This is a genomic window from Ureibacillus manganicus DSM 26584 (assembly GCF_000772945.1).
In the GTDB taxonomy this organism is placed as follows: Bacteria; Bacillota; Bacilli; order Bacillales_A; family Planococcaceae; genus Ureibacillus; species Ureibacillus manganicus.
On the sequence record NZ_JPVN01000001.1, the window covers coordinates 57,672 to 115,342 of the forward strand.

Consider the following 57,671-nt stretch of genomic DNA (forward strand, 5'->3'; position numbering starts at 1 on the left):
CGAATTGTAATGTACTTTGGTGTGTAGTTGTTTTCTACATCAATTCCTGTTGTACTTCGTGGTAAATCACGAACATGTCCAATAGACGCTTTCACTTTATATTTCTTTCCTAAATATCTTTCAATTGTTTTTGCTTTTGCTGGTGACTCAACAATCACTAAATAATCTGCCATTATTACATCCCCCTGTAGAGGTAAATTCTTTAAAAAATCTATTATAGTTAAATTTGTATGAAAATGAATACCTGTTGCAAAATGTATAACAGTTTGAAAGATAATGCAACTTTTTTTCAATATTTACCCAAAAACATTTTTCTTTCCTCAATAATTTGATAGCCATTCCAGATCGGTATAGCCCCTTCTTTTAACAGTAAGTTTGTCCCTTTTGAGAGTTCAGAATTGATGGGTCCTGGAACTACAAAAATATCTTTTCCATGATCGAGTGCATGGTCTGTTGTAATTAGTGTACCACTTGACAATGCAGCTTCTGTTACAACCACTGCTTCACTAATACCGCTAATAATACGATTTCTCATTGGAAATTGCCATTTTCGAGGCTCAACATAAGGTGGATATTCTGTAATTAATAAATGGCTTTTCTCCATTTCTAGGGCTAATGAACGATTTTCTTTAGGATATATGTGAAAAAAGCCACTCCCTAAAACACCAATTGTTTTTCCCCCATACCGAATCGCGGCCGAATGAGCAATACTATCAGCACCTTTAGCTAATCCACTTACAATGACATAGTCTTTCTCCACTAGTGGGGGGATGATAAAATCAAGTGCCATTGAAGAATAGTTGGTTGCATTTCTAGCTCCGATTACAGCAATCTTATTCGTTCTTGTTAAAAGTGATACGTCCCCTTTCGCATAAAAAACAGTCGGTGGATCTATTAATTCAAATAGTTCTTTAGGGTACCATTTATTTTTAAAGGAAATAGGAACGATACTTTGAGAGGAATATGCTTCTAGTAAATTTACTTGAAGCATTTTAACGTATTCTCGCAAAATATTCTCTGATTTATTCAAAGAAATTTGTAAAATGTTAGCTAATCTTGTCGGGGAAGTTGTCGATAGGTTCTCTAAGGAGTCTAAGGATTGTATGAGTCTTTTGTAAGCTTTTAACGTAAGAGGATAAACATAATGCAAGGCAAGTAATTGATGATTTCCTTGTTCAGTCAATTTACATATCACCTCTTATATTATATAGAAGAAACTCTTATAAAAAAGTTGACCGCATTTTTTAAATTGCTCATAACAAAAATGAAAAGGTGTAGCAAAGTCGCTACACCTCCATTTTAATGGGTCTTACATTGTTCGTATAGACCTTTTTCTTTTAATACTTTAATTAATGTTTCACCAATAACCGAAGGAGTTGGTGCTACTTCGATTCCTGCTTCATTCATTGCTTTAATTTTTTCTTTTGCAGTTCCTTTTCCACCTGAAATAATTGCTCCAGCATGGCCCATTCGTTTACCTGGAGGTGCAGTTTGTCCACCGATAAATCCTACAACAGGTTTTGTCATATTTGCTTTAATCCACTCAGCAGCTTCTTCTTCAGCAGTACCACCGATTTCTCCGATCATTACAACCGCATAAGTTTCAGGATCGTTATTAAACTCTGATAATACGTCGATAAAGTTCGTACCATTTACAGGGTCACCGCCAATCCCTACTGCTGTCGTTTGTCCAATTCCAGCTTGGGATAGTTGATGAACTGCTTCATAAGTAAGTGTTCCTGAACGTGATACAACACCAACATGTCCTTTTGTATGAATATACCCAGGCATAATTCCGATTTTACATTCGTCAGCAGTAATGACTCCTGGGCAGTTTGGTCCAACCAATCGTGTTTTCTTACCTTCCATATAACGCTTTACTTTTACCATATCAATTACTGGAATATGCTCAGTAATACAAATTGTTAAATCTAAACCAGCATCCACAGCCTCTACAATCGCATCTGCTGCAAATGGAGCAGGGACATAAATGACTGAAACATTTGCACCTGTTTCATTTACTGCATCTTGTACAGTATTAAAAACGGGAACACCCTCTACTGTTTGTCCACCTTTACCCGGTGTTACACCTGCAACAATTTTCGTACCATATTCTAGCATTTGCTTCGTATGGAATAGTGCTGTTTCTCCTGTAATACCTTGAACAATTACTTTTGTATCTGCATTAATATATACACCCATGATTTTCCCTACCCTCCATTAACCTACTAATTCGACAATTTTCTGAGCTCCATCTGCCATGGAATCCGCAGCAACTATATTTAATCCTGAAGCATTTAATAATTCTTTACCAATAGCTACATTTGTACCTTCTAATCTTACAACTAGTGGTACAGATAACCCTACTTGTTTTGCTGCAGTAATAACACCTTCAGCAATAATGTCACACTTCATAATACCGCCGAAAATATTTACAAAAATCCCTTTAACTTGTGGATCAGAAAGAATAATTTTGAATGCCTCTGTAACCTTTTCCGTTGTTGCACCGCCCCCAACGTCCAGGAAGTTAGCAGGACTTCCGCCATAGTAGCTAATTGTGTCCATCGTTGCCATAGCTAGTCCAGCACCGTTTACCATACACCCAATATTTCCATCTAGGGAGATATAGCTTAAATCGTATTTTGAAGCTTCGATTTCTTTTGGATCTTCTTCATCAAAGTCTCTTAGCTCAACAATATCTTTATGTCGATATAGCGCATTTGCGTCAAAATTAAATTTTGCATCCAATGCAACTACGTCATCATTACCTGTTACTACTAATGGGTTAATCTCAAGAATAGATGCGTCTTTTTCTTCAAAAGCTTTATATAATCCTAGCATTAACTTAGCTGCTTTATTTACTAATTTTGCTGGGATATTCATATTAAACGCCATGCGACGTGCTTGGAATGGTAATAACCCTGTAACTGGATCGATTACTTCTTTAAAGATTTTTTCTGGATTCGTTTCTGCGACTTCTTCAATATCCATACCGCCTTCTTCAGAGCCCATTAATACCACTCTAGAAGTAGCTCTATCTAATACAAAACTTAAGTAATATTCTTTTTTTATGTCTGATCCTTCTTCAATATACAGTCTTTTTACTTCTTTACCTTCAGGACCAGTTTGGTGAGTTACTAAAATTTTTCCAAGTAACTCTTTTGCATAAGTTCTAACTTCGTCCAAATTTTTTGCAATTTTTACTCCGCCAGCTTTACCCCTACCTCCAGCGTGAATTTGCGCTTTAACTACTGTTACGTTTGAACCTAGTTCTTTTGCTACTTTAACTGCTTCTTCCGGAGAAAAAGCTACACTCCCTTTAGGAACGGTAACTCCATACTTTCTAAGAATTTCCTTCCCTTGATACTCGTGGATATTCATCCTACATCCTCCAATCGGTCATCTGGAAATAAATTTATTACCATTATTATTTTATACAAACAAAATGGTTATGTCCATGTTTGTATTTTACGACAAATTAAATCTCGTTTCTACATTATTTTTCTACTTAACGTTTTAAATGGTAGAATAGATTTAATAGTCTTTTTTCAATTTTAACGTGCCATGTTGCTCATCCAATCTGTAAATAAAGGCAAAAACTTCCGCTACTGCTTGATACAAATCTTCTGGAATAGCCTCATTTAAATCTAGTTGTCCTAGTAATTCGACAAGGTTTGGATCCTCAAATACTGGAACATTATGAAGGTTTGCATTTTCTAATATATTTTCTGCAATTTTCCCCTTCCCTTTAGCAATCACTTTAGGGCTACTATTTTCATTCGGATCGTAAGATAATGCTATTGCTTCTTTTCGAGTAAACCTATTCTCACTCATATCCGAATATCAACTCCGTTATATTTAGATTCCCCTTCTATTTTTTCACTACTCCCTTTGACAGTAGATTCAGTGCTATTTTTCCCTAAAGTTTTAAAGAAAATTCCTGATAATATATACCCTTTTTCTGATAAGCGTTCCTTTAATATGTTCTGATAGGGTTCTGAAAGAGGTTGTAAGTGATTGTTTTCATTATAAAACGAGATAGTTACAATTCGGTTTTGTACTTGCATATCAATGACTGTTTCTTTTAATGATTGCATTTCTAGGTAGAAAACTACCCGTGCATAATTCGAATCAATTTTGCCATCTTCCTTCATTCTTCCATTCCACTGGAGTGTAGCATCCATAGATTTCCCAAAAAACTGTAGAGGAATTTGTATAATGATTTGCTGCTGATGACCATTTTCACCTGATAGTAATTGCATACCATTCATTCGAGCTAGTAATACTTCAGCAACCTCTTTTAAGGAAGAAGAAATAGTTCCATCATTGACTAACGATAATAATTGTGGCTTTAGTTGAGCTGCTAAATGCTCAATTTCTGGCGATTTCTGATTTAATGCTGCTTCATAGTTAATACCTAAACTATTTAGAACAGTTTTTATTGCTTGTTGAATCGTATTCCCATTAAAAGCTTCTTTCAGCTGAAGTTCTGCTTGCTGGTTTAGATTTTGTATTTGAGGTTGTGAAGATTCATTTACAACTCTTGCAATATTCGATAGAAATCCTGATTCTACTCTCATTTCATCTCTGCCTATAAGTGATAATAAATGGTCAATAGCACTTGCTCCATTTGAGTTTAGGTTAAACGGCTGATTATTAATATTTGATGAATATGCTTTTAGTAATATCTCGTTCATTTGTTTTGTAAATAGTGCAATGGTTTGTGAATTTTTAGGTAACAACTCAAATCGATCTGTTAGGGTCATCAATTCATTCTTCTGAAGTTGACTTAAATTAGGTTCATTTTGTGTCCATGTTTTAACCTGGTTTAAAACATTAGATACATTACCTTCATTCATATTTTTCATAGTTTGAATTACATTGTTTGCAAGTTGAAGTGATTGAGGCTTAGTTTCATGCCTAAACTGATCAGAAAGTAGCTGCGTCCAGTTTGATAGTGTTGCCTGCTTTGGTAAGATGGTTGATTCTTTCAATAAATTTAATGCATGCAGCTTATTTCCAATGGGTTCAGATTCGGTTACTAATAACTGAATTGCACGAGATATAATGACTGCACCTTTTACTTCATCAAGTGGCTTTGCTATTCTATTTAGTGTTTGTGTAATCTCTGTTTTTGTATTGTCTGAAATAGATTTATCCATCAATAACGATTGAGCAAATAAATTTAATGAATCAGTCATACCGCTTGTTTTTGAGCCATGTAATATGCCTAGAAACACTTCTTTGGTTAATGGCATTTTCAGTTCAATCATCTTTTGCAGAGCGAGAACTGCATCCTTTTTTGATAAATTGTCATTACCAGTTAACAAATTTTGAACTTGTAATAATTGTTCTTTTGAGATGGGTACTTGCTCTTTTAGAAAGTGAGATACTACTTGCTGCATATCTGCAGTTTTTGGGATTTTCAACGAATCTAATAGCTCATTAACCTGTTGTTTCATTGTACTAGAAGCGTCCATTGGCCCCGTAACGACTTTCAACTCCGCTTGTGGCGAAACACTTGTTACTTGAAGAAAATGCGAATCTCCAGCTTTTAAGGGGGTTTCTAGCTTCGCTAGTAGCCTATGCCCTCCAACTTGAACTTCTGCAATTTGATCTGGGTAAAGTTTTTTTATCGTACCATGGAGAACTTGCCCTTGTTTTAACGTTATAGGCTGAGTTTTTGAAATATTTGCTTGTTGTATTTGAATTGGATTAAATGAAGTGAAACTCATCATCTCACCCTTTACTTTAGTATCATAGATTTTATCGGCTCAAAGCTCTTGCGATGGTGAATAGTCGGTCCATATGTTGAAATCGCTTCTAAATGTAGTTTTGTCCCATACCCTGCATGTTGGTCAAAACCGTAGTGTGGAAACTCTTTATGTAATTGTTCCATATATTCATCACGTGCATACTTCGCCAGAATCGATGCTGATGCAATGGCTAAGCTCTTTGCATCCCCTTTTATAATTGAACTTTGAGGTGTGTCGATTTGAATTTCCATAGCATCTAAAATGACATAATGTGGTTTTATATGTAAATTTAATACACTTTGTTTCATTGACTGCTTCGTTGCTTCATAAATGTTTATTTCATCAATGGTCTCTACATCTTGAAAATGAATGGAGTAGGTTAATGCATGTTGTTTGATGGTTTCTGCAAAATTGGCTCTTTGCACTTTAGATAATTGTTTTGAATCATTAATTCCAATTAGTGCTTCACAGTCTTCTGGTAATATGACGGCTGCCGTTACTACCGGGCCAGCTAAAGGTCCACGTCCTGCTTCATCAACTCCTGCAATAAATGCTCCCTTAAATGGTTTGAAAGATGCGTCAAAATCAATTTTATTCTGATGTTCTTCTACTAGTTTTTGATGTTTTTCATATCGATTTTGCCAAGAGATCCATGCTTTTTGGACTCCAGCTCTTTCATCGTTTTGAATTTCTGACATCCATTCTTCAAATTCCCGCGCTTGTTGTAGCTCAATTGTTATTTCTTTTACTGTCTTCATGAATATGCACTTCCTTTACTTCTTACACTTTATATCGTCAACTTTAGATGAAAACTACATAAAAATTGATAGATTTCTTCATAATAGAATAATACTTGTGTCTAAGATGAAAAAACAGGCTGGGACATAAGTGAAAAGGTACAATCTCATTCAATGAACTGCCCTTTTTGATATAGCGACGTTCGTTTCCGATGCATGCTTCGCTTTCCGCAGGGAAGCCATGAGCCTCCGGGAGCTAAAGCTCTCCGGGGTCTCATGACTGCTTCTACGTCCTGCAGGAGTCTTCGCATGCCTCTCCAACGAACGACTTTCTAATATGGCGTTAGCAGATTTTTATTATACGTAATACTAACTTTGGTTGAAAGTTATCTTTTGTCCCAGCAAGTTAGTTTTTTATTTTAATAACTCGCTTAAAATGTTTTGGTACTCTGATTTTTTTAGTTCGTTTTTAACATTTAGTAATGAGGAGTCAATAGATAGGCCTTTTCCACTTCCATTAATGATCAAATATGGATCCCTGAATTCCGCATCTATCCCCATATTGCTTAAATCTTGTAAAATTTCATTTACTCTTTTCGGATGTAAATCTTCAATCAATGTCTTGTAATTTGTATAAACATTTTTGAACACTGTTTTAAAGCGATTATCTGACATGACATAGTTATATACATCAGGCTCATTTGTTTTAGCATACTTTAAATAGTTTAATATGAAATAAGTAAACTCGTAATATGCAGTTCCGTCAAGGGATGTATAGTAATCTAGCCAATTTGAGCGGTTGAATGGTAATGTTTTCAAATAATCATAGGACTGATAAGCAGCATGATCACCAATATAATAAGCCTCATATTCTACTAAGATTCCATATGCACCATTTTGTATCGAAGCCATATTACGGTTAGCTTCTGGAGAAATATAAGTTTCAAATCTAAATGTTTGTAAATTCTTCGGTATCGTTTTTCCCATGAGTGAAGATGGGTATATTCTTTCTTTTAGATGACTTAATGCGTATTTTTGATTGTTCACTCTATGATTAAAATTATAGTAATAGCTTCCGTCTTTATATGTAAATAAATCTTTTAATTGATAGGAATGTATTATTTCGTGAACGGCCATATTGATCGTTCCAAAAAGATTTTCCTCTTGTTCCCAAACGGCGATTAATTGTTCAACAGTTTTTCCCTCATTTTGTGAAACAGAATCTAATATTTCGTAAATTTGAGGGCTGTAATTTTGAATAACAAAATCCGCTTCACTAGGGATCGATGAAAAAGAGTCATCGATGTCAATGTATTGTTCACGAAAACGTTCATCTTCAGCTCTTGCTAACATTAATGCAAATTCAGATCTTGTAATATTTTTTAGTGGACCATATTGCGTACTAGAAATACCACTAGTTATTTTATTTGAAATGATTGTTTGAATGTAATCGTAACTCCAAGCATTTACAGATACATCTTTAAAAACTGGACCACCTAGATTTTCAAAATCATAAGCTTCTACTAAAATGACAGCCATTTCCTGTCGTGTTAGTTCACCATTTGGATTGAATTTACCTCCGGGATACCCATTTATATAACCAGCATTCACAGCTGCTATTACATAATTATAGTAATAACTATTAGGATTAATATCGCTAAAAGGGTTTTCACTACTAATATTCTTTGTGTCTAATCCCTTTGCTAGTGCGATCATGATTGCTGCATCTCTACGCTTAATCGAATCCTTGACACCAAAATCGCCATTTGGTAGACCTTTTACAATGTCATTTTCATATAAATAATCAATTGCATCTTCTGCCCAATGTCCCTTTGCATCAGGGAAAATTGATTGTGCACTTGTTTGTTCATATGTTAAAGGGAACGAAAATACGATTAATACAAAAAATATTACGATAAATTTTTTAAACAAAGGTACTCCTCCAAATCTAATTAACTCTACCTTTTATAATAACAATAATTTAATTTATATGTATGAATCTTTTATGTTTAAATTTGAAAAGTATTCTTTCAAAAATACAGTTAATGAAATAGATTACTATATTGTCATAAAAAAATAAAAACTAAAGGAGATCTATTCAGAAGTGAATAAAAATCCTTTAGTTTCAAATGAAATTCAATAACTGTTACTTTCCTTCTAGGCATTCATAAACTGCCATCATATCTTGTTTGTTCAATTCACGAATACGATTAAAAATTAGTATTCTAGAAACTTCTTCTGTTATTAGGCTTCCATCAACAATGTCACTCACCGTACCAGTAAGCCACGTTTTTACTTCGATTCCTTCAACAAGTTCGTTTTGACCTTCATCATTTATTCCCGTTTCATCACAACTAACACATGGATGGGTTAATTTATAGACACCATCATGGAGATTATCTTCTGAAATAACTTTCTTTCCTTTACAGAATGGACACGGATGGCTTTTTCTTATTTTATTGATTGTAGTCACTAACTTTTTATAACCAAAGGCTTCATACACATACGTTAGTTTTTTGTATTTACTATTTGTGAAGTATTTGTCAATGATCGTATCCCTTGTTTCATTAATGTTTGGGAAGTCAGAAATAGTCACTACATTGTTTTTACTAATGGATTCAATATTGTCCTTAATTTTATCCCAAAATGGATTTACGTTTTGTAAGACAATTTCATAGCCTTTAAAACTTGCTTGCTCTAATTCAAACATTTTAAGTGCAACTTGAGTGTCTCTAGGCAGTAAAGATACATCTTCCGTTAAGACCATATCACCCCCTACTACCGATTTCAGTTTTATTAGTGCAGGTACATCCCCTACGACTTTTAATACTTCGTCAATTGGCTTATTAATGACTTCACGAATATCGATTTCATTAAAGTAAAGTGGTTTACGGTGATTTAATACTGTACCTTTACAAATCGGACATTCGATCATCTCTTTAGAAGCTTTCATTTGCTCTTTAATTTCCGATTTTGAAATGACCATATACATCCCAAGAATCGTATTAAAACCTACCCAAGTTCTACGTGCTTTACTATTTTTGTCATAAAATGAATTTTCAAAATAGCCATACCAGAAGATATGTTTTTCTTCATCTGACATTTCGTTGTAGCTTTTCGTAAGGTCAAACCCGAGTTCATTTTTAATTTCTTCAAATATAAACTCTAATTTAGAGTACTGATAAAATTTTAATACTTCCATTACGTCTTGATAGAATAGTCCATCCCAAAATGGAACAGTTTTATCTTGAATGACTAGATTTTTATCAAACACTTCAACTTTAAGACGTCCCGAGCAAGATGGACAATGATTGTCCGAAGAAAAGAAATCAAAGCTTCTTGTATCCTTGTTCGTTGGATGTGCAGCAATTATATGATTAATGACCCCACCCATTTCATATAGAAAACTGAATTGACTATATAAATGCCTTTCTAGGTCAATCGCAATTACCGGCGCGATTTTGTTGGAATCATATTCGCCGTAAATCAAACGTGCCATGGATGATAGGCTTTTTAAAATTCCACCTTTGTATACTTGTTCAGCTTTTTTAAAGTAGTCAATTTGGTTTTCCTTTAAGAAGGAAACGCCATTTTGTAATTTCAACTTTGATGAAATCGTTGATGGTTGAATAATTTGTTCTTTATTTTTCATTTCAAAATATTGTCGATGACTAACTATTTCTAGATTTGTAACAGGCTCCTCTTGTCTTTTGCCAAAATCAACGATGTAATCCGAGCTTTCCATCATATAGTCGTTATGTTCAATCATGATGATAGATACGGATTCATCTTGAAGAATACCTCGAATACTATCAATAAATTGATTTAATATATTTTGCGATAACCCTTTTGATGGTTCGTCAAATATGAACAGTGTATGTGGATTTTTAGAATTCACAAACAGTTCTGATACTAAATGCACACATTGGAATTCACCAGTCGAAAGTGTTTGTGTTTTGCGATTTAATGTTAAATATCCTAGCCCCAGTTTAATTAATAAACTTAAACGTTTATGTGCGATATCTTCGTTTGGAAGTTCATCAATAATATCCTCAATAGAACGATCGAAAATATCTTCCACCGTTTCACTATATTTTGTCATTTTCTTTTTAATATCTAGAAACGTAGCGACAGTTGATCGACTTGTAATTGATTGATTTCTATCTTGTCCAACCATGACAAGCTTATCTTTTTTATATAGTTTCGGAAAATCTTTCGCAATACATTCGTTTACTAGTGTTGATTTACCACTACCAGACTCACCTGTAATCGTAACAAGTCGATTTTTTGGTAATTTTAACTCATCGATTTCAATATTACGGCTAGATAAATTAGTAAACTGATAGTAATCTTTTGGTTCTTGTTCGTTTATTTCTAAGTACACTGGTTTAGGACGTGGTGATTCATCTACGATTTCCCCACCATATTTACCACTACCTGGTCCAAAGAAAACCTTGAATTCTGTTGTATTAAGAACTGTGTCCGAATGGTCAATTAGCCAAACTTGGTTTTTAAATCCTAATAATCTAATCTGTTCTAAAATTTTTAGTAATGTAACTTTGTCAATCCCTACAGATATTTCATCAATAATAATGACTGTATTTTCACTTACAGACATGAATTCAGCCAAGTATAGTCTAGTTAATTCCCCACCAGACAATGTCCCCATAATTCGATCTAAAGATAAATAACCAATGTTCATATTGATAATATTTTGAAGAATATGTTGTTTTTGTTCGCTAATAGCTAATTGTTCAGATTGTGATAGTATTTTTTCAACACTTAAATTATTTATGTCAGCGATGTTATGCGGCTTATTAAATAATTCGATTGTGTATTGAAGTGTTTCATCATTATAACGTCTGCCACTACATTTCTGACATTCAATGTTATTATTTGTACCTCGTCCTTTACACTTAGGGCACCAGCCTAATTCATTGTTAAATGAAAATACTTCTGGAGAAAGGTTGTGTTTTTCTGCGATTTTTTGTCGGACTTCTGTTAATACGCCAGTATGCGTCCCGATTGTTGAACGGGGATTGGAAGATATAGAAGATTTTCCGAGGAAAAGAACTAAAGGCATATCTTCCATATGTATGGCACTGAAATTTGTTTCCATAATATTTGGAAATAAATATTGATATTCTGCTTTTGGCAATAAGGACACGAGTCGTTTTTTTGATTCTTCACCAATTGTTTGGCAAAAAGTTGTTTTTCCTGAACCAGATAAACCTGCAATTCCTAACGATCGATCAGTTGGAAGAACCGCATCTAATTTGTTAATATTGTTCGCTATTAATTGATTGATTTTCAATGTTATACTCTCCTTTCTATTTTTAGAATTCTCTGTGTACTAAAGTGAAAGAAGCTGTCTAGAAAGTAATACTTTCAATTACAGCTTCTTGTTTTATAGAAACGTTAGCTTATTGTGAAATAGCCCAACAAACTACTCGAATCGTTTGGATTTGTTTCTCTTAAATCATTTCTCTTGTATAGTTTCTTTCTCAAGTTGTTCATCCACTAAATCGAATGATAATTTTCCAAAGTGTTGGTCACGAACGTCACGAATAATTAATTCGGCCACTTTATCGTATTCAATTTCTCCACCTTGTCCAAAAACGCGTCGCAATTTCCCTATATGGTCGAATGTTTCTACTAAGTCTTCAGAAACACTTGTAATGCCGAAACGTTCTTCCAGTCGATTTGGATAATGGATGGATAAAAATTTTAATCCATATACAGCGATGTCCTCCATATTGGTTACAGCGTCTTTAATGGCACCTGTTATTGCTAATTTTAGTCCAACTTCTTGGTCCTCAAATTTTGGCCAAAGAATTCCCGGTGTATCTAATAGTTCAATTTCATTGCCTACTTTAATCCATTGTTGCGCTTTTGTTACTCCTGGCATATTCCCTGTTTTTGCAATATTTTTCTTCGCTAAACGATTGATTAATGTGGATTTACCTACGTTTGGTATCCCAACTATCATTGCTCGAATTGCTCTTGGTTTCATACCACGGGATTTCATCCGTTCCCATTTCTCAGCTAAAATTTCTTTTGCAGCCTTTGTTACACTTTGCAGTCCTTTACCTTCAAATGAATTAATGGCAACAGCAGTTTGTCCTTTGTCCGCAAAATATTGCACCCACTTGCGAGTTTCTGATTCGTCTGCCATATCTGCTTTATTTAAAATTAATAATCGTGGTTTTTGGTGGATTACTTCATCGATCATTGGGTTTCGTGATGATATTGGTAAACGGGCATCGATTAATTCAAATATAATATCAACTAGCTTTAAATTTTCTTGTACTTGTCTTCTGGCTTTTGCCATATGCCCTGGAAACCATTGAATTGTCATAGTTGTTACCTCCTAAGCTAAATCAAAAAAATAAAAGGAGATTGCCATGAACCTCCTTTAAAAGTGTTTTCAAGCTATTCTACAAATCGTATTTCATTGATCGGCCAAAAGATTAGATTTGTACTACCGATGATTTCGTCAATATTGACAAGCCCAATATGACGGCTATCTTTACTTCCTCTACGATTATCACCCATAACAAAAACATAACCTTCTGGAATGACTTCTACATTCGGGTCAACATTTGGAATATCCTGTAGTGTAAAATCTTGTGTTAAATCACCTTTTGGTAATTGAGACTTATATTCGTCTAAATAAGGTTCTTCAATAGGTTCGCCATTAATATATAGTTGGTCATTTCTATACTCAATATGCTCACCTGGTAAACCAATTACACGTTTTATATAATCTTTTCCCTCTGGTGCATGAAATACGACAATATCAAAACGATTTGGTTCTCCAATCATGTAACCAAATTTGTTTACAATCATTCGATCTCCATTTTCTAAGGTTGGCATCATAGAATCTCCATCTACTACTATTGGAGTAAATAAAAAATATCGTATGACTACAGCAATTAAAAATGCGATGATGAGCGCTTTTGTCCATTCCCAAAGTTCATTTTTCTTTTTTTCATTTTTCTCTGGTTGTTTTTCATATTGTTCTTCTTTTATATTTTCCACGGAGATGTCCCCCCATCTATCATCATTTTATTGCAATGTAGATATAAATTACAAGTGTTTGAAAGAAAAACATAACTCGACCGAAAAGTGTGGTCGAGCTAATCGTATTTTATGTAGTTTAGTTAGTTTAACGAACTTTATAATTGGTTAAAAAGAAAGGGGGCTTTTCTATTGAAAAACCCCCACTCTAAACAGTTATTATCGAATTTCTTTAATACGAGCTGCTTTACCACGTAGGTTACGTAGGTAGTAAAGTTTCGCACGACGTACTTTACCGCGGCGAATTACTTCTAATTTCTCGATTTTTGGAGTGTGTACAGGGAATGTACGTTCAACACCAACACCGTAAGAAATTTTGCGAACTGTAAATGTTTCGCTAATACCGCCACCACGACGTTTAATAACAACACCTTCGTATACTTGGATACGTTCACGAGTACCCTCGATGATTCTTACGTGAACTTTCACAGTATCTCCTGGGCGGAATGTAGGTAGATCAGAACGAAGTTGATCTTTTGTAATTTCTGCAATAATGTTTGACATAATTTTCTCTCCTCGTACAGATGCTCTTATAGTCTTTAGTTACTACAGCGGAACACCGTAATTACGTGCTTTCCATAGAAGCACAGAATGTATCATACCACAAAGTAAGGTGCTTTCGCAACAATTATTCCTATTCTTTTTCCTTTTTCAACGTCTCAAGAAAAGCCTTTTGTGAGGCTGAAAGTTCTAAATGGTCAAATAAATCCGGGCGTCTCTCAAAGGTGCGTCTTAAAGATTCTTCTTCACGCCATTTTTCGATTTTTCCATGATTTCCTGACACTAACACATCAGGAACTGTCATGCCTCTAAAATCAGCAGGACGTGTGTAATGTGGATGCTCTAATAACCCTGTAGAAAATGAATCATGAATATGAGAATCCTCTTGACCCAATACACCAGGTAGAAGTCTAACAACAGCATCGATTACAGTCATGGCAGGTAGTTCTCCACCTGTTAAAACGAAATCACCTATGGAGATTTCATCTGTAACGAGATATTCGCGAATACGCTCATCGTATCCCTCATAATGACCGCAAAGGAAAATTAGTTCTTCTTCCTTCGCTAATTCTTCTGCTTTCTTTTGAGTGAATCGATCCCCTTGAGGACACATCAAAATGATGCGTGGCTTTTTATTCATATGTTGTGTTAAGGTTTCAACCGCATGGAACATCGGTTCAGGCTTTAGTACCATCCCAGCTCCACCACCATATGGATAATCATCCACTTGCTTATGCTTATTATCGCTATAGTCACGAATATCAGATACAGCTAAAGTGACAGCACCTTTTTCTTGAGCTTTTTTAAGAATCGATGAACCAAATACTCCTGTAAACATATCTGGAAATAAACTGAGGACATGTATATTCATTATAAAAGTCCTTCCATGACATGAATGATGATTTTCTTTTCATCGATATCAATTTCTTTTACAACATCCTCAATATAAGGAATGTAATGTTTTTTGCCTTTAGGATCTTTTAATTCCCATACGTCATTTGCACCGGTTTCTAAAATGTCAGTAATGGTACCGAGTTTTTCCCCTTCATCAGAAAACACTTCACAACCGATAATTTCAAAGTAATAGTATTCATTTTCTTTTAGTTCATCTACTTCAAGTTGATCTTTTGTAACTTTTAATAACCCTTCTTTGAAATGTTCAACGAGGTTAATATTATGAAGCCCTTCAAAAGTAAGAAGGATAAAATTTTTATGACGGCGGGCACTTTCTATAGTTACCCAAGTTGGCTTTTTGTCATCTTTTTTGAAGATGGCTAATCGGTTACCCGGAGCAAAACGTACATCTTCAAAGTCTGTTGTGGAGATTACTCGTACTTCGCCTTTTATTCCATGTGTGTTGACAATTCGTCCAACATTAAACCATTCCATGTTATGCTCACCTCTTTTTAGTTTGGTCGCTTTGTGTCCAATTTAAATATAGTAAAAAGAAGGGAGACCATTATTTCGGCTCCCTTCTTTTATCTAGTTTCGCGTAAGCTTAACGAACACGCTTAACTTATTTTTAATCCAATATATCGACGTAAGTCTTTTTCTTTTGGTGGCCGCTAGCTACTGAGTAAACAATTGTACGAATCGCCTTTGCGACACGACCTTGTTTGCCTATGACTTTCCCTCTGTCATCTGGATGAACAAAAAGCTTATAAACAATTCGACTTGAATTTTCGTCCGTCTCAATACGAACTTCTTCTGGATAATCGACTAATGGTTTAACGATTGTTTCAATCAGTTGCTGCACAATGCCACCTCCGATTATTTACTGAATTTTAAGTTATGGAATTTTTCCATGATTCCTTGTTCTGAGAACAAGTTACGTACTGTATCAGATGGTTTTGCACCATTAGCTAACCATTGAAGAGCTTTCTCTTCATCGATGTTTAGAGTAGCTGGAGAAGTTAGTGGGTTGTAAGTACCAACTGTTTCGATTTGACGTCCGTCACGTGGTGAACGAGAGTCAGCTACTACGATACGATAGAAAGGAGATTTTTTAGCTCCCATACGTTTTAAACGAATTTTAACTGCCATTTTTATTGCACCTCCGAATAAGTTTCACACAAGATAGTATATTATCAATGTTTTTGGTATTTGTAAAGTATTTTTTCTTAACACTACTTTTTTTATTAAAAATAGTGAAAGTGTTCTATTTAAATAATGAATCTAAGCCAGGTAATTTCATCTTTTTCTTACCTTTACCTTTACCTTGAGTCATACCTGTCATTTGTTTCATCATTTTTTTCATTTCTTCAAATTGCTTTAGTAAACGATTCACATCTTGAATAGTTGTACCAGAGCCCTTAGCAATACGTTTTTTACGATTTCCGTTGATGATTTCAGGGTTTGTTTTTTCAGCTGGAGTCATTGAGTAAATTATAGCCTCTAAGCGACCCATTTGTTTTTCATCAACTTTTACATTGTCTAGGCCCTTCATTTTGTTGACACCAGGGATCATTTTTAAAATATCATCTAAAGGTCCCATTTTCTTTAAAGCCTGCAATTGTTCAACGAAATCGTCAAAAGTAAAGGTTTGCGTCATGAATTTTTGCTCTAGCTCTTTTGCTTTTTCCATATCAACATTTGCTTGGGCTTTTTCAATTAGCGATAAAACATCACCCATACCTAAAATACGCTGTGCCATACGTTCTGGATGGAATGTTTCAAGGGCATCCATTTTTTCACCCATACCAACAAATTTAATTGGTTTTTGAGTTACTGAACGAATAGATAACGCAGCACCACCACGAGTATCACCATCTAATTTAGTTAAAACAACCCCGGTAATTCCAACTGTTTCATTGAAGCTCTGAGCTACGTTAACAGCGTCTTGACCTGTCATCGCATCGACAACTAAAAAGACCTCGTCTGGCTCTTTTAAAGCTCGAATGTCTTTCAATTCCTGCATTAGTTCTTCATCGATATGTAATCGACCTGCAGTATCTATGATTACGACGTCATGATGTTCTTCTTTTGCATGTTCAATCGCTTTTCGAGCAATTTCAACAGGTGAAATGTCTGTTCCTAATGAGAATACAGGTAGGGAAAGCTGTTTACCTAATGTTTGTAATTGTTGTACAGCTGCAGGACGATAAATATCTGCTGCAACGAGTAAAGGTTTACGATTGTATTTTTTTCTTAAAACATTCGCTAACTTACCAGTCGTAGTTGTTTTCCCGGCACCTTGCAGACCGACCATCATAATGACAGTTGGTGACTTTGTGCTGAATTTGATTGGGCTTTGTTCTCCACCCATAAGATTTGTTAACTCATCTTGAACGATTTTAATAACTTGTTGGCCCGGAGTTAAACTTTTCATTACTTCCGATCCAATAGCGCGTTCACTTACGTTTTTAACGAATTCTTTTACAACTTTTAAGTTAACGTCCGCTTCAATTAGAGCAAAACGTACTTCGCGCATCATTTCTTTAACGTCTTGTTCAGAAACTTTCCCTTTGCCTTTCAGTTTTTGGATTGTCCCTTGGAGTCGTTCCGCTAATCCTTCAAATGCCATAAGGTCTCCTCCTAATCCGTTTCTTTCAATTCATTTAATAATGAAAGTTTTTCTTCTATTGTTTTATTTTCATCTTTGATTGCTTCTGTGAGCTTTTCTATAATTTGCTGACGGTGGCCAAATTTTTCAAAAAGCTTTAGTTTATCTTCATATTCTTCAAGCATTGCTTCTGTTCTACGAATATTATCATAAACCGCCTGTCTTGAAACTTTATAACTCTCTGCAATTTCTCCAAGAGAATGATCATCAAGATAGTAAAGTTCCATATAACTTCGTTGTTTATCCGTCAGTAATGCTTGATAAAAGTCGAAGAGAAAGTTCATGCGTGTCGTTTTTTCAAGTAGCATTCAATATCTCTCCAATCATAATTTGTCTATTGTATCATAACTTTTTTCCTAAGAGTCTGTCAAGGTAATTTCCTTGAACAATGGGCTGAAGAATCATGAATGGTGATCCAGGACTGTTTTTTTGGTTATTGTGATTTTGTTTCTTCGAGAATGGTGGTCGAGGACAACTTTTTCGCGTTTCGCACTTTTCTGTCCTCCAAGACGCCTGTACTAGTAACCACACCGTTTCAAATCCCCTCCTTTATCCACACCCAAAATGAAAACGAAATAACCTAAAAAAAACACTCGCTGCCTTTAATAAAGACAACGAGTGCTACTCTGATGATTTATTCTTCTATCTTCTCAAGTTCCTTATCCAGTCCATCTGCGAATAGACCATAGACATATCGTTCGGCATCGAATGGCTGTAAATCGTCCATTTTCTCACCTAGTCCGATGAATTTCACTGGAATATGAAGTTTGTTGCGGATTGCTAAAACGATACCACCTTTTGCAGTACCATCAAGCTTAGTTAAAACAATACCTGTTACATTTGTCGCTTCTTTAAACATTTGCGCTTGAACAAGGGCATTTTGGCCAGTTGTCGCATCTAATGCAAGTAACCCTTCATGTGGTGCATCTGGAATTTCACGTGAAATAACACGATGCACTTTCTCTAGTTCTTTCATTAAGTTTACTTTATTTTGAAGACGTCCTGCAGTATCACAAATTAACACATCTGCACCACGTTTTTTCGCAGCACCAATCGCATCGAAAATTACTGCTGCTGGGTCTGAACCTTCCGATTGTTTTACGACTTCACAACCAACACGGTCTCCCCAGACTTGTAACTGATCAATGGCACCAGCTCGGAATGTATCACCCGCTGCAAGCACAACCGTTTTTCCTTGTGATTTTAAACGATGTGCAAGCTTTCCAATTGTCGTTGTCTTCCCTACACCATTAACTCCGACAAATAAAATTACCGTTAAATCACCCTTAGGTTGAATATTTAAAGCTGTGATGTTATCTTCGCCATTTTCATAAATCTCAACTAATTTTTCTGAGATCACAGCTTGAATACCTTCAGTATTCTTGATGTTTTTACGTTGTACTTCAAAACGCAATTTGTCCATTAATTCCATTACTGTTTCAAAGCCAACATCGGCTTGTAGCAATACTTCTTCTAATTCTTCAAAGAAGTCCTCATCAACTTTTCGATATCTTGCAATAAGGTCATTTACTCTTGATGTAAATGTATCACGTGTTTTTGCTAAACCAGCCTTAAACTTTTGAGTAATCGACCATGCAGATGGTTTCTTTTCCTGTTGAGCTTCTTGTACTTCTTGTACTTCTTGTTCTTCTTGAACCGCTTGAATTTCTTGAGCTTCATGAACTTCTTGAACACCAAAAGTTTCTTCTACATCCGCAGAATCTACAGTTGTAAGTTCATTTTGCTGAATCGCTTCAAGTTCTTTATTTTCGCTCTTTTCTTCCTCAAGAACTTGTACATTCGAATCCTCATCACTTAGTTGACTCTCTTGTATTTCCTCTTGCGATTGTTCTTTTTGTACTTCTTCACTACCTAATAACTTTTCTTTTAATCGTTTAAAAAAACTCATTGTTATTCGCTCCTTTGCCCCACAAGTACGGCCTCTTTTTCGAGTTTTACAGATACAAGCTTAGAAACTCCTGATTCTTGCATAGTAATACCATATAAGACGTCAGCGCCTTCCATAGTACCTTTACGATGTGTAATGACAATAAATTGCGTTTCACTACTTAATTTCTTTAAATAACCGCTATAGCGATCTACATTCGCTTCATCTAATGCAGCTTCAACTTCGTCTAAAATTACAAACGGAACAGGTCTAGTATTAAGAATTGCAAATAGAAGTGCGATTGCTGTTAGCGCCCTTTCTCCACCAGAAAGTAAACTTAAACTTTGTAGTTTCTTACCAGGTGGCTGAGCTACAATTTCAATTCCTGTTTCCAGTATATTATCTGGTTCAAGTAAAACTAAGTCCGCTTGTCCACCACCAAATAATTCCCTAAAAACATATTGGAATTGAGTGCGTATCATTGTAAATGATTCACTAAATCTTGTAGACATTTCTTCGTCCATTTCTTTTATTGCTACGTGTAATGTATCTTGTGCTTCAAGTAAATCATTACGTTGCTCAGTCAGGAATGTATGTCTTTCTAAAACACGATCATATTCTTCAATTGCCGTTAGATTTACTGGTCCAAGTTCTTCTATGGATTGTTTTAATAATTTTACTTTACGACGCACTCCGTCTACATCTTCAATTGGTGAAGTAGTCTCTTTAGCAAATTCATAATCCAGTTCATATTGTTCGTCTAATTGTGTATGAATACGATTAATTTCGAACTCTACTTTACTTTTTCTTAAATCCATAGCACGTAACGATTCCATGTACCCTTTATGAATCCGTTGTAGCTCCTTTAACTGTTCTTCAAATTCAGTAAGTTGTAACTGATTTTGAGAACGTTGTTGACGATTATGCTGGATCATTTCAGTTAACTGGTCTTTTTTCAAGGTCCAATTACGTACCTGTTCATTTATTTCCTCACCAGTTGGCCCCTCGGAATCTCCCGTTTGTATCCAACTTATTTCTTGGGAAATAGATTCTATCTGTTGTCTAATTTTTGAACGCTTTAAAGCAATATCGGCCGTGGCTACTTGAACTTGTGTTAATTGCTCTTGTGCAACTGCTAAGTGAGAACGTTTTTCTGCTGATTGTTCGCGTAACTGATCTTTTTTGTTTTCACCATGAAGCTTCATTTCAGTTAATTGTTCAACTGTAGCATTTATTTGTTGTAGCTCGATTTGCAATTCTTCAAGTCGATTACTTGCATCTTCACGTTGTTTTAACAATGTTTGTTTTATTGTCGTTGCGGATGATTGCTCTGAAGTTGCTACTGAAACTGTAGTGTTTAAACTTTTTTCTTCTAGTTCTAATTCGTGTAATTTTGATCTATATTCAATCTCTGTCTTACGAATTTCATCGCCGTAATTTTTTCGTTCTTCTACTTTTTCACGAAGATTTGCAACGGATTCTTTTTCCTCAGAAACTGCTTTTTCAGCCTGTAAGATAGAACCTTCCATTTGAGCTAACTTACTTGTCAACGAGTCAAGCTCTGCTTTTCTAGAAAATAACGAAGTTTGTTGCTTTGCTGCTCCACCTGTTAATGAACCACCAGCATTTACAATGTCACCTTCTATTGTTACAACACGATATCTATAGCCACACAATCTAGCAATTTGACTTGCACCTTCGAGAGTTGTAGCAACTAAAACATTACCTAGTAAATTTTCTACAATTGTACGATTTGACTCATCAAATTTTACTAATTGATGCGCTAAGTTAATAAAAGCTGGGTGGTTTATAGCGGCTGAAATTTGCTCAGGAGATATGCGACGAGATTTCATAACCGTTTTAGGTAGAAATGTTGCTCTCCCTGCTCTTTTTAGCTTTAACCAACCAATTGCTTTTTGTGCATCTTGCTCATTTTTTGTAACGATGTGCTGAGATGCTCCACCTAATGCAGTTTCAATTGCTTTTGAGTATTCACTATCTACTTTAATAAGCTCAGCAACTGCACCTTCGATTCCTGTTAATTCACCACGGTCGCGAGCTAATAAAACATCTTTTACACCTTGGAAGAAACCAGAGAAATCTGATTCTAATTCCGCTAAAGTATCTTTACGAGCCTTTAACTGTTGTTGGTGCTGATAAGCTTGATAGAGCATTCTTTGTTTTTCTTCAAATGAGGCAGAAGATTTTTTTAATTGATTTTGTAGTAAATCAATTTCTTGTACGTTATCGTTAAGTTGTTTTTCAATAGCGTGATACTTTTGTAAAAGTTCTTGCTTTTGTTGTTGAACTGTTTGTAGTCTTTTCACCATTTCAACGGAAGCGTCAGACATACGTTCTGCTGTTGCTTCTTGTTGGGTTAATTGTTGCTCGATATGTTTCAGTTCATTTTTAATGGTTGCTTCTTCGTTTAATAAATCGATATATTTATCCTTCGATTTTTCAATTTGTTCCTCAATTTCAACGACAGAAGTATTTAGAGATTGCTCGATTTTTTTAATGTCAGATTTTAATTCCAATACGATTTTTTGTTTATGTTCAAATTGCAATTTATTATCTGACTCATTTTTTTCTAATTCTGTTTCTTCTTCAACTAATTGATTGAGAGTTAGTTGTAATTGTTGAAGTTGCTTTTGAGCATTCATATGTTTTTCTTGTAATAACGCTCTGCGACCGTCCCATCGTTCTACTTCCGTACTTGCTTCAACTAGCTGTTCTTGTGATAAATCTAAAGTTTGATCAATAGTTCTTAATTTTTCACGTATTTCATTTGTTGATAATTCGACTTCTTCAATTTGTTTTAAGTATTTTTGTTCTTCAACTTCCAAACCTTCGTAGTCAGCCTTAACCTTACCTAAATCTTGAAGGTAGTTTGTTAAGTCATGTACCATCAAGGCAATATCCGACTCTTTAAGTTCCTCTGTCATCTGAACATAATCTTTTGCAGCCGATGCCTGCATTTGCAAAGGTTCGAGTCGACTATCTAATTCATGTAGTATATCTAATACACGGTTTAAATTTTCATCTGTTTCTTCTAGCTTATTTTCTGCTTTTTTCTTACGAAGTTTGTATTTTAAAACGCCAGCAGCTTCTTCAAAGATTGTTCTTCGATCGTCTGGTTTAGAATTCAAAATTTCATCGACTCTACCTTGAGAAATTATAGAAAATGCTTCTTTTCCTAAACCAGAATCCATAAATAAATCAGTAATGTCTTTAAGACGACATTGCTGATTGTTTAATAGATAGTCACTATCACCTGATCGATAGACACGTCTTGTCACACTTATTTCTGTATAGTCACTCGCTACTTGTTCATCTTCATTGTTTAGTACTAAAGTTACCTCTGCAAAGTTTAATGGTTTTCTTGAAGCACTACCTGCAAAAATGACATCTTCCATTTTCGAACCACGTAGTGATTTTGCGGACTGTTCTCCTAAAACCCATCGAATTGCATCTGTAACATTACTTTTCCCACTACCATTCGGACCAACAACAGCTGTAACACCAGGGACAAAATCTATCCCAATACGATCTGCAAACGATTTAAAGCCAACCACTTCAAGTCGTTTAAGGTACATCTTAATCCTCCTTATGCAATGACTGATTTAACGCTACCATCGCATTTTGAGCAGCTTGTTGTTCAGCCTCTTTCTTCGATTTCCCACGGCCAATACCAAGCTCCTGATCGTTTAATAATACTCTTGAAACGAATATACGGTTATGCGCCGGACCCTTTTCATCAATAATTTCGTAATGTAGTATGCCATTATTGGATTGTTGCACTAATTCTTGTAACTGACTTTTAAAATCCATCACATGAGAAAAAGCACCGACTTCAACTTTTGGATAGACAACACGTTGCAAGAATGCTACAACAGCATCTAATCCTTGATCTAAATACATAGCACCAATAAACGATTCAAAACAGTCTGCAAGTAATGCTGGACGTTCTCTACCACCTGTTAATTCTTCTCCTTTACCAAGTAAAACAAATTTACCGAAGTTTAACTCATTGGCAAAGATGACTAGTGATGGTTCACATACAATTGAAGCTCGAAGTTTTGTAAGTTCGCCCTCACTCATATGTGGATAACGTTCAAATAAATACTTTGAAACGGATAATTCAAGTACTGCATCACCTAAAAATTCTAATCGTTCATTGTCTGTGTATAATTTTCGTCGATGCTCATTCACATAAGATGAATGGGTAAATGCTTGGTAAAGTAAGCTTTTGTTTGTAAAAGAAACATTTAGTTCTTGCTCCAATATTTCAAATTGAGCTTGTACTTTTTCAGGCAATACCCCAGTTCTTTGTTGTTGTCCTTTTTTCTTATTGTCATGAGCTCTTCTGCCTTCCTAACATAATTTCTTTATCAATTCATATTGGCGAATTTGTAGCCAGATTTTTTCGAGCGAGCTCGAGTTTAAAGTTAGTTTTAAAAATCTGTTACATCCGCAAAGTCTTTCCTTCATTCTACCACTAATAGAAAAAGATTATTAATATACCCTCCACAAATGTCAGTACAATAATAATTTGAATGAAGATTATTTACATTGTACCCTATGAACGGTCAAAGTAGTTGTGATAATTGTCTATCACAACTACTTTTTATACCATTATTTTGTTAACTTGAAAAGATTGAAAAGAGGCACGATTAATCACAATAGTGAATCGTGCCTCAGGTCCGTTAATTTACTTTACCTTCAATATATTTGATAGCATCGCCAACAGTTGCGATTTTTTCAGCATCTTCATCTGAAATTTCCATATCAAATTCATCTTCAAGTTCCATTACTAATTCAACAACATCAAGTGAATCAGCACCTAAATCTTCACGGAAAGAAGCTTCTAATTTCACTTCAGTTTCGTCAACGCCTAAACGGTCAACGACTACTTTAGTAACACGTTCTAATACTGTAGTCAAGTCAGTCACCTCCCCTCAAATAGTATACATGATGTTAAACTTCATTCAATAGATTTTTATGAAAATATTATAGAAATTCTCAAATATCTATCTAAAATACAAACATTTTCAATTACATGTACATTCCGCCATCAATATGCAATGTTTGTCCAGTCATATAGCTTGCATCGTCTGAAGCTAAGAATACAACCGCTTTTGCAATATCTTCAGGTTGCCCAAGTTTTGCTAGAGGAATTTGAGAAAGCATTGCATTTTTCATTTCCTCCGGTAAGGCATCTGTCATTTCAGTTGTTATAAAACCAGGCGCAATAGCATTCACTAAAATATTTCGTGAAGCTAGTTCGCGAGCTGTAGTTTTAGTTAACCCAATTACACCAGCTTTTGCTGCAACATAGTTTGCTTGCCCAGCATTCCCCATTACACCAACAATGGAGGAAATGTTAATAATGCGACCAGCACGTTGTTTCATCATTTGACGTGTAACTGCTTTTGTACAAAGGAAGACACCTTTTAAATTTGTATTAATCACGTCATCCCATTCGTCTTCTTTCATACGCATGATTAAATTATCTCTTGTAATTCCTGCGTTATTTACAAGAATATCAATCGAACCAAATTGTTTAATTGCTGAATCCATTAAATTTGTTACTGATTCTACTTCTGATATATTCGCTTGGATAGCAATCGCTTGTGTTCCCATGCTATTTATTTCATCAACTACTTGTTGTGCTTTTTGTTCACTCCCACTGTAGTTAACTACAACTTTCGCACCTTCTTTTGCTAGTGAAAGGGCAATTGCTCGTCCAATTCCGCGCGAAGCTCCTGTTACAACAGCAACCTTACCATCTAATTTTCCCATTTTATTCACCCCTTAAAGCTTGTATGACTTCAATGTAAGTAGCTTCGTCATAAACACAATAAGTGTTCACTGATTTGTCTACTTTTTTCACTAATCCTGAAAGTACTTTACCAGGTCCACATTCTATGAAAGTTGTAACACCTAACTCTAACAATTTACGAACATCTTGTTCCCATAAAACAGGGCTATAAACTTGTTCAATCATTTCTTTTTTAATATCAGCGACTTCATGTAAAGTTTCTGCGCCTACATTACTGATGATAGGTATTTGCGGCTCATTAATAGTAATCTTTTCAATTTCATTTTCTAATTGATCCGCTGCAGCTCTCATTAGTTCTGAGTGGAATGGTCCACTTACAACTAAAGGAATTGCTCGTTTTGCACCAGCTTCTTTTGCTAGTGCAGATGCTTTTTCAACACCTAATTTTGTACCTGAAATAACAATTTGGCCAGGACAGTTTATATTTGCAAGTTGAACTACTTCCCCCTCAGCCGAAACTTGGTCACAAACTTCTTTTAAAGGTTCCTCATCTAAACCTAAGATTGCAGCCATAGCTCCAAGGCCTGCTGGTACTGCTTCATTCATAAATAAACCTCGTTTATGAACGATTTGAACAGCTTCTTCAAAGGACAGTGCACCAGAAGTTACAAACGCGCTATATTCTCCTAATGAGTGACCAGCAGTATAATCCGGTTGAATTCCAGCTTCCATTAATTTTGCAGCAATCATAACACCTGTAGTAAGAAGTGCTGGTTGTGCGTTATATGTTAATGTTAATTCTTCTTGAGGGCCTTCAAGCATTAGCTTTGAAAGTTCAAAATCTAATGCACGATCTGCTTTTTCATAGAATTCTTTACTATCTGCATAGTTAGTAACAAACTCTAGGCCCATTCCAACTTTTTGAGAACCTTGACCTGGAAAGATAAATGCAATTTTAGACATATTAATTCTCCTCTTTCTTTTCCCCTTGTAAAGAATTACTTTCTGCTATAGTTGTTTTGATTACAGCTGTTACATTATGTTCAGCCATAATAGTCGCTTGGCGAATTGCACTATAAATTGCTCTAGCATTAGATGAACCGTGTGCTTTAATAACTGGTGCACCCAGCCCAAATAACGCCGCACCACCATGCTCAGAATAATCTAGTTTACCTTTTAATTTTTTCAGTTCACTTTTCATTAATAATGCACCGATTTTTGTTTTCCCAGAAGCCATAAATGCTTCTTTTAACATTGCCATCATTGCACTTGCTGTTCCTTCGATAGACTTAAGAACCATGTTGCCTGTAAATCCATCCGTTACAACTACATCAGCAACATTGTCTAGTAAATCACGTGCTTCAACGTTACCAACGAAATTAAGATCTGATTCTTGTAGTAAACTAAATACGCTTTTTGTTAGGTCATTTCCTTTTTTTTCTTCAGATCCAATATTTAATAAACCTATACGCGGTTTTTCAATACCTCGTACCTTTTTGGCGTATATATTGCCCATAAGTGCGTATTGCAGTAAATGTTCTGGTTTAGCGTCGGCATTAGCCCCTAAATCCAACATTAAAAAGCCTTGTCCATCAATTGTGGGTAATGTTGTTGCAAGAGCTGGACGAGCTACACCTTCAATTCTTCCTACTTTTAAAAGACCTCCAGCCATTAAAGCACCTGTATTACCTGCAGATAAACATGCATCCGCAGTGCCTTCTGAAACGGCTTCTAGCATTCTAGTCATGGAAGAATCCTTTTTGCGGCGAATACTGCGTGCAGGATCATCTTCACCTTCAATCACTTCTTCACAATGGACAACTTCTATACGATTATGTGAAGTTAGAAATTGAGCCAATTTATCTTTATGTCCATAAAGCTTTACTTCTAAATTAGGAAATTCCTCTAATGCAAGTAAAACGCCTTCAACGACCGAACGCGGTGCATGATCGCCGCCCATTCCATCAATAGCTAGTTTCATCGCTTTCACCTTTACCTTTCGTTCGATACATTTCGAATTCACCTTTAAATACAACACTATTATTTACAGTAGATGTTACTTCAATGTACGTCCGATTTTTTTCTATATTTTGTCCACTTACGGTCGCTTTTGTAATAACACGGTCACCAGCTTTAACAGGTTTTGCAAACAATACATTTGCTCTAACTGTTAACGCTAACTCATCATTAATAACAGCCACAGCTAACGAATTCGCCTGTGCAAACAAATGATGTCCGCGTGCTATGCCATTTCTCTGAAACACATGTTCTTCTCTTACATCAAAAATTGAAATAGCTCTAGTATCTAATTCAATATCAACGATTTCACCTATTACTTCGTCCAAAGGTAATGATTTTACTTCATTTTCTAGATTCTTGGCTGCTACATCTTTAATGCGTTCTCTTAATTCGGGTATGGATAATTCCATTCGATCTAAACGGATTGTTTGGACACTCACATTAAATTGCGTTGCCAGTTGTTCATCCGTAATAAATGGATTCTCTTCGATTGTTTGTAATAAGTGTTGCTGACGTTCTTTTTTTGTTCGACGTTTCAATTTTCGCCATCACCTTATTATATGTATTAGCACTTGGTACTAACACCAGTATACATTTCGAAAAATAAGAACGCAACAATATTTCACATATTGTTGCGTTCAAAAGTAAGTCGTATATATTGTCATAAAATTCAAAAGTATTAATCTATTCTTTCTCCGTTCAAAACTCCAGACTCCTCTAGCATTTCGCGTAAATGCTTATATTCATCATCTGTCCATAACGCATCATCATAGATAATTACCGCCGCATCTTGTCTAGCCACTTCTAATGTTCGATAATCATGAACTAAATCAGCCATTTTAAAATCCGGAAGCCCGCTTTGTTTTTTTCCAAAGAAGTCTCCAGGTCCTCTTAACTCGAGATCCTTTTCAGCTAGTTGGAAACCGTCATTAATTTCAGTCATTGACATCATTCGTTCGGTACCTTCGTCTGTTTTTGGATCTGCAAGTAATACACAGTAGGATTGGAATTGTCCACGACCCACTCGACCACGTAATTGATGAAGCTGAGCCAATCCAAAACGATCCGCATCATAAATGACCATAAACGATGCGTTTGGAACATTTACCCCAACCTCAACAACCGTTGTGGATACTAATACATCAATTTTGCCTTCTGTGAATTCTCTCATCACTCGGTCTTTTTCATCCGAATGAAGGCGACCATGCATTAGATCCACTTTAAATTTCCCTTTAAAAACAGTTGAAAGTTGAGCAAACACTTCTTCAGCGTTTTGAGCATCAATTTTTTCTGATTCTTCAATGAGAGGACAAATAACGTATGCTTGTCTTCCTTGACGAAGCTCTAATTCCATTTTAGAGATTGCGGAATGCATTTGCTCTTTTTTCAGCCAATGGGTTTCTATTTGTTTTCTACCTGCTGGTAATTCATCGATAATTGAAACATCCATTTCACCAAACGCTGTAATAGCAAGGGTTCTCGGGATTGGTGTAGCTGTCATAAATAGTACATCTGGGTTCGCTCCCTTATCCCGTAACACTCTACGCTGTTCTACACCAAATCGATGTTGTTCGTCAGTTATTACAAATCCCAAGTTTTTGAAAATAACATCTGGTTGTATTAAAGCATGCGTACCAATTAAGATGTCAATTTCGCCATTATGTAATTGTTCTAATAACATTCTTCTAGCTTTTGTTTTTGTAGAACCGGAAAGTAGTGCTAAACGTACCCCCATCGGTTCTAACATTTTACTAAGTGAAGTTGCATGTTGCTCGGCTAATATTTCTGTTGGTGCCATTAATGCCCCTTGGAACCCAGCAGTCACTGCAGCAAACAAACCTATGGCAGCAACAACAGTTTTTCCCGATCCAACGTCACCTTGTAATAGTCGGTTCATTCGAGTCGGTTCTTTTAAATCTTTACATATTTCATTTACAACACGTTTTTGTGCAGACGTTAAATCAAAAGGAATTGTTGCGATGAATTCCCTCAATTTTTTCAAGTCATAGTTAATAGCAATCCCAAGTTCGTTTTCTTTATGAACTTTTCGTAGTGCTTGAATACGTAATTGAAAGTGTAATAATTCTTCATATACAAAACGTCTACGTGCTTGTTTTGAATGATCTGCGTCTACTGGAAAGTGCACACCTTCTAATGCTTCAAGTACTGTTATTAATTTATATTTTTCAAGAAGATGAGAGGGAAGTGTTTCTTCAACTTCCCCTTCAGAACAATCAATAGCTTGTCGCATTAACTTACGAAATCTATTTTGATGAAAATTCCCTTTTAAACTGTAAACCGGTTCAAAATCAGCATTATCTGTTTTTGGTCCAAATTTAATCGTCGAAACATTGATTACCTGTCTTCCGCGATCCCATTTACCAGACACAGTAACAGTTGTTCCTGGAGAAAGTTTTGTTTTTAAATAATTTTGATTGAAGAAGACTAGTTTGATTAGATGTCTACCTACTAAGGATTTTACAGTAATTCTTGATCTATTTTTACCGAGAAATTGAACAATTGGCTCACTTTCAATTGTGGCTTCTACTGTAACTTTTTCATTGTGTGGTGTTTCTGTTAAGTCTTTTAAACGAAAATCTTCGTGACGATAGGGGAAAGTCCAGAGTAAATCGTTAATTGTATAAATCCCCATCTCAGCTAATACAGTAGCAGTTTCATTTCCTACCCCTTTTAACTGAGTGATGGGTTCTAACACTTTACTACTCAACTTAAGCAGTTCCTCCAAAGATTCTTGCAGCAATTGCTTTCCCTGTAGGAGTAGCAGCTAAACCGCCACGCGCTGTTTCTTTAAGATTTGGACTCATCGCTTGACCAATTCTAAACATTGCTCCAATCACTTCATCACAAGGTATTCGACTTGTTACACCAGCTAGAGCCATATCAGCAGCAACTAACGAATTAGATGCCCCCATCGCGTTACGTTTTACACAAGGAACTTCTACCAGTCCAGCTACTGGGTCACATACAAGGCCTAACATATTCTTTAATGTAATGGCAAATGCTTCTGCTGATTGTGATGGTGTACCGCCTGCCATTTCAACAATTGCAGCAGCAGCCATTGCACTTGCAGAACCTACCTCTGCTTGACAGCCCCCCGCAGCACCAGAAATCATGGCATTATTTGCAACGACAAATCCAAAAGCTCCTGTTGTAAATAAATAATTAATCATCTGTTCCCTAGTTGGGTTTAATTTATTTTTTACTGCAAATAACGTACCAGGTACTACACCTGCAGAACCAGCAGTTGGCGTTGCGCAAATTGTACCCATCGCAGCGTTCACTTCGTTTGTAGCTACAGCTTTACTTACAGCGTCTAATAATAACTCTCCAGATAAGGAGTTTCCTTTAGCAATATAATTTTGTAATAATACAGCGTCTCCACCTGTTAAACCTGTAACAGATTGGACACCATTCAAACCACGTTCAACCGCTTGTTCCATGACAGTTAGGTTATTGTCCATTTGAGCGATGATGTCTTCTCTAGATCTGCCAGTGATATTCATTTCCTGTTCAATCATAATTTCCGAGATGAGCACATTCCTACTTTCAGCAAGTTCAACTAATTCCTTTACATTACGAAATAACACGTCCATATTGCTCACTCCTTTAATTATTAATCTTTGAAACTTTAGTTATATGTGGAATCAACGAGATTTGATGTAATATTTTTTCGTCAATATTTTGATCGACTTCAATAACCATTAACGCAGTTTGCCCTCTTTCAATACGAGAAACTTCCATATGACCGATGTTTACATGATGCATCGCTAGTGCATTTGCCACGTTTGCTATACAGCCAGCTCGGTCGTCGTGGACAACTAAAATTGCAGGCATACCACCAGTTAATTTCAGCTTAAAGCCATTTACTTCACTTACTTCTATTTTACCTCCACCAATTGAAATCCCTTCAACAGACATTTCACCAGCTTCATCTCCTAATAAAATACGGGCTGTATTTGGATGTTCTTTATTGGCAGTTTCAGTGATAAATTCAAATTCAAGATTTGCTTCTTTAGCAAGTTGAAAGGATGTTTTAATGCGTTCATCATACGTATCAAAATCTAATAATCCACCAACTATGGCAACATCCGTACCATGCCCTCTATAAGTTTCGGCAAAAGAACCATAAAGATAGATTTTTGCCCACTTTGGCTGACGTCCAAATAAATCGCGAGCCACTCTTCCAATTCTAGCGGCACCGGCCGTATGTGATGATGACGGTCCAATCATGACAGGTCCTATGATGTCAAAAACTGAAGTAAACTTCATCCTTCTCCCCCTTATCCTTTGTGTTACATCCTCAAATGATTTTATCCTTATTGTATCACGAACAATAATCGCTTCCAAAGGGAATAAATTTGGAAAAACTGCTAACTGAAAACATGCTGGGACATAAGTGAAAAGGTACAACCCATTCACATTGGATTGTACCTTTTTGATATAGCGACGTTCGTTTCCGATGCATGCTTCGCTTTCCGCAGGGAAGCCATGAGCCTCCGGGAGCTAAAGCTCTCCGGGGTCTCATGACTGCTTCTACGTCCTGCAGGAGTCTTCGCATGCCTCTCCAACGAACGACTTTCTAATATAGTGTTATCAGTTTTTTATTATAGCGAAGACTGACTTTTTGTTGAAAGTTACCTTTTGTCCCAGCCTAATTAAAAATAATAAATTTTGTATAGTTTCATATTTGAATGTATTAGTTGAGACCGTAATATTCCTCTTATTCAATAGAGAAAATGAATGGATACAATGCTTGTTTACCTTCAACAATTTCTACTTCCACATCTGGATAAGTTTCTTCGACAAATTCTGCTACTTCATTTGCTTGTTCGTCTGTAGCATCTATCCCATAAATAATCGTAATGATTTCTGTGTCTTCATCGACTAAATCAGAGATTACTTTTTGAGCTGCATCCATCATATTTGGTGTAGATAAGACAATTTTACCTTCAGCTAGAGACATGTAATCGTCTTTTCTAATTTCAACACCGTCAATTGAAGTATCGCGGACTGCGTAAGTCACTTGGCCAGTTTTCACATTTGCTAATGCTCTTGTCATACCAGCTTTATTGTCTTGTACAGACGCTTCAGGATTATAAGCTAAAATCGCAGCCATCCCTTGAGGTATTGTTTTTGTTGGGACTACTGCTGCTTCTATATCTAGTAATTCTACAGCTTGCTCAGCAGCCATAATAATATTTTTGTTGTTAGGTAAAATTATGACACGTTCAGCTTCTATTTCGTTTACCGCTTTGACGATATCTTCAGTTGAAGGATTCATCGTTTGGCCGCCTTCAATGACATATGAAGCACCAATACTGCGTAAAAGAGTTGAGATTCCCTCTCCCATTGCAATTGTTACAACTGCATATGGATGCTTTTCTTTTTTAGCAGGTGCTTTTGCAACACTTGGTTGATCATCATTAACGATTGCTGAATGTTGCTCTCTCATATTATCGATTTTAATTTTAATAAGGCTTCCATATTTTTGCCCTGCACTCAGTACAGCTCCTGGTGTTTCAGAGTGGATATGTACTTTCGCGATTTCATCGTCAGATACAACTAGTAAGGAATCACCCATAACATCTAATTCTTGGCGGAACTTCGCTTCATCAAAAGGCTCTTTACCTTCTTCTAAGCGCACCATAATTTCTGTACAATAACCAAATTCTATATCTTCAGTGTTCATAAAATCTTGAACACGGTGATGTTCAGCACTGATTAGATCATCGATTGAAGTATTATTTCTCTCTGGAAGCGCTTCACCTTTTAAAGATGCAAGGAAACCTTCATAAATAAACAGTAAACCTTGTCCACCGCTATCTACCACACCAACTTCTTTTAACACAGGAAGTAAGTCTGGAGTACGATCTAAAGATTTTTTCCCTTCTTCAACCAAAGTCTCCATCACTTTAATGATGTCTGTTTCACTTTTCGCCACTTCAACCGCTTTTGCCGCCGCTTCACGAGCAACAGTTAAAATTGTTCCTTCTACAGGCTTCATAACTGCTTTATAAGCAGTATCAACGCCAGCTTGGAATGCTCCCGCAAATTTAAACGCGTCTACTTCACTGTCTTTTTCAATATGTTTGCCAAAACCTCTAAAAAGCTGAGATAAAATAACTCCTGAGTTCCCTCTAGCACCCATAAGTAATCCTTTTGATAAACTCTGGGCTGTTTTGCCTATATGATCTTGAGCGTTAGTATTCGTTTCCTTAGCTCCAGATGTCATAGATAAATTCATGTTTGTTCCCGTATCTCCATCTGGTACTGGGAATACATTTAATGAATCAACAAAATTGGCATTTTGCGACAAGTGATGAGCACCCATCTGTACCATTTCTGCAAATTTTATGCCGTCTAGTGACTTCATTGATAATAAATCCTCCTCTTACACAGATAAAACTTTAACACCATGAACAAATATATTGACTGATTTAACACTCATTCCTAAAGTTTTGTTCACTGTGTATTTTACTTTTGATTGGACTTGGTAGGCTACCTCTGAGATTTTCGTTCCATAGCTTACAATTATATACATATCAATATGGAGGTCATCCCCTGTTTGGCGTATGACTACTCCTTTTGTAAAGTTCTCTTTGCGTAATATATCTGTTAACCCATCACGAATTTGATGTTTTGAAGCCATTCCAACAACACCATAACATTCAATTGCAGCACCACCTGCAATTTGAGCGATGACATCATTTGAAATATCAATTTGGCCGAAATCGTTATTAATCTCTAATGACATACGTTTGCCTCCTTTGCCTCTTTTTGGCTATCATTAATTGTACTACACAAAAAACCATTATAAAAGAAAACGTTGTTTATTGTATATAGTTTGTCTTGTTTGTTAAAGTTATTTGTGAAAATTATAATGTATTTAACACATTTTATCTATTAATAGTATATTATGAATATTTTTTAGAAAACACTGTAAAGGATTTTTTCTTGAAAGTACATGTAAAATTGGTTGCATCGAACCCAGACCTATGTTAAATTATTATGGTATGTGAAATCAAGAACTGAAGAAAAGATCTTTCAGATTCATCTGTAAGGAGGGAATTATAGATGCCAAAACAATGTGTTATTACTGGTCGTAAAACTCGTACAGGTAACAACCGTTCTCACGCTATGAACGCTAACAAACGTACTTGGGGCGCTAACTTACAAAAAGTTCGTATCTTAGTAAACGGCAAACCTAAACGCGTTTGGGTTTCTGCTCGTGCGTTAAAATCAGGTAAAGTTGAACGTGTTTAATATACCGCTTGAAACCATCGAACTTAACTGTTTCGATGGTTTTTTATTTTTAAAAATTTTAGTTTTAAAGCTTACTCAATTTAATAAAAAAAAGAGCTGTGATATGCTCACAACTCTGTCTTGAAATAAATAAGAATAGTACATTTACTTTAGGATATAAGTGCATTATTCATTATTTCTTGTCTTTCTTTTTGCCACCTCTAAACAAATTAATACACGCACGTGTAAATGAACTAACAAATTTCGGTAATTGGAAAGTGTAAACTCGCAATGTCTGCCCTCCTCCTTAATCACTACTTCTTATCACTAAACATATGCCTGAAGAAAAGGAGATATAACCTTCTATTGAATTGAGTTCATTACTTGTAAATCTTGAGGTGCCTAATTCAATTAATTCATTTGTTGTTTCATATTTTACTCCGCGTAATGTAACATCTTTCACATTTTGTTCATAAGCAAAAAAAGAGAGATATTGAAACCTATCATCTGGATGTAGTGGATATTTGCCTGGGAATAAAAACTGGATTTCGTTTTTATCATTTAATATTTTCATACGAATATGTAAATTTTTCGATTGCACTCGGTACATGGATCGTAATGCAGATTCAAAATGGTCTAAACGCCCACCAGTTACCCCTGTAAGAATGATTTCAGTTGGTTTATAAAGTAGTGCCTTTTCTAGTGCCAAATCTGTATCTGTATCATCTTTTTCAGCTTGCACTCTCTCTATTTTGTTAACTAAATTAGTGACCTTCAGCCATTCTTCATTTGACAATGAGTCAAAATCTCCTACAATTTCATCTGGGATGATTCCTTGCTCTAGTAGATAAATTGACCCTTTATCTGCACCTATATAAATTACATCATTCGAACGATGATATTTTTCAAGGGGTGGTAGATCTTGTTTTGGCCCCCCTGAACAAATAATTACGGTAGTCATTTTACTAGTGCCGCCTCACCAGCATCTAGAATTTCTTTAAGCGCTTCTGCGCGATTTTCTTTATTGTAAATAGCTGAACCTGCTACGAAAATGCTAGCTCCTGCTTTTGCGCATGGAATAATTGTTTCTGCATTTATTCCACCATCAATTTCAATATCTATTGTTAAACCACGTTCTTTAATAATTTTTGATAGACTTTCTATTTTCGGTACAACAGATGAGATAAATTTTTGCCCACCAAATCCAGGGTTCACCGTCATAAACAGAACAAAATCAATGTCTTCTAAAATATGCTGAATCGAATCAATTGGTGTGTGCGGATTCAATACAACACCCGGTCTTACACCAAAAGATCGAATAAGTTGAATCGTACGATGAAGATGTCTGCAAGTTTCAACGTGTACAGAAATCCAGTCTGCTCCAGCTTTTGCAAACTGTTCAATATAATCATCAGGATTTTCAATCATTAAATGTACATCAAGTGGTAAATTCGTTATTGGTCTTAGTGCTTCTACTACAATTGGCCCCATAGTTATGTTTGGAACAAAATGGCCATCCATAACATCAATATGGATGACAGAAGCACCTGCTTGTTCTACTTCCTTTACTTCTTCACCTAATTTTGCAAAATTAGCTGATAAAATCGATGGTGCAATTTTAATCATCATTAATACCTCGGCTTTCGATCCGTTATTTCTTGTAAAAACTCTAAATAATGTTCGTAACGATATTCTGGAAGTTCTCCATTATCTAATGCGCCTTTTACCGCACATTTCGGCTCTCTCAAGTGTAGGCAGCCTCTAAACTTACATGACTCACTTAGTGTAGCTATTTCAGGGAAACAATGGGTTAAATCCTCTTTTTCGATTGTATCAAAATCAAATGAGCTAAATCCTGGTGTATCTGCTAATAATCCATTTCCAATATCAATTAGCTCGACATGTCGTGTTGTATGCTTACCTCTGCCTAAACTATGCGAAATACCACTTGTCTTTAAATTCAACTCAGGGATCAATGTATTTAATAAAGTCGATTTTCCGACACCTGATTGCCCTGCAAGTACACTCGTTTTTCCCTCTAGAATGGGTTGTAGAATCTCGACAAGTGTTTCATCATCTTTATAGGTGTCAATAACCATATAGCCAATTTTCTGATAATCCTCAATATATTGTTTTAAATCATCCAGTTCCGTATCAGATAGTAAATCCATTTTCGTTAAACAAATAATCGGCTTAACTCTAAAAGATTCTAATACAACTAAAAATCGATCTAACAACAATGTACTAAAATCAGGTTCTTTCACGGAAAAAACTAAGAGGGCTTGGTCTACATTGGCGATTGGCGGTCTAACGAGTTCATTATTCCGAGGGTATATTTTCATAATATACCCATCAGAATCCCCTTCTTTTGTAAAATCTACGATATCTCCTACTAAAGGAGCTTCTCCACGATTACGGAAGACGCCCCTACCTCTACATTGAACTAATTCACCATCATGAAAGACATAATAATAACCGCTTAGTGCTTTGCGAATTTGGCCCTGAGCCATCTAATTCCTCCTTATTAATCTAATTCGTCAAAATGTATAGTTTCTTCTGCAACTACTTTTGAATCTACTTCTATTCGATAAGCCGCTGTTTGACCTTCCTCAATTTCTATAATAGTTGAATATACATAATCCTCAGTTATTGTTATTGTTTCAGGCTCGATCATTTTGCGATTTTTATCCTCTATAAAGATTCGTACTTGCTGTTCTTCTCCATATTCAACAGGATCATAAGGAATTTCTAAATTCAATCTGTAAATCTTAACAGCCTTTTCTCGCGGTCCTTTAGAGATTACTACCTTAATAGTAGATCCTTTTTCCAATTGCGTACCTGATTGTGGGTCTTGGGATACGACACTTCCTGCAGGAATATCTTCAGAATTAACTTCTTCTTGTTTTTCAATTCTAAAACCGGAAATACTTTCATATTCCTTTAAATTTGATTCATTGTAGCCTTTTAAATCTCTAACCGTTACTTTTTCTTTACCTAAACTTATAGTAAATGTAACTTCTGTATCTTTCGTTACAATTTCTTCACCAGCTTCTGGCGTTTGAGCAATGATCGTACCTGCTGGTTTATCTGAATGTTCCTCTTTTTGATGAACTTTCTTAAATTCCATTTTTTCAATTAGTGATGATACTTGGCTCATTTGTTGTCCTACATAGTTTTCCATTTCAACTGTTTCAGTACCAAGACTTATAATTAGATCAATTTCTGTTCCTTCTTGTCGGCTGTATCCAGCTCCTGGGTCAGTTCCAATTACTTTTCCTGCTTCAATATTTTCATCATGCTTTTCCCTTTGTTCACCTATTTTAAAACCTTTTTCTTCTAGTAGGGCAATTGCATCGATGAGTTCCTTGTTTGAAACATCAGGTATTTCTATTTTCTTTGGTGTTAAAAAGTTTAACAAGAAAATTGCTAAAAGAATTAAAATTACTAGAGAAACAGCAACGATGGCAAAAATTTTGCCTTTATTAGATTTTTTCTTTTCTTCTGCAGGTGGTTGTTGCTGCTTGTCATTTTGTGAGTTAATTGGACGCATTGCTTTTGTGTTTGCAATATCACTAATTGGTAAAGGCTCTTTTATAATTGGCATTGCTTTCGTTGCATCATTATCAACAGGCGGAAGAAATTTTTGCTCATGTAATCGACTTGCTGATAAAACAGTCTCTAGATCTTCTTCCATTTCTTCTACGGAATTATATCTATGTGCCGGGTTTTTAGCAGTTGCTTTTAGTACAACATTTTCAAGTGCTTGCGGGATTGAAGCATCTACTGCCCTAATAGAAGGTGTTTCAGATTGTAAATGCTTTAGTGCAATTGAAACCGCTGATTCGCCAGAAAAAGGTAGCTCACCAGTTAATAATTCGTATAACACAATCCCTAATGCATAAATGTCTGATTTTTTAGTAGCGGTACCACCTCTTGCCTGTTCAGGTGAAAGATAATGTACTGTACCTAATACAGAATTCGTCTTCGTATAACTCGTCGCACTTAAAGTCGTAGAAATTCCAAAATCCGTAATTTTACAATTACCAGCTTCGTCTATAAGTATATTTTGTGGCTTAATATCTCGATGGATAATTTGATTTTCATGAGCGTGGGCAATAGCACTTGTCAATTGTCTCATAATGTGAACACTACGAGCAGGTGATAAAGGCGAAAACTCATTTATGTATTGCTTCAACGTTTTGCCTTTAATAAATTCCATCACTATATAGTGCATATCTCCGTCTTCTCCGACATCATAAATACTTACAATATTAGGATGCATTAGGCTAGTTGCTGAAAGTGCTTCTCGTTGAAATCTGCGATGGAATTCTTCTTCGTTTGTAGTGTCATATCTTAATACTTTCACCGCTACATCACGATTTAAGATCATATCATGGGCTAAATAGACATTCGACATTCCTCCGCCACCAACAAGCTGTAGTATTTTATATCGATCATTTATTCTTTTTCCTATAAGCATTCATCACACCTCCTCTTTACTTGTTGATAATAAAACGAGCGATATATTATCTTCTCCACCACTATCATTTGCCAATTGTACTAATTTTTTACCCTTTTCCTCAATTGTCATATTTAAAGTTAAAATTGCTGACATTTCATCAACTGACAATTTGTTGCTAAGTCCATCAGAACAAATTAATAAATAAGATTGCTCCTCCATTGATAATTCGTAAAAATCAGGATCAATCTTCATCTCTGTTCCTAATGCTTTTAGTACTACATTTTTGTGTGGATGATTTTCTGCTTCTTCTTCGCTAATTTCGCCATTTTCAACAAGAATATTGACATAAGAATGATCTCTTGTTATCAATTCAACTTGTTTAGGAGTAAAATGATAGACTCGAGAATCTCCAATATGACTAATTAAACATTTTTCATGGTCTATTAATACAGCAATTAAGGTCGTTCCCATTCCGCTGCAAGCTTCGTTTTTTAAGGAATGCTTGTAGATGCTTTCATTTACTTTTTTTATAACTTCAAACATCCATCTTTTCTTCGTATGAGTCGTTTCAAAGTTTTTAGATATGGCGTTTTTAAACAAATACTCCATCTCTTTAATGGCCATCTCACTTGCAATATCACCTGCATTGTGACCACCCATACCGTCTGCTAAAATGGCAAGTTTAAAGTGATCGGGGCGTTCAACAAACGCCGCCCGATCCTCATTGACTTTTCGCTTTAACCCAATATCACTTTCAACTGTAAACTTCAAAAAGGTCACCTCGTCTCTTGAGCTCTCTCTTTCGCTCTTAACTGACCGCAAGCAGCATCAATATCTGATCCTTGTTCACGGCGAATCGTTACGTTAATACCATTCTTTTTAAGCGTTTTTTCAAAAGCAAAGATTTTCTCGCGTGGTGTACGTACATAGTTGCGTTCTGGAACATAGTTTACTGGAATTAAGTTTACATGGCACTTAATTCCTTTAATTAGTTTTGACAATTCTTCTGCATGTTCAACAGAGTCATTTTCTCCACCGAAAAGACCATATTCAAAACTTACACGTCTACCAGTCTTTTCTGTGTAATATTTAATTGATTCAATTAATTTGTCTAATTTATACGCTCTTGCAATAGGCATTAGCTTTTGACGTAGTTCTTGGTTTGGAGCATGTAATGACAATGCAAAGTTAATTTGTAATTGTTCATCAGCAAACTGATAAATTTTCGGAATAATCCCCGATGTAGATACGGTAATGTGCCTAGCACCAATGTTTAGTCCTTTATCATGATTGATAACTTTTAGGAAGTTCATCATCGCATCATAGTTATCAAATGGCTCACCAATTCCCATAATTACGATATGAGAAACACGTTCTCCTACTTCGTCTAGTTTTTGCTGAACTTTTACAACTTGTTCTACAATTTCACCAGCAAGTAAGTGACGTTTTAAACCACCTAAAGTAGACGCACAGAACGTACAACCAATTCGGCAACCAACTTGGGTAGTTACACAAATGGAATTACCATATTCGTGTCGCATTAATACCGTTTCAATGGAATAACCATCTTGTAATTGGAATAAAAACTTAATCGTGCCATCTTTAGATTCCTGGCTAATGATTGTTGATAGAGTAGTTAATGCAAATGAAGCTGATAATTTATCTCTCAATGATTTTGACAAATTGGACATATCTTCAAAAGATTTTACTCGTTTTTCATATAACCATTCATAAATTTGTGTTGCACGGAAAGCTTTTTCCCCATTTTCTTCTAACCAATCTTTCAATTCATCTAGACGTAAAGAGTAGATGGATTCTTTTAGTTCAGGTTTGTCTTTTTTCTCACGACGGGCCGGCTTTTCTTCTGCTTCTTCTACTAAATCTTGAATTCGTTCGTTAAATTTATTTTCATCCATTAGTACTAGGATTCTCCTTTTTTTTGAATGCAGCAACGAAAAATCCATCACTGCCAAAGTCTTGTGGGAATACTTGTAGCATTCCTTCTTGTTGTTTTTGAAGTAGATTATTTGGCAAGTTTTCTATTGGCACTAGTTCCATTTCTGGATGTGACGCTAAAAACTCATGAACTGTTCCTTCATTTTCTAATCGGTCTACAGTACACGTACTGTAAACTAAACGACCGCCAGTTTTTAAAACTTTCACAGCGTTATCTAATAATTGCAATTGTATGTTGTGTAAACTTTCGAAATCTTCTTCACGTTTTGTATATTTAATGTCTGGTTTTCTTCGTGTAACGCCTAAACCAGAACAAGGTGCATCGACAAGTATTGCATCATATGATTCCTTTTGAAGAAAATCAGCTGCATTTCTACCATCCACGGGGGCGGTTTGTATTATATTAATTCCTAGACGATTACTTGTTTCTTCGATTAAGTCTAACTTATGAGGATGGATATCTGTTGCTAAAATCGATCCTTCATTATTCATTTTTTCTGCTATATGTGTTGTCTTACCACCAGGTGCTGCACACATATCCAATACTCGATCACCAGATTTAGGATTTAAAACATTTGCAGGCATCATAGAGCTTTCATCTTGAATGGTGATGAAACCCTTTTTAAAGCATTCTGTATGTGTAACTTGTCCGCTAATAATATGAATACATTCAGGGATTAGATCACTCTTTTTTGCCGGAATCCCCTCTTCTTCAAGCATGTTTAATACATCTGGAACAGAGGATTTTAACGAATTTACTCTGACAGTTAACGTTGGAGGTACATTGTTTTCTTCCAACATCGCTGTAGTTTTTTCAATCCCATAAGATTCGATTAATCTTTCAACTAACCATTCAGGGTGACTTGTTGCAATAGATAATCTTTTTGTAGGGTCTTGAATATCATCTAATGAACGTAAACCTTCTCTTTGAATAGAACGTAAAACACCGTTTACCATTGAGGAGATCCCTTTATGTCCTCTTTTTTTAGCAATTTCTACCGCTTCATTCACTGCAGCATGTGCTGGTATTCTAGACAGATAAACGACTTGGTACAATGAAAGACGTAAAAGCCATCTAACCCACAAATCAATTTTTGTACGAATAAAAGGTTCTAAATAAAAATCTAAAGTATATTTATATTGCAAAGTACCGTACGTTATTTCTGTAAGTAATGCACGATCTTTTATATCAATTTTGTATTTTTTTATGGTTTGATTTAATAATAAATTACTATATGCTTGATTTTTATCTACTGCTAAAAGAATAGTTAAAGCGGCATCTCGTACGTTACCATCCCAAATTGGCGCTTTCTTCTTTGATGTCATTCAAATCGGTCCCCAATCTGTAATTTCGAACCAGTCCCACGTAAATAATCTTCTGCTGTCATACGTTTTTTTCCTGCAGGTTGTAAATCAAGGATCGTCAAGGTTTTCCCATCACCAGTAACAATTTCAAATTGCTCCTTGTCAATTTTTACAACTGTACCAGGCTCTAAGTCTGAAGTTGTTACACCAACAGTTGCCCACCAAACTTTCACATTTTCTCCATTCAAAGTTGTATACGCAACTGGCCAAGGATGCAACCCGCGCACTTGGTTATAAATTGTGCGTGCATCATTTGACCAATTAATACGCTCTTGTTCACGTGAAATGTTATGAGCAAAAGTTGCTTCATCATCAATTTGCGGTATTCGAGCATTTGTACCGGCAATTATTGTAGGTAACGTCTCTTTCAATAGGTCACGACCTACGATACTCAATTTCTCAAATAGACCACCTGTATGATCCGTTTCTTCTATAGGAACTTCACTTTGAGATATAATATCGCCTGCATCTAGTTTTTCTGCCATATACATAATCGTAATACCAGTTTTAGTTTGTCCATCTACTATCGCTTGATGTATTGGTGCTCCACCACGATATTTTGGTAATAAAGAAGCGTGAACATTAATGCAACCTAGAGTTGGTGCATCGAGTAATTCTTTAGGTAAAATTTGACCAAAAGCAGCAGTTACAACGATATCTGGCTGTAAATTAATAATTTCTTGTAACTCTTCTGAATTACGAAGCTTTTCAGGTTGAATGACTGGCAAACCAAGACGTAAAGCTTCCTCTTTTACTGGCGGAGGAGTTAGTACTTTCTTTCTGCCAACAGGGCGATCAGGTTGAGTTACGACTGCTAAAATTTCATAACCTTCGTCATGCAACATCGTTAAAATCGGTACTGAAAAATGAGGTGTTCCCATAAAAACAACCTTTGTCATTTTACTCCTCCTCCCCATACATTTCTTCTAATTCTTCTTCCGTAATAATGCGCTTAATTTTTGAATCGAACAACACACCGTCTAAATGGTCAATTTCATGTAAAACAGCACGAGCATCAAACCCTACTGCTTCTACTTCGTACACTCTACCTTCTCGGTCACACGCTTCAAATTTGACATAAGTGGGTCTTTCAACCTCACCAAATAGACCAGGGAAACTTAAACAACCTTCTATATCAACATCCTTACCTTCAACTTCAATGACAGTAGGATTAATCATTTCTAAAATTGCTCGATCTTCGCCCATCTCTACAATCGCTACTCTTAATGGGACGTTTATTTGTGGTGCTGCTATGCCGACCCCATCGTATTCAACCATTGTGTCATATAAATCATCTAAAAGTTGTATGATGTCTTCGTTTATTTCCGTCACTTCTTGACACGGTTTTGTTAATATTTCTGCTGGATGTTTAACCACTTCTTTAATAGCCATATATTATAAACCTCTTTTCTAAAATCCAATTTCCTTTAGAGGAAAACGATGCTTAATCCTGGAGTCTCGCTGCGCTGTTCTTTGCAGAAAATTATGAATGTAGTTAAATCGATGAAGGATTTAAATCCACTGTCAGCTGAATTCCTTTTTTTATCCAATCAGATCTATATATTTTTATTAATTGGATAAACGTATCGATCAAGTTTGGTTCCACCTTGTATTTTATCAAACATTGATATCGATATCTATTTTGTAGACGACTAATACTTGACGCCGTTGGACCAATTATAGATACATTAAACGATAAATTAGACCGTAAATAGTCAACCGCTTTTCCTGCATATTCACTTGCCATTAATACATCCTCATGCGAAACCTGTATGAGGGCAAGATAATAGTAAGGCGGATAACCTGCTTGGTGCCTCGTCCACATTTCTCTTTCATAGAATGGTTCATATTGCTGATCTTTTGCAAGTTCGATTGCATAATGTTCTGGTGTATATGATTGGATAACTACTTCACCTGGCAATGTATGTCTCCCAGCGCGCCCACTTACCTGCGTTAACAACTGAAACGTTTTTTCTGCAGAACGAAAATCTGGTAAATGAAGGGATGTATCTGCACTTAGTACTCCAACTAGAGTAATATTTGGAAAATCTAATCCTTTAGCAATCATTTGGGTCCCAAGTAAAATATCTGCATGTCCTTTTCCGAATTCCTCTAAAATACGCTCGTGAGATCCTTTTGTTTTCGTGGTATCTACGTCCATGCGCAGCACTCTAGCTTCAGGAAAAAGTTTAGCAATTTCTTCTTCCACCTTTTGTGTTCCTGTACCGAAATAGCGAATATGATCACTCTGACATTCTGGGCAAATGGTTGGAACTCGTTGTTCAAATCCACAATAATGACATTTAAGCTTTTCATTTGCACGATGATAGGTTAGAGATATATCGCAGTTTTCACATTGAACAACTGTTCCACAATCTCTGCACATAACGAAGGAGGAATATCCTCTACGATTTAAAAATAACACCATTTGCTCTTTTCTATCTAAACGAGTACGGATGGCATCAACGAGTTTTTCTGAAAACATTGAACGATTACCATTTTTCAATTCTTCTCTCATATCAACAATTTCCACTTGCGGTAATAGAGAATGACTTACAGCACGGTTTTTTAATGTTAGTAACGTGTATACTTTTTTCTTAGCTCTTGCAAAGGATTCTAATGACGGCGTGGCACTTCCTAAAATGACTGGACATTGGTGAAACTTACTACGCCAAATCGCAACATCCCGCGCATGATATCTAGGTGTATCCTCTTGTTTATAAGTTGACTCATGTTCTTCATCTATAATTAGAATTCCTACATTTTCAAAGGGAGCAAATACAGCAGAACGAGCACCAACAACGACTTTTACTTTACCTTCGTGTATTTTTCGCCATTCATCGTATTTTTCACCGACAGATAATCCACTGTGCATAACGGCAACTAGTTCACCAAAACGCGAGCGAAATCGTTCAGTCATTTGTGGTGTTAATGAGATCTCTGGCACCAAAACGATTGCTTCTTTACCATCATTTAAACAATGTTCAATTGCTTGAAGATAGATTTCTGTTTTACCACTACCTGTAATTCCATGCAATAAAAACGTTTCAGAAGCTTGTTGTTCCATTGCATGAATGATTTGCTCTAGGGCGATGGATTGCTCATCCGTTAAATCAAGAAACCCTGTCTTCTTCACGTCTTTTGTAAAAACTTCACGATACACTTCTTCTTGTATAAATTCAGCTGCGCCTTGTTCAATCACTGAATGTAGTACGGGATCAGAACAGTTTAATTTTTCTAATATATCTTTTGGATTGAAGATTTGACCAACATGCTCCATCATCCATTCGACAAGTTCTTTTTGCTTTTTTGCTCTATTAGAAATACTTTCATAAATCGTATGAAGTTCAGTTATTGAATCTATAATTTTTACTTTACGAACTTCTTTTATTGTTCCTTTTTGTTTAACAACATTTTCTATTACAATTTGTTTTTGTTTTATAGCAATTTTTAGTTCGTGTAACAATTGATCCTTTTCAAACACATTATAATTGACCTTTTTTGTCTGCTTGAAATAGGGCTGTAGAAGAAATGATAGTTGTTCAACATTTACTTGTAAAACAGCAAATTTCTCGTATTTCGCCCTTAATGCAGAAGGTAACATTGCCTGCAGTACATCAATTTCGTAACAAATTGTGTCATGCTTGAGCCATTTTGATAGTGTAAGCATTTCACTTGTCAGTACTGGTTCTATATCAAGAAGTTTGGCAATGGGCTTCATTTTTTCAATTGCAAAATCAGTTTCATTTTTTATAGACACTACAAACCCTAATACATTTCTTGGACCAAAAGGTACCTTTACGCGACTACCACTCTCGATTAAGTCTCTCATTTCCTCTGGTATTAAATAATCAAAGGGTCGATCAACAGGATATGCTGCCACATCCACGATTACTTCTGCGATACTACCATTCATTGTTTGTTCGCTTCTTTTTCAAAATGTTCCACGACTAATTGAGTAATTTTTTCAGGCTCCTCTAAACGTCCTTTTCCAACATATCCACAAGCTAAATAACCTTCAGAAGGCTCGATAAATAAACAACCATCTTCTGATAATTGAGCAATATTGCGTTTAATTGCAGGATGATCATACATGTGAACATTCATAGCTGGAGCAATCCAAACTGGGCTTGTCGTTGCAAAATATGTAGTTGTTACCATATCATCTGCAATTCCGTTGGCAAATTTGCCGATGATATTCGCTGTCGCTGGAGCTACAATCACTAAATCTGCCCAATCAGCTAAATCAATATGGGCGATTTTACTTGAATCCTTTTCATCAAACGTATCAAAATAAACATCATTTTTTGACATCACTTGAAAGCTAAGAGGTGTTACAAATTTTTGTGCTGATTCTGTCATGATCACTTTTACGTTAAAGCCTGCTTGTGTAAGCTTACTTACAAGTGCTACCGCTTTATATACGGCAATTCCACCCGAAACACAAAGTAAAACATTTCGATTTTTCATAAATTTTCACCCTTTCAAATGATAAGCTCCCAAAGAAATTTCTCCGGGAGCTTTAACTTCTGTCTATTAAGTAAATTGTATCAGTTAAATTTCGTCTTGATAAATTGTTGATTCATCTTGTTTTTCTTTCATTAATGTACCAGCTGCGATTTCTTCTAAAGCTTTACCAACTGGTTTATAGGATACATAAGTACCTAACTTTTCATTGCCTTCTTCTTGCATTTGACGCGCTCTTTTTGAAGCTAAGCTTACTAATGAATATTTTGAATCAATTTTATTTTTTAGTGAATCGACTGATGGGTATAACATAAATTTATTCTCCTCTCAACATGGACAAATATAGTTTTTCAACACGTTCTCTCTTACAATGTTCTGCAACAATGATTGAGTTAATTTTATCACAAGCTTTTTGTATTTCATCATTTTCTACTACATAATCGTATAGACTCATCATTTCTAATTCTTCTTTTGCAGTAGCAATTCGTTTTTGAATGATGTCTTCTGTTTCGGTACCGCGGTTGATTAGTCTGTTTTGTAATTCAGAAAAGCTAGGTGGCGCAAGGAATATAAATAATGCATCTGGTGCTTTTTCTCTAATTTGAGCAGCTCCTTGCACTTCAATTTCCAAAAAGACATCTCTGCCCGCATCTAATGTTTCGTTAACATATTCAATTGGAGTACCGTAATAGTTTCCAACGAATTCAGCATGTTCGAGTAAACCACCTGTTTCAATTAAAGCCTCAAATTCCTCACGAGATTTAAAGAAATAGTCAACGCCATCTACCTCACCTTCGCGAGGTTTACGTGTTGTCATCGATACGGAATATTCATAATTTGTGTCGGGCTGCGAAAACAATTCTTTACGTACCGTGCCTTTACCTACACCAGAAGGGCCAGATAGAACAATTAATAAGCCACGTTCTTTTCTCATATTTTACAGTCTCCCTTCCTATAGTATTTACTATTCTTTCACTTATTCAATATTTTGTACTTGTTCTCGCATTTTTTCTAATAAAGTTTTTGATTGTACAACTGCGACAGAACATTCAATTGACTGATTTTTTGACCCTATTGTATTAATTTCGCGCAAACATTCTTGCATTAAAAAATCAAGCTTTCGCCCGATCGATACATCCTCATTCAGTGTATCCACTAATTGTGAAAAATGACTTTCAAGACGATCCAATTCTTCAGAAATATCAATCCGTTCAGCAAACAAAGCAACTTCTGCAAGTATTCGATCATCCAAATCTTTAGAAACCGTAATTTCTTTCATTCGTTCAATTAGTTTCACACGATACTTTTCTACAGCCTGTGGTGAGAATTTCCGGATAATTTTTAGTTGTTCCATTAATTCATCCTTATATTGTAACAAAAACGTCTTTAATTGTTTACCCTCAAGTTCTCGCATTTGAATTAATTGCTCTGCTGCCTCGTTTAGAGCACTTTGAGTAGCCAATTTTAGCTGTTCTATAGGGATTTCGCTTTTTTCATACAGTATTGCATTTTCTAAGGATAATATATCTTGCATGGACCAATTTTCTTCCATGGCAATTCTGCTACTTAGTTGTTCTTTAGCTCCTATGTAGGCTTCAATAACGGGCCAATTCACTTGAACATTGAAAGAAGATTGTTCTTCCATTTTTACATTAATAGTAATGTCTAATTTCCCACGACTTACAAGTTGTGATAGTTGTTTTTTAGCTAGCAACTCAATTTCAAGCCATTCTTTCGGAAATTTAGAATGGATTTCAAGAAAACGATGATTGACTGAACGAATTTCTACTGTTAGCTGGAAATCATCGGTTGTTGTGACACCTCTGCCAAAACCAGTCATACTACGAACCAAGGCTTGTCACACCTTTCTGTATAATTTTCAATTATAACACATGTATTTTAAATTATAACTTATGAAATGGTAGAAATACACTCACTCCAACTTAAAAAACATAACTCGACTCAAATAAGACGAGTTGATGTCTTTTCTAATGCGGATTTCCAATAACTTATACTTTATTACCCGCGAAAAATAATCGAGCATTTCGGTTGAAAGGAAAATCTTACACATCCTAGCGAAAAAAATTATATAATGGAGTTTGATTATATAGAAATTATAGAAACGAGGAATCTATCATGGCATTTGATGGATTATTTACATTAGCTTTATCAAAACAATTACAAAAACTTCAATCAGGACGTATTACTAAAATTCACCAGCCAAACGCACTTGAAGTCGTACTTCATATTCGTGCGGGAGGAGGAAATCATAAATTACTATTCTCGATTCATCCTTCATATGCGAGAGTTCATTTAACAGAGCAACCAATTGATAATCCAAGTGAACCCCCAATGTTTTGTATGCTCCTTAGAAAACATATCGAGGGCGGATTTATTCAATCAATTCAAACAGAAGCCTTTGAGCGGGTCATCTCTTTTGGGATTGAAAGTAAAAATGAAATCGGTGATACAATTTACCGTAAACTAACGATTGAAATCATGGGACGCCACAGTAATCTAATATTAATTGACAGCGAGACAGATAAGATTATTGATAGTTTAAAGCATTTACCTCCGTCGGTGAATAGTTATCGTACAGTTTTACCAGGACAGCCATATATTGCACCTCCTGAACAAAATAAAGTGATTCCAACAAGCATTTCTGATAATGAAGTAGGATCATTTTTCATGAGCGAAAAAACTGCCAAAGAAGTAGTAGATCACTTTAAAGGTTTTTCCATCATACATGCAAACGAGTTATTACACCGCATTAAAGATGGAGATGTTGTAGAAAACTTCCATACATTTATGGGGAAAATTGTTAATAGCAGCGAACCTACCTATCTAGAACTGAACGGGAAGACTTACTTTTCACCAACAAAATTAACACATCTTTCGGAGCAAGGAACGACTTTTAATAGCTTAAGTGAATTATTGGATCGCGTCTACTATGCCCGGGCTGAAAGAGATCGCGTAAAACAGCAAGCTGGCGATCTTGAACGATGGCTACAAAACGAAGTCAATAAATTAAAACTGAAACTAAAAAAATTACAAAAAGATCTGGATAATGCTTCTAAATTAGATAAGTTTCAGCTTTATGGCGAACTATTAATGGCAAATCTATACAATTTTGAAAAAGGGTTAAAAGAAGTAACTGTGACTAATTATTACAGTGAGGAAGACGAGCAAATTACGATTCCTTTAAGTGAAAGAAAGACTCCTATTGAAAATGCACAAAGTTATTATACAAAATATAACAAAGCAAAAAATGCCCTTGTAATGGTTCAAGAACAAATTGAAAAAACAAAACAAGAAGTGGATTATTTTGAAATGTTGACTGCACAAGTTGAACAAGCTGCACCAGCTGACATTGAGGAAATTCGTGAAGAACTTGCGGAGCAAGGATACTTGAGAATGCGTACTTCAAAGAAAAAGAAAAAGGTATCCAAGCCTGAGCCCGAAAAGTATGTTTCTTCTAGCGGCATTGGCATTTCTGTTGGAAAAAACAATAAGCAAAATGATTATTTAACCTTTAAAATTGCAAAGAGAACAGATATTTGGCTACATACAAAAGACATTCCAGGTTCCCACGTTGTTATTCATTCAAGTGAGCCAGATGAAACGACTTTATTTGAAGCAGCTACTTTAAGTGCTTACTTCAGTAAAGCGAGAGAATCATCCTCTGTTCCTGTAGACTATACAGAAATTCGCCAAGTGAAAAAGCCAAATGGTGCAAAACCAGGATTTGTTATTTATTTTGAACAAAAGACCTTGTTTGTGACACCAGATGAAGATCTCGTATTGAAATTAAAAACGAATAAACTTTCATAATTAGACGTCCTGCTTGCAGGGCGGTTTTTTTATTTTCCATTTCAAGTTTTAGGGAGATTTGTATCAATAAAAATAGGTTTGTTCGTGGGGAGGTGCTAATATATAATAAATGGTTTTAATACCCATTTCGAGGGGAGATATGAGGTTGAGTTCAATTCAAATAAGTCATGCTTGTGCGATTCTACTTTCAACAATGTTCTTTCCATTGAGTCTTGTGATTATTGAATTTTTTGTTAGTGGGAATTTTTCAGGTGAAGGATTTGCAATTGTTATGGCTATTGTAGGGCCTATCTTCTTTGTCATTGGACCAATTATCGGTATTATTGTTCATCTATTTAAGGTAAGAGATTTTTCTAAGAAGATTGCTGTTTATTCGATTGCAGGAATAATTTTAGGTTTGTGTTTTTACCTCTATATAAATAATGGAAATAATATTGGATGGTTTTTGTTTGCTGGACTGTTGATGACGATTATTTATTGTATAATTCAGTTCACAACTGAAAAAATGATAAGGAAGTTATTAATGAACAAAGGAATCGATTGAGTAAAATTTACTTTTCCTAGGTTTTGTTTTATTGAAATTATTATTTTGAATGGAGTTATTGATTTTTTCGCTTCCATCGATAACAATATTGATAGAATCAATGACAAAGGGTGTGGTTGAAATATGATTGTTAAGTCTAGAAAAAAGTCTCTAGAGTTACAAATTCTTTCTTACTTATATAATAGAATGGAATTTTCAGAGAAATATCTTTCTCGTTTACATGCTCTACAAAAGGGTTACGAAGGAGAGGCGCTCTTTGAATCATACATTGAACAACTTCAAAATAATTACCTTGTTTTGAGTGATTTATTTCTTCAAGTAAACAGTACTTCTTTTCAATTAGATTGCGTGATGATTACTGATGAAAAAATATTTCTTTACGAAGTGAAAAATTACGAAGGTGATTATTTTTATGACCCGAAGCAAGATCGAATATCCTCAAAATCTAAAGAAATTACAAATCCCCTTCCCCAATTAATCCGTGCAGAAACTTTATTACGTCAATTACTACAAACTCACGGAATTCGACTACCAATCGTATACAATGTTGTTTTCGTCAATCCCGAATTCACGTTATATAACGCTCCTAAGGATAAACCTTTTATTTTTCCAACTCAGATTCAACGGTATTTAAAACAATTTAATAATTACTCCATAAATCAGTTAAACAAGAATAGATTCGTTGCTGAAAAATTACTCTCACTTCATACATCAGATTCGAAATTCTGGGAAATCCCACCATATGAGTTTGATGATTTAAAGAAGGGGATTACTTGTGAGGTTTGTTTTTCATTTAGGACATCCGTTAAGGGTTATAGTTGTATTTGTATAGAGTGCGGACATAGTGAAGCCATTTCAATTGCTTTAACACGTTGTGTGGAGGAATTTAAATTGCTCTTTTCAGAAGATAAAATAACTACAAACGTAATTTTTGATTGGTGTCAAGGTATAGTGTCAAGGAAGACTATATTGAGGATATTAGAGAGTAACTATACAAAGGTTGGAAAGACGCGTTCAGCTTACTATAAATGATTTTTGCTTCACGGTAATATTTGGTTGGATCTCATTTGGACAACTTTTTTATATTACCGAGATTTCTATCCCAATAACCACTTTATTCGGACAACTTTTTGGTTTTTTCAGAATTTCTGTCCCAATAACCACTTTAATCGGACAATTTTTTGGATTTTCCAGGATTTCTGTCCTAATAACCACTTTATTTGGACAACTTTTTGGTTTTTTCAGAATTTCTGTCCTAATAACCACTTTATTTGGACAACTTTTTTGGATTACCTAGATTTTTGTCCAGATAACTACTTAATTCGGACAACTTTTTTTGGATTCCCGGATATCTGTTTGTCCAGATAACTACTTTATTTAGACAACTTTTAATAGTTTCTAAGATTTCTGTCATCGTCATATGGAAAACAAGGTGCACCTAATTATAGTGCACCTTGAGATCTTAATGGTGAAAAACAATTTATTTAATCTATCACCAGCGTCAACTCATTCAAGCTATTTCCCCGCCTGCAACGTACCTGCTTTCAATTCCGCATGCCATTCCTTCAAAAACGGAATTTGATCTTCCGAAATAGTTCCTGTTTCTGCAGCAGCTTCTACTAAGTAATCAAAGTTTGTCAGGCTAACATATTTCACGCCGATTTCTTCGAACGCTTTTTCTGCTCTAGGCAAGTTGTATGTGTAAACACATACGACACCTACTACTTCACATCCAGCATTGCGTAAGGCTTCAACGGCAGTTATTGAAGATCCTCCTGTTGAGATAATGTCTTCAACAACTACTACTTTTTGACCCTCACTAATTTTTCCTTCAATCTGGTTTCCACGACCGTGTTCTTTTGCTTTTGAGCGAACATACACCATTGGTAATTCCAAAATATCAGAAACCCAAGCTGCATGTGGGATACCAGCAGTTGCTGTGCCTGCCACGACATCCGTTTCAGGGAAAAACTCTTTAATATTTTGAGCTAACCCGTTTGCGATTTGCTTACGTGCTGTTGGATCTGAAATTGTTAGGCGTGTATCACAATAAATTGGAGATTTGATACCTGAAGCCCAAGTAAATAATTCAGTAGGATTGAGTTCTACAGCGCCTACTTTTAACATTGCATGTGCAATTTCTTTATGTAATGACATTTTATTTTTCCTCCCATAAGTCGACAACCGTTTTATATGCACTTACTGGATCCTGTGCATTTGTTATTGCTCGTCCAACAACAATCAATGAAGATCCATTGTTACGTGCATAATCTGGAGTCGCCACTCGTTTTTGATCATGACTTTCTCCGCCAGCTAAACGAATCCCTGGAGTAACACGAAGGAAGGCATCACCACAAGCTTCACCGATAAGACCAGCTTCGTGAACTGAGCAAACTACCCCATCTAAACCAGCTTGTTTAGTAATTTTTGCATAATGCAGTACAGACTCTATTAACGGTACTTGAATTTTTTGTTCATCCCATATTTGTTGTTCAGTTGTTGATGTTAATTGGGTAACTGCAATTAATGCAGCACGTTTTTGACCTGGAGAAGTACCTGCTTCTAGTCCTTCAAGTGCACCCTGCATCATATTAATCCCACCTGCAGCATGAACGTTAACTAAGTCCACTCCTAATCGAGCTAACCCTTTCATTGCAGATTTTACAGTGTTCGGAATATCATGAAGCTTCAAATCTAAAAAGACATCGTGGCCCAGTTCTTTTACCTTTGCTACAACACTCGGTCCTTCTTGTAAATAAAGTTCCATTCCAATTTTCACAAATAATGGTTCATGAAACTGTTTTAAAAATTGTACCACGTCTTTTTCACTCGGAAAATCTAGGGCAATAATCGGTTTATTGTTCACTTAACGGTGGCTCCTTCCAATGATATCTTTCACTCGCTTCACACCTAGTTCTTCTAATTTTTTAGGAAGCTCGTCTATTATTTTAGGGCATACAAATGGATCCACGAAGTTTGACGTACCTACCGCAACCGCTGAAGCACCAGCTGACATAAAATCAATGACATCCTGAGCATTCGTTACGCCACCCATTCCGATAATTGGAATTTCAACAGCTTTATAAACTTCATATACCATGCGAATTGCAACTGGCTTCACCGCTGGGCCAGATAATCCACCAGTACCATTTGCAATTACAGGTTTACCTGTACGTTCATCTAATCGCATACCTACTAATGTATTGATCATTGTTATGCCATCTGCTCCACCAATTTCAACAGCTTGAGCAATTTCTACGATATTCGTAACATTTGGAGATAGTTTCACATAAACAGGTACTTTTGAAACAACTTTTACAGCTTCTACTAATTGTCTAGCTACGACTGGATCTGTTCCAAATGTAATACCACCTTGTTTCACATTTGGACATGAAATATTTAGCTCTAATGCTTTTACATTTGGAGCTGTTGAAATTCTTCGTGCCACATCCACGTAATCTTCTAAAAGTGAGCCAGCAACATTCGCTATGATAGGAACATCAAAACGTTCTAACCATGGAAGTTCCTCACTCATTACTTTTTCTAATCCTGGGTTTTGTAAGCCAATTGCATTTAGCATACCAGCTGGAGTTTCAGCAACCCTTGGTGTTGGATTCCCGAAACGTGGCTCAACGGTTGTCGCCTTAATCATAATGGCACCAAGTTTAGATAAATCATAAAGATTCGCAAATTCTTTCCCGAATCCGAAACAGCCTGAAGCAGGCATAATTGGGTTCTTTAAATTTAAACCAGGAAGTTGAACACTAATATTACTCATAGCTTCACAACTCCTTTCGCAAATACTGGTCCGTCTGAGCATACTTTAACATAGTCTTTTTCACTCTTGTCAGTTGTTTTACAAACGCAGGCAAAACATGCACCAATTCCGCATCCCATTCGTTCTTCGAATGATAAAAATCCTTGTTTTTCTGGATAGAACGTTTCAAGTGCTCGGAGCATTGGTAGTGGCCCACATGCATAAAGCGTATCAAATTCTGGAGTTAACTCTCCTAGTAAATCTGTTACAAACCCTTTAGTTCCAAATGTCCCGTCTACTGTTACGTAATGTGTATCACCCAAAGATGAAAACTTTTCTTCATAAAAAGTAACGTCTTCCGTCGCAAATCCGAATACATGAATTGTACGTATGCCACGTGCTTTTAACTGTTTAGAAAGTTCGTATAACGGGGGAACTCCAATTCCACCTCCGACTAACAATGCAGTACCACCTTCAGCTACAGCATCTACCGGAAAACCATTCCCTAATGGACCGAGCACATCTACCTCATCGCCAATTTGCTTTTGAGATAGGATTTCAGTTCCGCGTCCTTCCGCACGATAAATCAATGTAAACTCATTTGCTTCTTTATTAATATTTGCGATACTTATTGGTCTTCTAAGTAATGGCTCAAAGGAATCAGAAACACGTATATGGACAAATTGTCCAGGATTTGCATCCTGAACAATGTTCCCTTGCAATGTCAGTTCGTAAATATTTTTTGCAATTTGTTCTTGTTGTACAACTGCCATTCGTTCTTGTTGAATCATGAATGAACTACCCCCGTTTTTGGCATTTCTTCTGCTGTAAATGTCATTGACTCAATGACTTCTAACATAGCTTCAGCAGTATCAAGTGAAGTTAAACATGGGATACCATTTTCAACAGATTCGCGTCGAATACGGAAACCATCACTAGCTGGTTGCTTCCCTTTTGTTAATGTATTAATCACAAGTTGTGCTTCGCCGTTTTGTATTACATCAATTAATGTTTTTTCTTTTGCACCGATTTTTCCGACAACATCCGCATGGATACCAGCATCTGCGAATCTTCGCGCTGTTCCTTCAGTTGCCATTATACGATAGCCAACTGTATTAAAGCGTCTCGCTAACAAGATTGCTTCTTCTTTATCTTTATCTGATACTGTGAACAGTACTGTACCATAAGGTTTTACCTCTGTGCCTGCTGCTACAAAACCTTTATATAATGCTTTTTCAAAGGTTGCATCTTTCCCCATAACTTCCCCTGTTGATTTCATTTCAGGTCCAAGCGTTATATCTACACGACGAAGTTTTGCAAAACTGAACACCGGTACTTTTACAAATACACCCTTTTGCTCTTTTGCAAGGCCGCATTCATAACCTTGTTCAATAATTGACTTTCCAAGAATTGCTTTTGTTGCGATGTTCGCCATTGGGATGTTCGTAATTTTACTTAAGAAAGGTACTGTACGGCTTGAACGTGGGTTTACTTCAATGACATAAATTTCACCTTTAGAAAGCACATATTGAATGTTCATTAAACCAATAATCCCTAAGCATTTTGCTAAGCGCGTTGTGTAATCTACTAAAGTTGCCTTTTGTTCTTTTGTTAACTTTTGTGGCGGATAGACTGAGATTGAGTCACCAGAGTGAACCCCTGCACGTTCAACGTGTTCCATAATTCCTGGAATCAATACATTTTCGCCATCACAAATTGCATCTACTTCAATTTCTTGACCAGTTAAATAACGGTCTACTAATACTGGATGATCTGGCGATGCTTCTACAGCATGTTCCATGTAGTGAACTAATTCATCTTCGTTATATACGATTTCCATCGCACGACCGCCAAGTACATATGAAGGGCGGACAAGAACTGGGAATCCAAGTTTTTTACTAATTGCTACAGCCTCATCAGTAGAAACAGCTGTTTCACCTGCGGGCTGTGGAATACCTAATTCACGTAATGCTTGTTCGAATTTATCACGATTTTCAGCACGATCAATATCTTCTAAACTAGTTCCTAAAATTTTCACACCATAGGAAGCTAATTTATCTGCTAAGTTTATAGCCGTTTGACCACCAAATTGAACTACAACTCCGATTGGCTTTTCTAAGTCAATAATGTGCATAACGTCTTCTATTGTTAAAGGTTCAAAGTAAAGTTTGTCTGAAATTGAGAAGTCTGTTGATACTGTTTCAGGATTTGAGTTAATAATGATTGCTTCATAACCTGCTTCCTGAATAGCCCATACTGAGTGAACCGTTGCATAGTCGAACTCTACCCCTTGACCGATACGAATTGGACCAGACCCTAATACAACTACTGATGGTTTTTCCGTTACGATTGATTCGTTTTCTTCTTCATAAGTTCCATAAAAATATGGTGTTGTCGATTCAAATTCGGCAGCACAAGTATCAACCATTTTATAAACTGGGATAATGCCTTCATCCTTACGGAAAGTATAGATAGCTTCAGCTGTAGTTTCCCAAAGCTCTGCAATTTTTTTATCAGCAAATCCCATACGTTTAGCTTCTTTTAATACTTCTGCATCATTTATGTTTTTTGCTAATCGTTGTTCCATATCAATGATGTTTTTCAATTTATATAGGAACCAAAGGTCAATTTCTGACCATTCATGGATCTTTTCTACAGTTATACCTCTACGCAGTGCTTCACCGATGAAGAACAATCGTTC

General features: G+C 35.8%; 54 protein-coding genes and 1 pseudogene (2 of these 55 cut by a window edge). 4 read left to right on the forward strand and 51 right to left on the reverse strand.

The genetic code is table 11. The features are described from left to right. The 31 genes from topA to CD29_RS00440 all read right to left on the reverse strand — a co-directional run. Positions 1–173, reverse strand: partial view of a type I DNA topoisomerase gene (gene topA / locus CD29_RS00285; protein ID WP_036181603.1) — the 5' portion only. Its footprint begins 1,906 nt before the window's first position; 173 of the gene's 2,079 nt are visible here — the first part of the coding sequence; its start codon is at positions 171–173; its stop codon lies off the left edge, out of view. A gap of 116 nt (positions 174–289) precedes the next feature. Continuing rightward, positions 290–1,183: a DNA-processing protein DprA gene (gene dprA / locus CD29_RS00290; protein WP_036181605.1), complete on the reverse strand. Its 894-nt coding sequence runs from the start codon at positions 1,181–1,183 to the stop codon at positions 290–292. 116 nt (positions 1,184–1,299) lie between these two features. Further along, positions 1,300–2,202 carry a succinate--CoA ligase subunit alpha gene (gene sucD / locus CD29_RS00295; protein ID WP_036181607.1) on the reverse strand — a complete coding sequence of 301 codons (903 nt, stop codon included), beginning with the start codon at positions 2,200–2,202 and terminating at the stop codon, positions 1,300–1,302. 18 nt (positions 2,203–2,220) lie between these two features. Next, on the reverse strand, positions 2,221–3,381 hold the full coding sequence (gene sucC / locus CD29_RS00300; protein ID WP_036181609.1) for an ADP-forming succinate--CoA ligase subunit beta: 1,161 nt from the start codon (positions 3,379–3,381) through the stop codon (positions 2,221–2,223). 153 nt (positions 3,382–3,534) lie between these two features. Further along, complete coding sequence (locus CD29_RS00305; protein ID WP_036181611.1) at positions 3,535–3,834, reverse strand: EscU/YscU/HrcU family type III secretion system export apparatus switch protein; 300 nt, start codon at positions 3,832–3,834, stop codon at positions 3,535–3,537. Next, a complete protein-coding gene (locus CD29_RS00310) occupies positions 3,831–5,735 on the reverse strand; it encodes a hypothetical protein (RefSeq protein WP_036181614.1) in 1,905 nt (634 codons plus the stop codon). Before CD29_RS00310 ends, CD29_RS00305 begins: the two co-directional genes overlap by 4 nt. Before the next feature lie 11 nt (positions 5,736–5,746). Further along, the gene (locus tag CD29_RS00315; protein WP_036181617.1) at positions 5,747–6,514 is read right to left on the reverse strand and encodes a ribonuclease HII; all 768 of its coding nucleotides are present in this window, start codon (positions 6,512–6,514) and stop codon (positions 5,747–5,749) included. 393 nt (positions 6,515–6,907) lie between these two features. After that, positions 6,908–8,425, reverse strand: coding sequence for an S-layer homology domain-containing protein (locus tag CD29_RS19480; RefSeq protein WP_052123924.1), 1,518 nt, complete (start codon positions 8,423–8,425; stop codon positions 6,908–6,910). Positions 8,426–8,639: 214 nt separating this feature from the next. Beyond that, positions 8,640–11,807: an ATP-binding cassette domain-containing protein gene (locus CD29_RS00325; protein WP_036181620.1), complete on the reverse strand. Its 3,168-nt coding sequence runs from the start codon at positions 11,805–11,807 to the stop codon at positions 8,640–8,642. Between the two features lie 165 nt (positions 11,808–11,972). Beyond that, complete coding sequence (ylqF, locus tag CD29_RS00330) at positions 11,973–12,851, reverse strand: ribosome biogenesis GTPase YlqF (protein ID WP_036181623.1); 879 nt, start codon at positions 12,849–12,851, stop codon at positions 11,973–11,975. Positions 12,852–12,925: 74 nt separating this feature from the next. Beyond that, positions 12,926–13,534, reverse strand: a complete 609-nt coding sequence (lepB, locus tag CD29_RS00335) for a signal peptidase I (RefSeq protein ID WP_328286465.1) — start codon at positions 13,532–13,534, stop codon at positions 12,926–12,928. A gap of 198 nt (positions 13,535–13,732) precedes the next feature. Continuing rightward, positions 13,733–14,077, reverse strand: a complete 345-nt coding sequence (gene rplS / locus CD29_RS00340; RefSeq protein WP_036181626.1) for a 50S ribosomal protein L19 — start codon at positions 14,075–14,077, stop codon at positions 13,733–13,735. Between the two features lie 130 nt (positions 14,078–14,207). Then, the gene (gene trmD / locus CD29_RS00345) at positions 14,208–14,945 is read right to left on the reverse strand and encodes a tRNA (guanosine(37)-N1)-methyltransferase TrmD (protein WP_036181629.1); all 738 of its coding nucleotides are present in this window, start codon (positions 14,943–14,945) and stop codon (positions 14,208–14,210) included. Then, positions 14,945–15,463, reverse strand: coding sequence for a ribosome maturation factor RimM (gene rimM, locus CD29_RS00350; RefSeq protein ID WP_036181632.1), 519 nt, complete (start codon positions 15,461–15,463; stop codon positions 14,945–14,947). The genes trmD and rimM overlap by 1 nt, the downstream gene beginning before the upstream one ends. Positions 15,464–15,596: 133 nt before the next feature. Continuing rightward, entirely contained in the window at positions 15,597–15,830 is a 234-nt protein-coding gene (locus CD29_RS00355; protein WP_036181635.1) for a KH domain-containing protein, read from the reverse strand. 14 nt (positions 15,831–15,844) lie between these two features. Then, a complete protein-coding gene (gene rpsP / locus CD29_RS00360; protein ID WP_036181638.1) occupies positions 15,845–16,117 on the reverse strand; it encodes a 30S ribosomal protein S16 in 273 nt (90 codons plus the stop codon). A gap of 115 nt (positions 16,118–16,232) precedes the next feature. Beyond that, on the reverse strand, positions 16,233–17,597 hold the full coding sequence (gene ffh / locus CD29_RS00365) for a signal recognition particle protein (RefSeq protein WP_036181640.1): 1,365 nt from the start codon (positions 17,595–17,597) through the stop codon (positions 16,233–16,235). Between the two features lie 11 nt (positions 17,598–17,608). Then, positions 17,609–17,944 carry a putative DNA-binding protein gene (locus tag CD29_RS00370; RefSeq protein WP_036181642.1) on the reverse strand — a complete coding sequence of 112 codons (336 nt, stop codon included), beginning with the start codon at positions 17,942–17,944 and terminating at the stop codon, positions 17,609–17,611. 326 nt (positions 17,945–18,270) lie between these two features. Further along, on the reverse strand, positions 18,271–19,545 hold the full coding sequence (ftsY, locus tag CD29_RS00380) for a signal recognition particle-docking protein FtsY (protein WP_036181646.1): 1,275 nt from the start codon (positions 19,543–19,545) through the stop codon (positions 18,271–18,273). 2 nt (positions 19,546–19,547) lie between these two features. After that, entirely contained in the window at positions 19,548–23,120 is a 3,573-nt protein-coding gene (gene smc, locus CD29_RS00385) for a chromosome segregation protein SMC (RefSeq protein WP_036181648.1), read from the reverse strand. Position 23,121: 1 nt separating this feature from the next. After that, complete coding sequence (gene rnc, locus CD29_RS00390; protein WP_052123925.1) at positions 23,122–23,841, reverse strand: ribonuclease III; 720 nt, start codon at positions 23,839–23,841, stop codon at positions 23,122–23,124. 389 nt (positions 23,842–24,230) lie between these two features. Next, positions 24,231–24,467: an acyl carrier protein gene (gene acpP / locus CD29_RS00395; protein ID WP_036181651.1), complete on the reverse strand. Its 237-nt coding sequence runs from the start codon at positions 24,465–24,467 to the stop codon at positions 24,231–24,233. A gap of 112 nt (positions 24,468–24,579) precedes the next feature. Next, positions 24,580–25,326, reverse strand: coding sequence for a 3-oxoacyl-[acyl-carrier-protein] reductase (gene fabG / locus CD29_RS00400; RefSeq protein ID WP_036181655.1), 747 nt, complete (start codon positions 25,324–25,326; stop codon positions 24,580–24,582). Between the two features lies 1 nt (position 25,327). Then, the gene (gene fabD, locus CD29_RS00405) at positions 25,328–26,269 is read right to left on the reverse strand and encodes an ACP S-malonyltransferase (RefSeq protein WP_036181658.1); all 942 of its coding nucleotides are present in this window, start codon (positions 26,267–26,269) and stop codon (positions 25,328–25,330) included. A 1-nt stretch (position 26,270) separates the two neighbouring features. Next, positions 26,271–27,287: a phosphate acyltransferase PlsX gene (gene plsX / locus CD29_RS00410; RefSeq protein ID WP_036181661.1), complete on the reverse strand. Its 1,017-nt coding sequence runs from the start codon at positions 27,285–27,287 to the stop codon at positions 26,271–26,273. After that, the gene (fapR, locus tag CD29_RS00415) at positions 27,271–27,864 is read right to left on the reverse strand and encodes a transcription factor FapR (protein WP_036181664.1); all 594 of its coding nucleotides are present in this window, start codon (positions 27,862–27,864) and stop codon (positions 27,271–27,273) included. Before fapR ends, plsX begins: the two co-directional genes overlap by 17 nt. A gap of 140 nt (positions 27,865–28,004) precedes the next feature. Beyond that, positions 28,005–30,053 (reverse strand): ATP-dependent DNA helicase RecG, encoded by a 2,049-nt coding sequence (gene recG, locus CD29_RS00420; RefSeq protein WP_036181667.1) that lies wholly within the window; start codon positions 30,051–30,053, stop codon positions 28,005–28,007. A gap of 1 nt (position 30,054) precedes the next feature. Beyond that, the gene (sdaAA, locus tag CD29_RS00425) at positions 30,055–30,939 is read right to left on the reverse strand and encodes an L-serine ammonia-lyase, iron-sulfur-dependent, subunit alpha (protein ID WP_036181670.1); all 885 of its coding nucleotides are present in this window, start codon (positions 30,937–30,939) and stop codon (positions 30,055–30,057) included. A gap of 13 nt (positions 30,940–30,952) precedes the next feature. Beyond that, positions 30,953–31,615: an L-serine ammonia-lyase, iron-sulfur-dependent subunit beta gene (gene sdaAB, locus CD29_RS00430; RefSeq protein WP_036181673.1), complete on the reverse strand. Its 663-nt coding sequence runs from the start codon at positions 31,613–31,615 to the stop codon at positions 30,953–30,955. A 451-nt stretch (positions 31,616–32,066) separates the two neighbouring features. Further along, positions 32,067–33,719: a DAK2 domain-containing protein gene (locus CD29_RS00435; RefSeq protein ID WP_036181676.1), complete on the reverse strand. Its 1,653-nt coding sequence runs from the start codon at positions 33,717–33,719 to the stop codon at positions 32,067–32,069. Between the two features lie 18 nt (positions 33,720–33,737). Beyond that, positions 33,738–34,100: an Asp23/Gls24 family envelope stress response protein gene (locus CD29_RS00440; protein ID WP_036181678.1), complete on the reverse strand. Its 363-nt coding sequence runs from the start codon at positions 34,098–34,100 to the stop codon at positions 33,738–33,740. 320 nt (positions 34,101–34,420) lie between these two features. On the opposite strand from CD29_RS00440, the gene rpmB reads away from it, so the two are divergent. Continuing rightward, a complete protein-coding gene (gene rpmB / locus CD29_RS00445) occupies positions 34,421–34,609 on the forward strand; it encodes a 50S ribosomal protein L28 (protein ID WP_036171756.1) in 189 nt (62 codons plus the stop codon). Positions 34,610–34,781: 172 nt separating this feature from the next. Here rpmB and spoVM read toward each other — a convergent pair whose 3' ends face one another. From spoVM to CD29_RS00515, 15 genes and pseudogenes are all read right to left on the reverse strand, one after another. Further along, the gene (spoVM, locus tag CD29_RS20900) at positions 34,782–34,880 is read right to left on the reverse strand and encodes a stage V sporulation protein SpoVM (protein WP_140422879.1); all 99 of its coding nucleotides are present in this window, start codon (positions 34,878–34,880) and stop codon (positions 34,782–34,784) included. A gap of 15 nt (positions 34,881–34,895) precedes the next feature. Beyond that, positions 34,896–35,549 (reverse strand): thiamine diphosphokinase, encoded by a 654-nt coding sequence (locus CD29_RS00450; RefSeq protein ID WP_036181680.1) that lies wholly within the window; start codon positions 35,547–35,549, stop codon positions 34,896–34,898. After that, positions 35,546–36,214: a ribulose-phosphate 3-epimerase gene (rpe, locus tag CD29_RS00455; RefSeq protein WP_036181682.1), complete on the reverse strand. Its 669-nt coding sequence runs from the start codon at positions 36,212–36,214 to the stop codon at positions 35,546–35,548. The genes CD29_RS00450 and rpe overlap by 4 nt, the downstream gene beginning before the upstream one ends. A gap of 2 nt (positions 36,215–36,216) precedes the next feature. Further along, positions 36,217–37,098, reverse strand: coding sequence for a ribosome small subunit-dependent GTPase A (gene rsgA, locus CD29_RS00460; protein WP_036181684.1), 882 nt, complete (start codon positions 37,096–37,098; stop codon positions 36,217–36,219). A 14-nt stretch (positions 37,099–37,112) separates the two neighbouring features. Continuing rightward, on the reverse strand, positions 37,113–39,068 hold the full coding sequence (gene pknB / locus CD29_RS00465) for a Stk1 family PASTA domain-containing Ser/Thr kinase (RefSeq protein WP_036181686.1): 1,956 nt from the start codon (positions 39,066–39,068) through the stop codon (positions 37,113–37,115). A gap of 3 nt (positions 39,069–39,071) precedes the next feature. Beyond that, entirely contained in the window at positions 39,072–39,821 is a 750-nt protein-coding gene (locus CD29_RS00470) for a Stp1/IreP family PP2C-type Ser/Thr phosphatase (RefSeq protein ID WP_036181688.1), read from the reverse strand. A gap of 5 nt (positions 39,822–39,826) precedes the next feature. Further along, entirely contained in the window at positions 39,827–40,966 is a 1,140-nt protein-coding gene (gene rlmN, locus CD29_RS00475; protein ID WP_036181690.1) for a 23S rRNA (adenine(2503)-C(2))-methyltransferase RlmN, read from the reverse strand. Next, positions 40,959–42,332: a 16S rRNA (cytosine(967)-C(5))-methyltransferase RsmB gene (rsmB, locus tag CD29_RS00480; protein ID WP_036181692.1), complete on the reverse strand. Its 1,374-nt coding sequence runs from the start codon at positions 42,330–42,332 to the stop codon at positions 40,959–40,961. Before rsmB ends, rlmN begins: the two co-directional genes overlap by 8 nt. Beyond that, positions 42,329–43,270, reverse strand: a complete 942-nt coding sequence (fmt, locus tag CD29_RS00485; protein ID WP_036181694.1) for a methionyl-tRNA formyltransferase — start codon at positions 43,268–43,270, stop codon at positions 42,329–42,331. Before fmt ends, rsmB begins: the two co-directional genes overlap by 4 nt. Position 43,271: 1 nt before the next feature. Beyond that, positions 43,272–43,763 carry a peptide deformylase gene (def, locus tag CD29_RS00490; protein WP_036181697.1) on the reverse strand — a complete coding sequence of 164 codons (492 nt, stop codon included), beginning with the start codon at positions 43,761–43,763 and terminating at the stop codon, positions 43,272–43,274. Between the two features lie 103 nt (positions 43,764–43,866). Then, positions 43,867–46,287: a primosomal protein N' gene (priA, locus tag CD29_RS00495; RefSeq protein WP_036182112.1), complete on the reverse strand. Its 2,421-nt coding sequence runs from the start codon at positions 46,285–46,287 to the stop codon at positions 43,867–43,869. 11 nt (positions 46,288–46,298) lie between these two features. After that, a pseudogene (gene coaBC / locus CD29_RS20125) lies at positions 46,299–46,841 on the reverse strand (bifunctional phosphopantothenoylcysteine decarboxylase/phosphopantothenate--cysteine ligase CoaBC); the annotation flags it as partial. A gap of 84 nt (positions 46,842–46,925) precedes the next feature. Further along, complete coding sequence (rpoZ, locus tag CD29_RS00505) at positions 46,926–47,150, reverse strand: DNA-directed RNA polymerase subunit omega (RefSeq protein ID WP_036181700.1); 225 nt, start codon at positions 47,148–47,150, stop codon at positions 46,926–46,928. A gap of 4 nt (positions 47,151–47,154) precedes the next feature. Next, the gene (gmk, locus tag CD29_RS00510; RefSeq protein WP_036181703.1) at positions 47,155–47,772 is read right to left on the reverse strand and encodes a guanylate kinase; all 618 of its coding nucleotides are present in this window, start codon (positions 47,770–47,772) and stop codon (positions 47,155–47,157) included. A 42-nt stretch (positions 47,773–47,814) separates the two neighbouring features. After that, a complete protein-coding gene (locus CD29_RS00515) occupies positions 47,815–48,690 on the reverse strand; it encodes a YicC/YloC family endoribonuclease (protein ID WP_036181706.1) in 876 nt (291 codons plus the stop codon). Positions 48,691–48,974: 284 nt separating this feature from the next. On the opposite strand from CD29_RS00515, the gene CD29_RS00520 reads away from it, so the two are divergent. The 3 genes from CD29_RS00520 to CD29_RS00530 all read left to right on the forward strand — a co-directional run bounded on the left by CD29_RS00520 (position 48,975) and on the right by CD29_RS00530 (position 52,245). Further along, a complete protein-coding gene (locus tag CD29_RS00520) occupies positions 48,975–50,669 on the forward strand; it encodes an Rqc2 family fibronectin-binding protein (protein WP_036181708.1) in 1,695 nt (564 codons plus the stop codon). Positions 50,670–50,814: 145 nt separating this feature from the next. Further along, complete coding sequence (locus CD29_RS00525) at positions 50,815–51,213, forward strand: hypothetical protein (RefSeq protein WP_036181711.1); 399 nt, start codon at positions 50,815–50,817, stop codon at positions 51,211–51,213. Between the two features lie 123 nt (positions 51,214–51,336). After that, positions 51,337–52,245, forward strand: coding sequence for a nuclease-related domain-containing protein (locus CD29_RS00530; RefSeq protein ID WP_036181714.1), 909 nt, complete (start codon positions 51,337–51,339; stop codon positions 52,243–52,245). A 483-nt stretch (positions 52,246–52,728) separates the two neighbouring features. Here CD29_RS00530 and pyrE read toward each other — a convergent pair whose 3' ends face one another. The 5 genes in view from pyrE to carB are tightly spaced (at most 1 nt apart) and all read right to left on the reverse strand, a layout consistent with a single transcriptional unit that may run on beyond the window. Then, positions 52,729–53,370 carry an orotate phosphoribosyltransferase gene (pyrE, locus tag CD29_RS00535; RefSeq protein WP_036181716.1) on the reverse strand — a complete coding sequence of 214 codons (642 nt, stop codon included), beginning with the start codon at positions 53,368–53,370 and terminating at the stop codon, positions 52,729–52,731. 1 nt (position 53,371) lies between these two features. Then, positions 53,372–54,079 carry an orotidine-5'-phosphate decarboxylase gene (gene pyrF / locus CD29_RS00540; protein WP_036181717.1) on the reverse strand — a complete coding sequence of 236 codons (708 nt, stop codon included), beginning with the start codon at positions 54,077–54,079 and terminating at the stop codon, positions 53,372–53,374. Continuing rightward, positions 54,080–54,991: a dihydroorotate dehydrogenase gene (locus CD29_RS00545; RefSeq protein ID WP_036181719.1), complete on the reverse strand. Its 912-nt coding sequence runs from the start codon at positions 54,989–54,991 to the stop codon at positions 54,080–54,082. It lies immediately after the preceding gene. After that, the gene (locus CD29_RS00550; protein WP_036181722.1) at positions 54,988–55,761 is read right to left on the reverse strand and encodes a dihydroorotate dehydrogenase electron transfer subunit; all 774 of its coding nucleotides are present in this window, start codon (positions 55,759–55,761) and stop codon (positions 54,988–54,990) included. The genes CD29_RS00545 and CD29_RS00550 overlap by 4 nt, the downstream gene beginning before the upstream one ends. After that, positions 55,758–57,671 carry the 3' portion of a carbamoyl-phosphate synthase large subunit gene (gene carB, locus CD29_RS00555; protein ID WP_036181725.1) on the reverse strand. The gene runs 1,287 nt beyond the window's last position, so the window shows 1,914 of its 3,201 coding nt (coding positions 1,288–3,201); its start codon lies off the right edge, out of view; its stop codon occupies positions 55,758–55,760. Before carB ends, CD29_RS00550 begins: the two co-directional genes overlap by 4 nt.

Excerpts from the sequence above, each read along its gene's own strand:
- sucD (WP_036181607.1), bottom strand. The coding sequence starts at position 2,202 with ATGGGTGTATATATTAATGCAGATACAAAAGTAATTGTTCAAGGTATT.
- sucC (WP_036181609.1), bottom strand. The coding sequence starts at position 3,381 with ATGAATATCCACGAGTATCAAGGGAAGGAAATTCTTAGAAAGTATGGA.
- CD29_RS00305 (WP_036181611.1), bottom strand. The coding sequence starts at position 3,834 with ATGAGTGAGAATAGGTTTACTCGAAAAGAAGCAATAGCATTATCTTAC.
- CD29_RS00310 (WP_036181614.1), bottom strand. The coding sequence starts at position 5,735 with ATGAGTTTCACTTCATTTAATCCAATTCAAATACAACAAGCAAATATT.
- CD29_RS00315 (WP_036181617.1), bottom strand. The coding sequence starts at position 6,514 with ATGAAGACAGTAAAAGAAATAACAATTGAGCTACAACAAGCGCGGGAA.
- ylqF (WP_036181623.1), bottom strand. The coding sequence starts at position 12,851 with ATGACAATTCAATGGTTTCCAGGGCATATGGCAAAAGCCAGAAGACAA.
- rplS (WP_036181626.1), bottom strand. The coding sequence starts at position 14,077 with ATGTCAAACATTATTGCAGAAATTACAAAAGATCAACTTCGTTCTGAT.
- trmD (WP_036181629.1), bottom strand. The coding sequence starts at position 14,945 with ATGAATATACATGTCCTCAGTTTATTTCCAGATATGTTTACAGGAGTA.
- rimM (WP_036181632.1), bottom strand. The coding sequence starts at position 15,463 with ATGGAATGGTTTAATGTTGGACGAATTGTCAACACACATGGAATAAAA.
- rpsP (WP_036181638.1), bottom strand. The coding sequence starts at position 16,117 with ATGGCAGTTAAAATTCGTTTAAAACGTATGGGAGCTAAAAAATCTCCT.
- ffh (WP_036181640.1), bottom strand. The coding sequence starts at position 17,597 with ATGGCATTTGAAGGATTAGCGGAACGACTCCAAGGGACAATCCAAAAA.
- CD29_RS00370 (WP_036181642.1), bottom strand. The coding sequence starts at position 17,944 with ATGCTACTTGAAAAAACGACACGCATGAACTTTCTCTTCGACTTTTAT.
- ftsY (WP_036181646.1), bottom strand. The coding sequence starts at position 19,545 with ATGAGTTTTTTTAAACGATTAAAAGAAAAGTTATTAGGTAGTGAAGAA.
- smc (WP_036181648.1), bottom strand. The coding sequence starts at position 23,120 with ATGTACCTTAAACGACTTGAAGTGGTTGGCTTTAAATCGTTTGCAGAT.
- fabG (WP_036181655.1), bottom strand. The coding sequence starts at position 25,326 with ATGGGAAAATTAGATGGTAAGGTTGCTGTTGTAACAGGAGCTTCGCGC.
- fabD (WP_036181658.1), bottom strand. The coding sequence starts at position 26,269 with ATGTCTAAAATTGCATTTATCTTTCCAGGTCAAGGTTCTCAAAAAGTT.
- plsX (WP_036181661.1), bottom strand. The coding sequence starts at position 27,287 with ATGAAACTAGCTATTGATGGAATGGGCGGCGATCATGCACCGCGTTCG.
- sdaAA (WP_036181670.1), bottom strand. The coding sequence starts at position 30,939 with ATGGACGTGTTATTTCGTAATGTAAAGGAATTAGTTGAACTTGCTGAA.
- sdaAB (WP_036181673.1), bottom strand. The coding sequence starts at position 31,615 with ATGAAGTTTACTTCAGTTTTTGACATCATAGGACCTGTCATGATTGGA.
- CD29_RS00435 (WP_036181676.1), bottom strand. The coding sequence starts at position 33,719 with ATGAAGTCACTAGACGGCATAAAATTTGCAGAAATGGTACAGATGGGT.
- CD29_RS00440 (WP_036181678.1), bottom strand. The coding sequence starts at position 34,100 with ATGTCATTAGAGATTAATAACGATTTCGGCCAAATTGATATTTCAAAT.
- rpmB (WP_036171756.1), top strand. The coding sequence starts at position 34,421 with ATGCCAAAACAATGTGTTATTACTGGTCGTAAAACTCGTACAGGTAAC.
- CD29_RS00450 (WP_036181680.1), bottom strand. The coding sequence starts at position 35,549 with ATGACTACCGTAATTATTTGTTCAGGGGGGCCAAAACAAGATCTACCA.
- rpe (WP_036181682.1), bottom strand. The coding sequence starts at position 36,214 with ATGATTAAAATTGCACCATCGATTTTATCAGCTAATTTTGCAAAATTA.
- rsgA (WP_036181684.1), bottom strand. The coding sequence starts at position 37,098 with ATGGCTCAGGGCCAAATTCGCAAAGCACTAAGCGGTTATTATTATGTC.
- pknB (WP_036181686.1), bottom strand. The coding sequence starts at position 39,068 with ATGCTTATAGGAAAAAGAATAAATGATCGATATAAAATACTACAGCTT.
- rlmN (WP_036181690.1), bottom strand. The coding sequence starts at position 40,966 with ATGGATGAAAATAAATTTAACGAACGAATTCAAGATTTAGTAGAAGAA.
- rsmB (WP_036181692.1), bottom strand. The coding sequence starts at position 42,332 with ATGACATCAAAGAAGAAAGCGCCAATTTGGGATGGTAACGTACGAGAT.
- fmt (WP_036181694.1), bottom strand. The coding sequence starts at position 43,270 with ATGACAAAGGTTGTTTTTATGGGAACACCTCATTTTTCAGTACCGATT.
- def (WP_036181697.1), bottom strand. The coding sequence starts at position 43,763 with ATGGCTATTAAAGAAGTGGTTAAACATCCAGCAGAAATATTAACAAAA.
- priA (WP_036182112.1), bottom strand. The coding sequence starts at position 46,287 with ATGAATGGTAGTATCGCAGAAGTAATCGTGGATGTGGCAGCATATCCT.
- rpoZ (WP_036181700.1), bottom strand. The coding sequence starts at position 47,150 with ATGTTATACCCATCAGTCGATTCACTAAAAAATAAAATTGATTCAAAA.
- gmk (WP_036181703.1), bottom strand. The coding sequence starts at position 47,772 with ATGAGAAAAGAACGTGGCTTATTAATTGTTCTATCTGGCCCTTCTGGT.
- CD29_RS00520 (WP_036181708.1), top strand. The coding sequence starts at position 48,975 with ATGGCATTTGATGGATTATTTACATTAGCTTTATCAAAACAATTACAA.
- CD29_RS00530 (WP_036181714.1), top strand. The coding sequence starts at position 51,337 with ATGATTGTTAAGTCTAGAAAAAAGTCTCTAGAGTTACAAATTCTTTCT.
- pyrE (WP_036181716.1), bottom strand. The coding sequence starts at position 53,370 with ATGTCATTACATAAAGAAATTGCACATGCAATGTTAAAAGTAGGCGCT.
- CD29_RS00545 (WP_036181719.1), bottom strand. The coding sequence starts at position 54,991 with ATGAGTAATATTAGTGTTCAACTTCCTGGTTTAAATTTAAAGAACCCA.
- CD29_RS00550 (WP_036181722.1), bottom strand. The coding sequence starts at position 55,761 with ATGATTCAACAAGAACGAATGGCAGTTGTACAACAAGAACAAATTGCA.